The 45,474-nt window shown below is 70.8% G+C and carries 42 protein-coding genes and 1 tRNA gene; 16 read left to right on the plus strand and 27 right to left on the minus strand.

From position 1 onward, the window contains the following. Positions 1-635, minus strand: a 635-nt coding sequence (gene aat, locus VGJ24_RS15725) for a leucyl/phenylalanyl-tRNA--protein transferase (RefSeq protein ID WP_331501579.1), incomplete at its 3' end; no start/stop codon positions are given. Between the two features lie 36 nt (positions 636-671). Between aat and VGJ24_RS15730 the strand changes: the two genes are divergently transcribed. Continuing rightward, positions 672-1,358 carry an EcsC family protein gene (locus VGJ24_RS15730; RefSeq protein ID WP_331501580.1) on the plus strand — a complete coding sequence of 229 codons (687 nt, stop codon included), beginning with the start codon at positions 672-674 and terminating at the stop codon, positions 1,356-1,358. Here VGJ24_RS15730 and VGJ24_RS15735 read toward each other — a convergent pair. From VGJ24_RS15735 to VGJ24_RS15760, 6 genes are read right to left on the minus strand one after another with little or no spacing between them, the layout of a single operon-like run. Continuing rightward, on the minus strand, positions 1,319-2,533 hold the full coding sequence (locus VGJ24_RS15735; protein ID WP_331501581.1) for a hypothetical protein: 1,215 nt from the start codon (positions 2,531-2,533) through the stop codon (positions 1,319-1,321). The genes VGJ24_RS15730 and VGJ24_RS15735 overlap by 40 nt on opposite strands. Further along, on the minus strand, positions 2,530-3,675 hold the full coding sequence (locus VGJ24_RS15740) for a hypothetical protein (protein ID WP_331501582.1): 1,146 nt from the start codon (positions 3,673-3,675) through the stop codon (positions 2,530-2,532). The genes VGJ24_RS15735 and VGJ24_RS15740 overlap by 4 nt, the downstream gene beginning before the upstream one ends. Continuing rightward, positions 3,672-4,766 (minus strand): hypothetical protein, encoded by a 1,095-nt coding sequence (locus VGJ24_RS15745; protein ID WP_331501583.1) that lies wholly within the window; start codon positions 4,764-4,766, stop codon positions 3,672-3,674. Before VGJ24_RS15745 ends, VGJ24_RS15740 begins: the two co-directional genes overlap by 4 nt. Positions 4,767-4,778: 12 nt before the next feature. Beyond that, entirely contained in the window at positions 4,779-5,690 is a 912-nt protein-coding gene (locus tag VGJ24_RS15750; RefSeq protein WP_331501618.1) for a hydroxymethylglutaryl-CoA lyase, read from the minus strand. A gap of 11 nt (positions 5,691-5,701) precedes the next feature. Beyond that, positions 5,702-7,597, minus strand: coding sequence for an acetyl/propionyl/methylcrotonyl-CoA carboxylase subunit alpha (locus VGJ24_RS15755; protein WP_331501584.1), 1,896 nt, complete (start codon positions 7,595-7,597; stop codon positions 5,702-5,704). A gap of 3 nt (positions 7,598-7,600) precedes the next feature. Further along, the gene (locus VGJ24_RS15760; protein WP_331501585.1) at positions 7,601-9,196 is read right to left on the minus strand and encodes a carboxyl transferase domain-containing protein; all 1,596 of its coding nucleotides are present in this window, start codon (positions 9,194-9,196) and stop codon (positions 7,601-7,603) included. A 198-nt stretch (positions 9,197-9,394) separates the two neighbouring features. On the opposite strand from VGJ24_RS15760, the gene arr reads away from it, so the two are divergent. Then, positions 9,395-9,829 (plus strand): NAD(+)--rifampin ADP-ribosyltransferase, encoded by a 435-nt coding sequence (gene arr / locus VGJ24_RS15765; protein WP_331501586.1) that lies wholly within the window; start codon positions 9,395-9,397, stop codon positions 9,827-9,829. A 34-nt stretch (positions 9,830-9,863) separates the two neighbouring features. Here arr and VGJ24_RS15770 read toward each other — a convergent pair whose 3' ends face one another. Both VGJ24_RS15770 and VGJ24_RS15775 read right to left on the minus strand, forming a co-directional pair. After that, positions 9,864-10,535 carry a class I SAM-dependent methyltransferase gene (locus VGJ24_RS15770; RefSeq protein ID WP_331501587.1) on the minus strand — a complete coding sequence of 224 codons (672 nt, stop codon included), beginning with the start codon at positions 10,533-10,535 and terminating at the stop codon, positions 9,864-9,866. Between the two features lie 19 nt (positions 10,536-10,554). Next, positions 10,555-12,018: a hypothetical protein gene (locus VGJ24_RS15775; RefSeq protein WP_331501588.1), complete on the minus strand. Its 1,464-nt coding sequence runs from the start codon at positions 12,016-12,018 to the stop codon at positions 10,555-10,557. 70 nt (positions 12,019-12,088) lie between these two features. On the opposite strand from VGJ24_RS15775, the gene VGJ24_RS15780 reads away from it, so the two are divergent. Beyond that, a complete protein-coding gene (locus tag VGJ24_RS15780) occupies positions 12,089-12,637 on the plus strand; it encodes a TetR/AcrR family transcriptional regulator (RefSeq protein ID WP_331501589.1) in 549 nt (182 codons plus the stop codon). Positions 12,638-13,027: 390 nt separating this feature from the next. Here the strand turns inward: VGJ24_RS15780 and VGJ24_RS15785 are convergent, their stop codons facing one another. Next, complete coding sequence (locus VGJ24_RS15785; protein WP_331501590.1) at positions 13,028-13,714, minus strand: hypothetical protein; 687 nt, start codon at positions 13,712-13,714, stop codon at positions 13,028-13,030. Next, a complete protein-coding gene (locus tag VGJ24_RS15790; RefSeq protein ID WP_331501591.1) occupies positions 13,711-16,410 on the minus strand; it encodes a DEAD/DEAH box helicase in 2,700 nt (899 codons plus the stop codon). Before VGJ24_RS15790 ends, VGJ24_RS15785 begins: the two co-directional genes overlap by 4 nt. A 119-nt stretch (positions 16,411-16,529) precedes the next feature. Here VGJ24_RS15790 and VGJ24_RS15795 point away from each other — a divergent pair, with 119 nt between their 5' ends. Genes VGJ24_RS15795 through VGJ24_RS15810 form a run of 4 tightly spaced genes read left to right on the plus strand, consistent with a single transcriptional unit; the run spans position 16,530 to position 20,922 of the window. Next, positions 16,530-17,255 (plus strand): helix-turn-helix domain-containing protein, encoded by a 726-nt coding sequence (locus VGJ24_RS15795; protein ID WP_331501592.1) that lies wholly within the window; start codon positions 16,530-16,532, stop codon positions 17,253-17,255. Then, entirely contained in the window at positions 17,252-18,631 is a 1,380-nt protein-coding gene (locus tag VGJ24_RS15800) for an MFS transporter (RefSeq protein ID WP_331501593.1), read from the plus strand. The genes VGJ24_RS15795 and VGJ24_RS15800 overlap by 4 nt, the downstream gene beginning before the upstream one ends. Next, a complete protein-coding gene (locus tag VGJ24_RS15805) occupies positions 18,628-20,214 on the plus strand; it encodes a DHA2 family efflux MFS transporter permease subunit (RefSeq protein ID WP_331501594.1) in 1,587 nt (528 codons plus the stop codon). The genes VGJ24_RS15800 and VGJ24_RS15805 overlap by 4 nt, the downstream gene beginning before the upstream one ends. 27 nt (positions 20,215-20,241) lie before the next feature. Further along, a complete protein-coding gene (locus VGJ24_RS15810) occupies positions 20,242-20,922 on the plus strand; it encodes a peptidoglycan-binding domain-containing protein (protein WP_331501595.1) in 681 nt (226 codons plus the stop codon). Here VGJ24_RS15810 and VGJ24_RS15815 read toward each other — a convergent pair. The 8 genes from VGJ24_RS15815 to VGJ24_RS15855 all read right to left on the minus strand — a co-directional run bounded on the left by VGJ24_RS15815 (position 20,913) and on the right by VGJ24_RS15855 (position 29,985). Further along, a complete protein-coding gene (locus VGJ24_RS15815; protein WP_331501596.1) occupies positions 20,913-21,704 on the minus strand; it encodes a 2-phosphosulfolactate phosphatase in 792 nt (263 codons plus the stop codon). The genes VGJ24_RS15810 and VGJ24_RS15815 overlap by 10 nt on opposite strands. After that, a complete protein-coding gene (locus VGJ24_RS15820; protein WP_331501619.1) occupies positions 21,701-23,647 on the minus strand; it encodes a M13 family metallopeptidase in 1,947 nt (648 codons plus the stop codon). The genes VGJ24_RS15815 and VGJ24_RS15820 overlap by 4 nt, the downstream gene beginning before the upstream one ends. A gap of 34 nt (positions 23,648-23,681) precedes the next feature. Beyond that, the gene (locus VGJ24_RS15825; RefSeq protein WP_331501597.1) at positions 23,682-24,656 is read right to left on the minus strand and encodes an NADPH:quinone oxidoreductase family protein; all 975 of its coding nucleotides are present in this window, start codon (positions 24,654-24,656) and stop codon (positions 23,682-23,684) included. A 30-nt stretch (positions 24,657-24,686) separates the two neighbouring features. Further along, positions 24,687-24,926 carry a hypothetical protein gene (locus tag VGJ24_RS15830; RefSeq protein ID WP_331501598.1) on the minus strand — a complete coding sequence of 80 codons (240 nt, stop codon included), beginning with the start codon at positions 24,924-24,926 and terminating at the stop codon, positions 24,687-24,689. 181 nt (positions 24,927-25,107) lie between these two features. Beyond that, positions 25,108-26,337: a M15 family metallopeptidase gene (locus VGJ24_RS15835; RefSeq protein ID WP_331501599.1), complete on the minus strand. Its 1,230-nt coding sequence runs from the start codon at positions 26,335-26,337 to the stop codon at positions 25,108-25,110. 41 nt (positions 26,338-26,378) lie between these two features. Next, positions 26,379-27,836, minus strand: coding sequence for an MFS transporter (locus VGJ24_RS15840; RefSeq protein WP_331501600.1), 1,458 nt, complete (start codon positions 27,834-27,836; stop codon positions 26,379-26,381). Between the two features lie 28 nt (positions 27,837-27,864). Continuing rightward, positions 27,865-28,440, minus strand: coding sequence for a TetR/AcrR family transcriptional regulator (locus tag VGJ24_RS15845; RefSeq protein WP_331501601.1), 576 nt, complete (start codon positions 28,438-28,440; stop codon positions 27,865-27,867). Positions 28,441-28,449: 9 nt separating this feature from the next. Further along, on the minus strand, positions 28,450-29,985 hold the full coding sequence (locus VGJ24_RS15855; RefSeq protein ID WP_349257103.1) for a fatty acid desaturase: 1,536 nt from the start codon (positions 29,983-29,985) through the stop codon (positions 28,450-28,452). A gap of 130 nt (positions 29,986-30,115) precedes the next feature. Between VGJ24_RS15855 and ppgK the strand changes: the two genes are divergently transcribed. Beyond that, complete coding sequence (gene ppgK / locus VGJ24_RS15860) at positions 30,116-30,877, plus strand: polyphosphate--glucose phosphotransferase (protein ID WP_331501602.1); 762 nt, start codon at positions 30,116-30,118, stop codon at positions 30,875-30,877. Between the two features lie 3 nt (positions 30,878-30,880). Here the strand turns inward: ppgK and VGJ24_RS15865 are convergent, their stop codons facing one another. The 5 genes from VGJ24_RS15865 to VGJ24_RS15885 all read right to left on the minus strand — a co-directional run bounded on the left by VGJ24_RS15865 (position 30,881) and on the right by VGJ24_RS15885 (position 35,331). After that, positions 30,881-31,396, minus strand: a complete 516-nt coding sequence (locus tag VGJ24_RS15865; RefSeq protein ID WP_331501603.1) for a glutathione peroxidase — start codon at positions 31,394-31,396, stop codon at positions 30,881-30,883. Positions 31,397-31,466: 70 nt separating this feature from the next. Further along, complete coding sequence (locus tag VGJ24_RS15870) at positions 31,467-32,846, minus strand: NAD-dependent malic enzyme (protein WP_331501604.1); 1,380 nt, start codon at positions 32,844-32,846, stop codon at positions 31,467-31,469. A 10-nt stretch (positions 32,847-32,856) separates the two neighbouring features. Beyond that, positions 32,857-34,074 carry an MFS transporter gene (locus tag VGJ24_RS15875; RefSeq protein ID WP_331501605.1) on the minus strand — a complete coding sequence of 406 codons (1,218 nt, stop codon included), beginning with the start codon at positions 34,072-34,074 and terminating at the stop codon, positions 32,857-32,859. After that, the gene (locus VGJ24_RS15880) at positions 34,067-34,672 is read right to left on the minus strand and encodes a DedA family protein (protein WP_331501606.1); all 606 of its coding nucleotides are present in this window, start codon (positions 34,670-34,672) and stop codon (positions 34,067-34,069) included. The genes VGJ24_RS15875 and VGJ24_RS15880 overlap by 8 nt, the downstream gene beginning before the upstream one ends. Further along, positions 34,672-35,331 (minus strand): hypothetical protein, encoded by a 660-nt coding sequence (locus tag VGJ24_RS15885; protein ID WP_331501607.1) that lies wholly within the window; start codon positions 35,329-35,331, stop codon positions 34,672-34,674. The genes VGJ24_RS15880 and VGJ24_RS15885 overlap by 1 nt, the downstream gene beginning before the upstream one ends. 45 nt (positions 35,332-35,376) lie before the next feature. On the opposite strand from VGJ24_RS15885, the gene VGJ24_RS15890 reads away from it, so the two are divergent. Further along, positions 35,377-36,075, plus strand: coding sequence for an aminotransferase class IV (locus VGJ24_RS15890; protein WP_331501608.1), 699 nt, complete (start codon positions 35,377-35,379; stop codon positions 36,073-36,075). 506 nt (positions 36,076-36,581) lie between these two features. Here VGJ24_RS15890 and VGJ24_RS15895 read toward each other — a convergent pair. Next, positions 36,582-36,668 (minus strand) — tRNA-Leu (locus tag VGJ24_RS15895). 230 nt (positions 36,669-36,898) lie between these two features. Between VGJ24_RS15895 and VGJ24_RS15900 the strand changes: the two genes are divergently transcribed. The 5 genes from VGJ24_RS15900 to VGJ24_RS15920 are packed head-to-tail and all read left to right on the plus strand — an operon-like array spanning position 36,899 to position 42,232. Then, positions 36,899-37,612, plus strand: coding sequence for a DUF3662 and FHA domain-containing protein (locus VGJ24_RS15900; RefSeq protein ID WP_331501609.1), 714 nt, complete (start codon positions 36,899-36,901; stop codon positions 37,610-37,612). After that, positions 37,605-38,075: an FHA domain-containing protein FhaB/FipA gene (locus tag VGJ24_RS15905; RefSeq protein WP_331501610.1), complete on the plus strand. Its 471-nt coding sequence runs from the start codon at positions 37,605-37,607 to the stop codon at positions 38,073-38,075. Before VGJ24_RS15900 ends, VGJ24_RS15905 begins: the two co-directional genes overlap by 8 nt. Then, positions 38,072-39,355 (plus strand): PP2C family protein-serine/threonine phosphatase, encoded by a 1,284-nt coding sequence (locus VGJ24_RS15910; RefSeq protein ID WP_331501611.1) that lies wholly within the window; start codon positions 38,072-38,074, stop codon positions 39,353-39,355. The genes VGJ24_RS15905 and VGJ24_RS15910 overlap by 4 nt, the downstream gene beginning before the upstream one ends. Before the next feature lie 25 nt (positions 39,356-39,380). Continuing rightward, the gene (locus VGJ24_RS15915) at positions 39,381-40,748 is read left to right on the plus strand and encodes an FtsW/RodA/SpoVE family cell cycle protein (RefSeq protein WP_414691099.1); all 1,368 of its coding nucleotides are present in this window, start codon (positions 39,381-39,383) and stop codon (positions 40,746-40,748) included. Then, entirely contained in the window at positions 40,745-42,232 is a 1,488-nt protein-coding gene (locus tag VGJ24_RS15920; RefSeq protein WP_331501613.1) for a penicillin-binding protein 2, read from the plus strand. Before VGJ24_RS15915 ends, VGJ24_RS15920 begins: the two co-directional genes overlap by 4 nt. Here VGJ24_RS15920 and VGJ24_RS15925 read toward each other — a convergent pair. Further along, a complete protein-coding gene (locus tag VGJ24_RS15925) occupies positions 42,201-42,338 on the minus strand; it encodes a hypothetical protein (RefSeq protein ID WP_331501614.1) in 138 nt (45 codons plus the stop codon). The two genes, VGJ24_RS15920 and VGJ24_RS15925, sit on opposite strands and share 32 nt — an antisense overlap. Before the next feature lie 2 nt (positions 42,339-42,340). Between VGJ24_RS15925 and pknB the strand changes: the two genes are divergently transcribed. Continuing rightward, positions 42,341-44,101 carry a Stk1 family PASTA domain-containing Ser/Thr kinase gene (gene pknB / locus VGJ24_RS15930; protein ID WP_331501615.1) on the plus strand — a complete coding sequence of 587 codons (1,761 nt, stop codon included), beginning with the start codon at positions 42,341-42,343 and terminating at the stop codon, positions 44,099-44,101. A gap of 28 nt (positions 44,102-44,129) precedes the next feature. On the opposite strand, the gene VGJ24_RS15935 is transcribed toward pknB, so the two are convergent. Continuing rightward, positions 44,130-44,897 carry a DUF881 domain-containing protein gene (locus tag VGJ24_RS15935; RefSeq protein WP_331501616.1) on the minus strand — a complete coding sequence of 256 codons (768 nt, stop codon included), beginning with the start codon at positions 44,895-44,897 and terminating at the stop codon, positions 44,130-44,132. A gap of 74 nt (positions 44,898-44,971) precedes the next feature. Here VGJ24_RS15935 and VGJ24_RS15940 point away from each other — a divergent pair, with 74 nt between their 5' ends. Further along, positions 44,972-45,436, plus strand: a complete 465-nt coding sequence (locus VGJ24_RS15940) for a cell division protein CrgA (RefSeq protein WP_331501617.1) — start codon at positions 44,972-44,974, stop codon at positions 45,434-45,436. Positions 45,437-45,474 lie beyond the last annotated feature (38 nt).

A 45,474-nucleotide genomic window follows, 5' to 3' on the forward strand; every position in this document is an offset into this window, starting at 1 on the left:
TGGGCCAGCCGGTCGAGGTACTCCGCGCGAGACACCTCCGAGACCCCCAGCGATGCCAAGTGCGGGGTCTGCCACTGCGTGTCGAGGAGGCGGTCCCGACCGTCGTCGAGCAGGCGCACCAGGCCGATCAGCGCGACCTTCGAGGCATCGGTCTCGTGGTGGAACATGGACTCGCCGGCGAACAGGCCGCCCATGGCCACGCCGTACAACCCGCCCACCAGGCGACCGTTCCGCCAGGTCTCGACCGAGTGCACCCAGCCGAGCTCGTGGAGCCGGAGGTACGCCGCGCGGATCTGGCCGTCGATCCAGCCCGACGGCCGGCGCGGGTCGGCACACGCGTCGACCACCTCGGCGCACGCCGTGTCGACCCGGATCTCGAACCGGCGGGCCGACCTGGCCAGCGAGTGGGAGACGTGGAGGTCGCGCGGTCGCATCACGCCGCGGCGTACCGGGCTGAACCACGCCATCGGCGCCCGCCGTCCTCCACCGACCGGCATCGGGAAGATGCCCGCGCGGTACGCCGCCAGCAGCGTCCCCGGCTCGAGGTCGGCGCCGGTGGCGACCAGGTCGTCGTCGTGGTGGAAGCGCGCGGGCGCCGGGAACTCCCAGATGCTCGGGGGCGGGTCGACCGGCACGCCTCCACGGTAGGGGTTGAAACGTAGGATCGTTTCATGGCGGCCGGCACGAGCACCCGTGGGACGAGCCGTCAGCCCGCCCGGCTGACGGAGCTCGCGCCCGGTCTCACCGCGGCGTTCGTGCGTGAGGCGTTGCACCGGGCGATCTACGGCATCGGCCCGCTTCCACCCGCCTCATCGGCCGCCGACAAGCAGCTCCAGGAGCAGCACGGGAACGTCGACCGGGCCATCCACGAGATCATCGAGAACCACGTGCGGTACGCCGGAGCGCAGGGCTTCCTGACCAACCTCGGCGGCCTCGCGACGATGGCGTTCACCGTGCCCGCCAACATCTCCGGGCTGGCCCTGGTCGAGTGCCGGATGGTCGCCGGCATCGCCCATCTGCGGGGCTACGACCTCGCCGACCCGCGCGTGCGCAACTCCGTTCTGGTCTGCATGCTCGGTGACGAGTCGGTGCGCGACCTGGTGCAGCGCCAGAAGCTGCCGGCGCCGCCGATGGCCATGGCCACCGCACCGGCCCACGACCCCTCACTCGACGTGATGATCTCGGCGGTGGTCGCCGCCGACCTGGTCGCCAAGGTGGCCGGCAAGAGGCTCGCCGGCACGTCCGGACGTCGCATCCCGCTGGTGGGTGGACTGGTCGGCATGGGCGTCGACGGCTACGCGACGTGGAGGGTCGGCCGCTACGCCGATCGCGAGCTCCTGCCCCTCGCTCGTCGGTAGGCCTTCATCATCAGGCGACCCGTGTTGCCCGTCTCGAGCCGACGGACGAGCTTCTCGCGCCATCGGTACGTCGGCCTCAGGTACGCCTTCTCCAGCTGACGCTGGGTGTCGCGCAGCTCGGCCTCGGCCTGACCGAGCTCGCGCTGCAACCGGGCATGGTCCAGCAGGACGGTCTTGAGCGCGTCGACCGCGGCACCGGACACGAGCGCCTCGTCGGGGTGGTCGGGGTCGGTGTAGTCGCGCGCGGGCGGGGCGCCGCGCAGGTCGTCGAGGTCGCCGATCACGTCGTACCCACGGGCGCGGATCTCCGCGATCCACGCCTCCTCGAGCTCGCTCGCCCACGGGTGCACGTCCGGCGGGAGGGCGAGCCGCGGCGTCCTGGTACGGCGCGACAGGGTCTGGTGGGCGACCAGCTCGCGGACCAGGGGTCGGTAGAAGACGGGATCGAGCTCCTCGTTGGCCGCGCGGTTGATGCGGCGGATCAGCGTGGTCTCGGCCGCGCCGAGCGACGGGTTGACCCGCTCACCGTCGAGCTGGAGGTCGATGCCGTCGAGACCGAACGCCTCGACGAACCGCTTCCAGAGCAGGTCGGGCGAACCACCGGAGGGCGGGACGGTGACGACGTGTACGTGCTCGGACGGCAGGTCGCGGCCCCAGCGGTCCAGGATGTCGGGGATCTCCTGGACGCCCCAGAACCACGTGGGGATGCGGCCCTCGCGGCGTGGGTCCTGGATCCGGTCGATGAACGCGCGGTACGACAGCGCCGCGCGGTGCTTGACGTTCTCCTGCCACTCGGCGGGGATCTGGCGCACGAGGTCGCGGACGGAGAGGACGAGGTGGATCTCGGTGTCGCGGTCATGGCCGAGGCTCTCGAGGGCGCGGCCGATCTGGACGCGGGAGGCGGTGGCCAGGATCTCGTGGCTGATGATCGAGTCGCCGTGCGCGCGGCGTACCGAGGCGGCGAGCGTGTCCCAGGTGCCGATGGCCTGCGCCTCGAGCCCTCCCCACGGCATCCGCATCAGGTCGAGCGCGGCCAGGAAGTGCGCGTCGAACCGGTCGGCCGGGTAGTGGAAGCCGTGGCGATGAAGCATCCGGCGGTTGTGGTACAGCACGTGCTGGAGGTACGACGTGCCGGTCTTGGGGGTGCCGACGTGGAGGTAGACCTTCTTGGTCACGTCACCTCCCGCTCCGCCAGCGAGGTCCCGATCGGGGGACCGAGCAACACCCTCATCGCCAGCGCGAGAACCCTCTCGTCGTCCGGCGCCCGCGCCCCGACCCGGTGGAAGGGCTCGGGAAGAGTGCCGTGGACAGCGTAGTCACCGGCGGCGAGCCGGCGACGGAGGTCGGTGGTGCGCTCGCGCAACCACCGGTCGTAGCGCCCCGGCACCAGCAGCGGCGGGCCGGGGTGCGCGGCGAGCACAGGTCTGAGGCGGTGCCACATCAGCGCGGTCCGGCGCTCGGGGGTGACGAGGGTGCCGACCACGGGGGCGGTACGGCGCGCGAGCTCGACCGCGTCGGCCGAGAGCGGCTTCGGCATCGACAGCCTGCGGCGGGTGAGCAGCCGGGTCGCCCGACGCGGGTCGTCGAGGACCACGTGCACCCGACCGACCCCGACCCGGGGGACCCAGGCCGCGGCGCGCGCCGCCAGATCGATGCGGGCGGGCAGGGCGGGTCTGCTCAGCTCGGCGCGTAGCCAGTCCGGCCACGGCCGTACGCCGGCACCCAGCGAGCGGGCGGTCCACAGGTGGACGAGCATCGACTCGAGATCGCTGCCGGCGACCACGACGGTGGCGCGTCGACCTCCGGGTGGCCGACCGTCGGCGACCAGAGCGTCGCGCAGGGGGTTGGCGACCTCGGGGTCGCCGAGCGTCCGGTACCGCCGTCGCAGCAGGCGGGGCGTGCGGGGTTCCAGCGGGTCGCCGGCGGCGACGACGTCCTCGGCGATCAGGGCGGTGGCGACCCGGACCAGCTCGTCGTCCGGCAGGTCCGCGGGGTCGACGGGCGGCGGGCCGAAGCCCGACTCCGGCAGGACACCCACCAACCCGAGGTCGGGGCGGCCGCGGCCGGGCGCGCTGGTGCCGAGCACCCGCTCGGCGAGCTCCGGGGACGGCAGGCCGATCCGGTTGAAGCGGCGGAGCAGCTCGAGCTGCTGCGCGCCGGGCAGGTAGCGGCCGAACTGGTCGTCGGCGCCCGCGGCCGAGGACCACGCCGCCCACGGCGTCGTACCGCCATCGCGGAGGTGGGCGACCCAGCCCCAGGCGCGGGCCTCGTGGGCGCGCTGATCCGGTTGGGACGAGTCGGGCGTCGTACGACTCACCGCCGGTAGGCCTCTCGGGCGCGGCGGAGGCGAGCGAGCATCGAGGCGTCGGGGTCCGGGCGCGAGGCCGCCTCCTCGGTCATCGCGGCGAGGGCGTCGAGTGCGGCGGCGAGCTGGGCCTTGTTGGAGACGCGGTCTGGATGCTGGAACTTCTGACCCTCGGGCGGCGGCTCGGGAAGGAGCTCGGCCGCGTCGCCGACCACGTCGACACCACTCTGCTCCAGCCACTCGACCCAGGCCTCGCCGCGCTCGCGGGCCCAGTCGTAGAACTTCGGCGGCAGCAGGATCGGCGGGGAGTCGCTCCCACCGAGCGACTCGTCGGCGAGCATGCCGAGGATCAGCGCGTCGTACCCGGGATTGTTGCGGGTGCTGCGGCCGATCCGCTCGTTGAGGGCCCGCAGCACCTGGGTCTCGGCGCTGCCGAGGGAGGCGTTGGTGCGCTCGCTGTCCTCGGGCGCCCACTCGGGGTCGATCTCGAAGGCGCGGCAGAAGCGGCTCCAGAGCAGGTCGGGGTCGGCGGTCAGCGCCTCCGCCTGCGGGACCGTGACGACGTGGATCTGCGCCGGCGGAAGCCCGTTGCCCCAGGTGGTCAGCACGCGGGGGAGGTCGAAGGCCCGGGCGAACCAGGGGCGGCCGCTGCGGATGCGCGAGAGGTAGCGGCCGAACTTCCAGCGGCGGCCCTGCTTGACGCTCTCCTGCCAGCCGGCCGGCGCCTGGCGGGCGAGGTCGCGGGCGGAGTAGACGATGTGGATCTCGCTGTCGGCCAGGTCGGTCTTGAGTCGGGCCACGTGCTCGGGGGCGGCCGGGGCGAGGATCTCGTGGCTGATGATCGAGGCGCCGGACGCGCGCCGTACCCGGCGGACCATGGCGTCCCACGAGCCCTCGGCGTGCCCCGGCGTCCCTCCCCAGTCCTGGTCCATCAGGTCGAGCGCGGCCCGGAAGTGGAACATCCCGGAGCTCATCAGCGGCGCCCGCGTGGGGAGATGGACGTCGTGGGCCGCCAGGCTCTTGACGTTGTTCCCGAGCCGGTCCTGGAGGTACGTCGTACCGGTCTTGGGCGCGCCCACGTGCACGTACACCCTCCGGCTCATGACCGGATTCTGTCAGCCGGCGAACGCGCGAACCACGGCGGAGGGGCTGGGACGGCCGAGGTGGGTGGCCAGCCAGGTGGAGGTCTCGACGAGGGCGGTGAGGTCGACGCCGTGCTCGATGCCGAGGCCGCTGAGCAGCCAGGCCAGGTCCTCGGTGGCGAGGTTGCCGGTCGCGCTCTTGGCATAGGGGCACCCGCCGAGGCCGCCGGCGCTCGAGTCGAACGTCGTGACGCCGGCGCGCAGCCCCGCCTGGACGTTGGACAGCGCCTGGCCATAGGTGTCGTGGAAGTGCAGGGCCAGGTCGTCAACCCGCATCCCGGCCGCCGCGAACGCGTCGACCATGGCGGCGACGTGGCCCGCCGTACCCACCCCGATCGTGTCGCCGAGGCTGAGCTGGCCGGCGCCGAGGTCGAGCAGTCGCTGCCCGACGGAGACGACCTGCTCGATCGGGACCGCCCCTTCCCACGGGTCGCCGAAGCACATCGAGACGTAGGCCCGGACGTCGAGGCCCGCGTCGCGGGCCCGGCGTACCACGGGCTCGAACATCGCGAACTGCTCGTCGAGGGACCGGTTGAGGTTCTTCTGCGCGAACGTCTCGGTGGCGCTGCCGAAGATCGCGACGTGTCGGCACCCGTGCTCCAGGGCGCGGTCCAGCCCACGCTCGTTGGGGACCAGCACCGGGAGGTCGCGGCCCTCATCACCGAGCAACCGCATCAGGTCCTCGGCGTCCGCGAGCTGCGGCACCCACCGTGGATGCACGAACGACGTCGCCTCCACGACTGGCAACCCGGCAGTCAGCAGACGCCGGATCAGCTCGGCCTTCACGTCGGTCGGCACCAGCTCGGACTCGTTCTGGAGACCGTCGCGCGGCCCGACCTCGTAGATCGTCACGCGCTCGGGCAGTCCCTCGGCCGGGACGGTCATCGGCAGATCGGTCACTCCGCGTCTCCTTCGCGCTCCACGACGAACAGCGTCGCGCCCAGAGCGACCCCCTGACCGGCATCCGCCTCGACGGCAGTCACGGTGCCGCCGAACGGCGCCTTCAGCGACAGCTCCATCTTCATCGCCTCCATGGTGCCGAGAACCTGACCCTCCTCGACCTGATCTCCGGCACCGACCCGCACCTCGAGCACGGTCCCGGGCATCGCCGCGACGATCGTGCCGTCGCCGACGGCGACATGATCGGCCAGCCGGTCGGGTCCGGTCAGCACGAACCGCTGGCCCTGGTAGCTGACCTCGACGATGTCCGGCTGGACGTTCACGACGCCGCGAACACGGTGGCCGTCGATCTCGAGCTCCAGCACATGGTTCTCGCCGTACAGCTGACGGACGGGTACGCCGTCCACGGTCCCGACCGCTCGGTCGACGAGGACGTCGCGATCGAGCTCGACCAAGGTCGGCGCCGACGGTCCGCCCAACCGGAAGCCGTCGGCCTGGAACGGATGGCCGGTGTCGAACGCCGCCAGCATCGCCGCGACCCAGGCCGCCATGACGCGCGGGATGTCGGCGTCCGGCGCCGGCACCTCGTGGTGGTCGAGCCACGCGGTGTCGATGGTCGCGTCGCGGAACTCGTCGCTCGCCGCGAGGGTCCGCAGGAACCCGGCGTTCGTCGTGAGCCCGAGGATCGCGGTCTCGTCGAGGGCGGCGACCAGCGCCCGGCGGGCGGTCTCGCGATCGGCACCGGACGCGATCACCTTGCCCAGCATCGGGTCGTACGCCGTGCTCACCACCTGGTTGCTCTCGAGTGCCTGGTCGACGCGCACCGAGTCGCTCCAGCGAACCAGCGACGTAGTGCCCGCCTGCGGCAGGAAGCCGGCGAAGGAGTCCTCGGCATACACCCGTGCCTCGATCGCGTGCCCCTGGAGCGAGACGTCGTCCTGGGTGAACGACAGCGTCTCACTAGCGGCGACCCTCAACTGCTGCTCGACCAGGTCGAGCGGGGCGCCGGCGACCCGCACCACCGACTCGGTCACGGGGTGCTCGACCTGGAGCCGGGTGTTCATCTCCAAGAAGTAGAAGTCGCCGGTGGCGTTGTCGAGCAGGAACTCCACGGTGCCGGCGTTCGTGTACCCGACCTGCCGGGCGAGGTCGACGGCGGCACCGGTGATCTGGTCACGAAGCTCGGGGATGATCGTGGGTGCGGGCGCCTCCTCGAGCACCTTCTGGTGACGCCGCTGCGTCGAGCAGTCGCGCTCGTAGAGGTGCACGACGTTCCCGTGGCCGTCGCCGAGCACCTGCACCTCGACGTGCCGCCCGGACTCGACGTACTTCTCGACCAGCATCGCGTCGTCGCCGAACGCGCTCGCCGCCTCGCGCTTCGCGGCGGCCAGCGCCTCGGCGTACTCGCCGGCGGACCGCACCGTGCGCATCCCCTTTCCCCCGCCGCCGGCGGCCGCCTTGACCAGCACCGGGTAGGCAAATCCGTGGGGGTCCTCGCCCGCGTCGTACGACGGCACCACCGGCACGCCGGCCTTGACCGCGATCTCGCGGGCGTGGTCCTTGCGGCCCATCGCGTCCATCACGTCGGCGCTCGGTCCGACCAGCCGGAGGCCCGCCTCCTCGATGGTGCGCGCGAACGCCGCGCGCTCCGACAGGAAGCCGTATCCCGGGTGGATCGCGTCGGCACCCGCCTCCTGGGCAGCGGCCACGACGCCGTCGACGTAGAGGTAGGACGGGACCCAGAGCGCCTCGTCGGCCGCGCGGGTGTGCGGCGCATCGGCGTCCAGATCGGTATGGATCGCGACGGTCCGGATGCCCAGGCGACGACAGGTGCGGAACACCCGGAGCGCGATCTCGCCCCGGTTGGCGACCAGCAGGGTGTGGAGGATCATCGCCTACATCCTGAAGACGCCGTACGACGGCGCCGGCACCGGGGCATGGGAGGCGGCGACCAGGCCCATGCCCAGCACCCGCCGCGTGTCCGCGGGGTCGATGACGCCGTCGTCCCAGAGCCGCGCGGTCGAGTAGTACGGCGAACCCTGGTGCTCGTAGGAGCTGAGGATCGGCGCCTTGAAGGCCTCCTCGTCCGCGGCCGACCACTCCTCGCCGCGCGCCTCGAACCCGTCGCGCCGGACCGTGGCGAGCACCGCCGCCGCCTGCTCGCCGCCCATCACCGAGATGCGGGCGTTGGGCCACATCCACAGGAAGCGCGGGTCGTAGGCGCGGCCGCACATGCCGTAGTTGCCGGCGCCGAACGAGCCGCCGATGACGACGGTGAACTTCGGGACGACGCTGCACGCGACGGCGGTCACCAGCTTCGCGCCGTCCTTGGCGATCCCGCCGTTCTCGTACTCGCGGCCGACCATGAAGCCGGTGATGTTCTGAAGGAACACCAGCGGGATGCCGCGCTGGTTGCACAGCTCGATGAAGTGCGCGCCCTTGAGCGCCGACTCGCTGAACAGGATCCCGTTGTTGGCGACGATGCCGACCTCCCGACCCCAGATCCGCGCGAAGGCGCAGACCAGGGTCTCGCCGTACAGCTTCTTGAACTCGTGGAACCGGCTACCGTCGACGACCCGCCGGATCACCTCGCGCACGTCGTACGGCGTGCGCGTGTCGGCGGGCACCACGTCGTACAGCGACTCCGGTGCCTCATGGGGCTCCTCGACCGCCTCGATCGGTGGTTGAGGCAGGCGCTCCGCGCCTGTCTCGAAACCACCGTGCCGGGGCAGCGTGTCCACGATCGACCGCACGATCGCCAGCGCATGCGCGTCGTCATCGGCCAGGTGGTCGACGACACCGGACGTGCGCGCGTGCACGTCACCACCGCCCAGCTCCTCGGCGGTCACGACCTCACCGGTCGCGGCCTTCACCAGCGGGGGGCCGCCCAGGAAGATCGTGCCCTGGTTGCGCACGATCACCGACTCGTCACTCATCGCCGGGACGTACGCGCCGCCGGCCGTGCACGAGCCCATCACGCTCGCGATCTGCGGGATGCCCTGCGCGGACAGGTTCGCCTGGTTGAAGAAGATCCGGCCGAAGTGCTCGCGGTCGGGGAACACCTCGTCCTGCATCGGCAGGAACGCGCCGCCCGAGTCGACGAGGTAGACGCACGGAAGCCGGTTCTCCAGCGCGACGGTCTGGGCGCGCAGGTGCTTCTTGACCGTGAGCGGGTAGTAGGTGCCCCCCTTGACCGTCGCGTCGTTGGCGACGACCACGCACTCCCGACCCTGGATGCGTCCGATGCCGGTGACGATCGAGGCGCTGGGGACGGCGTAGGCGTCGTCGGCCGACGCGCCGTACATCCCGAACGCCGCCAGCGGGCTCAGCTCGAGGAACGGGCTGCCGGGGTCGAGCAGCCGGTCGATGCGATCGCGCACCAGGAGCTTGCCGCGGTCGGTGTGCTTCTTCCGCGCCGACTCGCTGCCGCCCCGGCGTACGACGGCCAGATGGTCCCGGAGCTCGTCGACCAGCTCGCGCAGCTCACTCACTCGTCTAGGTTAGCGATCATTAACCGGGCGTGCCAGCGCTGAGGGACAGCCCCCCCGGCTGGGACACCACCGAGGGATCTGTTCGAGGCACGCGCGTCTTGGGTGCGAGCACCGGACTCGCGCTGGTGGGGCGTAGTCATTCCGCACTGCCGCTGTTCGGCTTACGCACAGCCGCTTGGGGACAACTAGTGTCGCGACATGAGCGCGACGGGTGAGCCGGTGCCGTTCGAGGTCTACCAGGCCGGTGTGTACCTGCACGGCACGAAGGCGGACCTCGCGGTCGGCGCGATGCTGGTGCCCGGCCGCGAGTCGAACTTCGAAGACGGACGCGTGATGAACCACGTCTACTTCACCGCGACCCTCGACGCCGCTGTCTGGGGCGCCGAGCTCGCTGCGGGCCAGGGCCGCGCGCGCGTCTACATCGTCGAGCCGACCGGTGAGTTCGAGGACGACCCCAATGTCACTGACAAGAAGTACCCCGGGAATCCGACGCAGTCCTTCCGCAGCCGCGAGCCGGCGCGCGTGGTCGGCGAGCTGGCCGACTGGGTCGGCCACTCGCCCGAGAAGCTGCAAGCCATGCGGGACGGACTACATGCGTTGAAACGGCAGGGGGCAGCCCGGATCGAAGACTGACCACGAGAACAGCGCGTGATGCGAGGCCTCGCTGTCAGGTACGCCGTCGGCAGCGAACGATGAGGAACCGCGGTACCTCGGTGGTCGCCTCACCGAGCTCCTCGAGTGCGAACCCGGCACCCATCGTGGCATTGAGGTACGTCGACAGCATCCGGTGGTTGGCCCCGACTCGACCACGTACCCCGGCGCCCTCCGTCGTCCACCACCCCTCGGCCGCGTACCCGCCATCCGGGGGCCAGCTGGACAGCTGATCCGAGGCTCCGTCGCGGAGGCCCGGGAAGCACGGATGGAGCAGCGAATAGCTGAACCAGCCACCGGGGTGGAGCACCCGGGCCGCGGTGGACAGAGCCGCGTCGAGATCGTCGATGTCCATCAGCGCCATGTTGCACACGACACCGTTGAACGGCTCGCCGTCCCACCACTCCGTGGTGGTCACATCGCCCACCAGATAGCGGATCCCCAGCGGCTCATCCGCCTCCCGGTCTGCGGCGTACTCCAGCATCTTCGCCGAGAGATCCACCGCGGTGACCGACGCACCCCGATGGGCCAGGACGCGGCTGAGCTCGCCGAGTCCGCACCCCATGTCCAGGACGCGCTGACCCGACACATCACCCGGCAGGAAGGGACGCGCGTCGACCGCCCAGTCACGGGCGAAACCGACGTACCAGTCAGCGGCGCTGTCATAGCGCGCCTCACGAACGGCCATACCGAGATGCTAGGCCGCCTCAGGGCCACAGCTCCGCGGTCGGAAGGCTGGTGGTCAGCACCTTGCTGCCATGCCAGTGCCCGAAAGAAGGCCGGGGCAGGTAGCTCCGGCGGAGGAAGAACGCCCGGTCGATCGCGGTGACGGTCAAGGTCGCCCCGTCGTCGGTGCCGACCGGCACCCGGCGGACCGAGATCGAGGCGACGTCGCGGGCGGTCGTGCCCCGCGGCAGCTCGATCGTGGTCGCGGCCGGGCCGTCGCGGTTGATGGTCCAGAACGCGATGTCGTGGTTCGACGTGTACGTCGTGGAGCTGCCCTTCAGCCGGACGTCCACCGCCAGGCCCATCCCGCCGGCCGAGGCCGGAGGAGTCGTGTGGTGGGTGACCGCGATGTAGAGGTAGCTGCGCTGATCGCCGACCGCCGGCGTCGACGGCCTCGAGGGCGACTCGATCTTGTGCTCGCGACGCATCTCCTGAGCCATCACCCGGTAGGTCCAGGGGTGGATGTCCATCTCGTGCTCCCGCGGTTGGTCGGCCGGAAGCACCTTGCGCGTGGAGAGGGCGAAGCGCATCGGATCCTTGACCTGTTGCAACGCGCGCAGCTCCTTCGAGTCGCACACGTTGTTGTTGGACGTGCAGGTCTGGAGCAGGGGATGAGTGGCGTCGTACGCGCCGCGGAACTTCAGGGCCCCGTGGGCGGGCGCCTGGAACACCCCCGTTCCGGGGACACGGCGGCCCTTGGCGTTCACCTCGACCCGATAGACCCACTCGATGTCGGTGGTGCGTCCCCACTGCGCCATCAGCGCCGGTGTGCTCGTGCCGCCGTCCTCGTTGCTCCACATGACGGAGTACTCGATCACCGAGTGGCCGGGCCTGGCCGCGGGCAGCACCTGATGCCAGGCGACCAGCGGGGTGTCCGTGCGGTTGTTCTGAAAGCGGCCGCCGAACCCCGGAACGTTGCGGCCGTAGAGCACCGGCGCGTACCGCGCTGCGGCGTAGGCCGGGCTGCCGCGTCGCACCGTCTTGAAACCGATGTCCCGGAGCTTGGCGACTCCGGCCCTGCTCCGCGAGCGCTGGGCGGCGTAGTGCAACCGCAGCGTGTGCCGGCCCGCGCGCAGCGCGCCGAGGGCGAACTGCCGGGTCAACCGGGCCGAGGACATGATCACGATGTCCGTCGCGTAGCGGCCGTCGACGTACGCCGACACCACGGCCGACTCGTTCGTGCGTTTCGCCCACGACACGCCCCGGGCGGAGACGGTGACGTTGAGGAAGACCTCGCCCGCGCGACCACGGTGGAACCTGATCATCTTGTCCGGCCCGCCGCGGTGCACGGTCACCGACCGGGTGTGGTGGGCGGTGCGTTCCGGATGGCCGGCCGACGCCGGCGGGACGACGACCGTGGCGGCGGCGGCGGTGAGTGCGACGGCCGCGACGACGACCGCGCCGCGACGACCAACGGAGTTGAGGACGGATCGCAGGTCGGTCACCAGAGCATCATCGCCCGCCCGGCCGACGGTGGCGACCGTCGGCCGCGTTAACGACCGCTAACCTGGCCGAGTGACCCGGCGCGACCAGATCCTCGAGACGGCGGCCGAGCTGTTCGCCGCCAAGGGGTTCCACGGGGTCTCGGTCGGCGAGATCGGCAAGGCGTGCGGGATCTCGGGGCCGGCGCTGTACAAGCACTTCGAGTCCAAGGACGCCGTGCTGGCCGCGATGCTCGTCGGCATCAGCGAACGACTGCTCGAGGAGGGCCGGGCCCGAGTGGAGAGTGCGTCCTCCCCTCACGATGCCCTCGAGTCGCTGGTCGCCTGGCACACCGACTTCGCGCTCCGCCACCGCTCGCTGATCGTCGTCCAGGACCGCGACTGGCAGTCACTGCCGCCGAGCGCCCGAGAACGCGTGCGCCAGCTCCAGCGTGAGTACGTCGACATCTGGGCCGCCCAGCTCCGACGCCTGCACCGCGGGCTGCACACCGACCGCGCCCGGGCGATGGCCCACGCGGCGTTCGGGCTGATCAACTCCACCCCCCACAGCGGCCTGATCCCGGACGAGGCGATGCGGGGCGTGCTGCAACGGATGGCGATGGGCGCTCTGGTCGGCAGCTGAACCACGTCGATGCGCTGCTGCCGCGACGTACCGTGACCACCCGAGCCGGACCAGGAGCGTGTCAGTACACATGAGGATCGGTGCTCGACAGCTGGCAGCGGGGGTCGTGTGGACGGCCGTCGCGGCCGCCGCCCTGACCACCGCCACCGCGGGCACGACGCAGGCCCTGGGCACGTCGTCGACAGGTCGACCCGGCCACCGGTTCGGCGATCGCGAACAACGAGGACGGGCACCTGTCCCGCTGGGACCTCGACACCGGGCAGCTCACCGAGCAGATCCGGCTCAACAAGCCACGCGGACAGGCCTATACCGAGACCGTGATCGGCGCCGACGGCACGTCGTACGCGATCGAGAACGCGCTCCTGTACGCCGTCGGCGGCTGAGCGAGTCTCAGAGCAGGTGGCCGATCTCGGCCGCCGGGTCGTCGGCGAGGGCCACCACCCGAGCGGCCCGCACCGCGGCGTCCATCGCCAGCGCCAGGTCGTCCGACAGCGGGTCCGGCTCGTCGGCCGGAACGGCGGCGAGCTCGGCCTGGAGGTCGTCGGGTGTGATGCCGCGGAGCCGGAGCAGCACCCACGGGTCGCCGTCGACCAGCCAGGCGACCTGGAGCATCACCGCGAGGGCGTGGACGCACGGGTCGACCCACGCACCGCACGGGCAGGCCGAGCCGAGCTCACCGCCGTAGGGCAGGAGCTCGGCCCCGGCCTCCTCGGACTGCTCGACCAGACGGTGCGGCAGCTCGCCGGCCATCAGCGCGGGGAGGTGCCCGGACTCCCCGGCGACCACCTCGACGAACGCCCGCCGGCTGACCGGGTCGAGCCCGGGGACCGTCGCGCTGACCGGCCAGACGTCGGCGCGGTCGTGGACCTGCGCCACGACGGTCCCCGCGTCGACGGTGATGGCGCCGATGGCGCCGCTGCGCGAGAGCGTCCGCGCGGCGTGCAGGTCGGAGTCGGCGTACGACGCCTCCTCGACCGCGCGGACCCAGGCACGACCCCACCAGGTCGCGGCCCGCGACGTCGACCGTCGCGGCGGGATGCGCGAGAACGTGACCGCGGAGGTCGCCCGCGTGCTCACGGCATCCTCCGCAGCGACACCAGGTCGAGCAGCTCGTCGTTGCTGAGCTCGGTCAGCGCGGTCTCGCCGTGGGCGAGCACGGAGTCGGCCAGCGAGCGCTTCCGGCGCAGCAGCTCGGCGACCCGCTCCTCGACCGTGCCCTGGGTGATCATCCGATGGACCTGCACCGGCCGGGTCTGGCCGATCCGGTGGGCGCGGTCGGTCGCCTGGTCCTCGACCGCGGGGTTCCACCAGCGGTCCACGTGGACGACATGGTCGGCACGGGTGAGGTTGAGCCCGGTGCCACCCGCCTTCAGCGAGAGCAGGAACACCGGCGCCTCGCCGGCCTGGAACGCCGCGACCATCGCATCGCGCCGGCGGACCGGGGTGCCGCCGTGCAGGAACTGGTGGGGTACGCCGCCGCGGGTCAGGTGGTCCTCGAGCAGCCTGGCCATCGCGACGTACTGGGTGAAGACCAGCACCGAGGTCTCCTCGGCGAGCACCGTGCCGACCAGCTCGTCGAGCAGGTCGAGCTTCTCCGACCGACCGCCGAGACGCCCGCCGGACTGCTTGAGGAAGTGGGCCGGGTGGTTGCAGATCTGCTTGAGGCCGGTGAGCAGCTTCAGCACCAGGCCGCGTCGCGTCTCCTCGTCGGCGCGCTCGATGCGCGCCATCGTGTCGCGGACGAACGACTCGTAGAGGACGACCTGCTCGCGGGACAGCCCGAGGAGGTGGTCGGTCTCGGTCTTCGCCGGCAGCTCGGGCGCGATGCCGGGGTCGGTCTTGCGACGACGCAGCAGGAACGGCCCGATCAGCCCGGCGAACTGCCGCGCCTTGGTCGGCTCGTGACCGGACTCGATCGGCCCGGCCCAGACCTTGCGGAACGCCTGCCGGCTGCCGAGCAGCCCGGGCGTGGCCCAGTCGAGGATCGCCCAGAGCTCGGTCAGGTTGTTCTCGACCGGAGTGCCGGTGAGAGCCACGCGTGCAGACGACGGGATCGAGCGCAAGGCACGGGCCGTCGCGGATCTGGCGTTCTTCACGTGCTGCGTCTCGTCGGCGACCACCATCCCCCAGACGACCTGCGTCAGCGTCGGGGCGTCGCGGCGGAGCGTGCCGTACGTCGTGAGCACGAAGCCGGGGTCGGGTCGTAGGTCGGTCGGGGTCAGGTCGTCCAGCGACCGCTGCCCGCCGTGGAACCGGCGTACGTCGACGCCGGGCGCGAACCGTCGGATCTCGGCCTCCCAGTTGCCCAGCAGCGAGGCCGGGCACACCACCAGGGTCGGACCCGGGCGGTGTGTGGCGCGATGGAGGTGCAGCGCGATCAGGGTGACGGTCTTGCCCAGGCCCATGTCGTCGGCCAGGCAGGCGCCGAGGCCGAGCGAGGTGAGCCGGTCGAGCCAGGTGAAGCCCTGGCGCTGGTAGTCGCGCAGGGTCGCAGCCAGTCCCGGCGGTGACGGCAGTGGCGGCGCGGTCGCGGCACCCAGGAGCTGCTCGCGGACCTGGAGGAGGCTGGCGCCGACGACGACCTCGGCCGGTGCGTCCTCGACCTCGACCACGCCCGTGAGCGCGGCGGCCACCGCCTGGGCCGCCGGCACCGTGCGGATCAGGCGCTTGCGGGCCTTCCGCGCGATCGCGGGGTCGACCACCGTCCAACCGCCGCGCAGCTTCAGCATCGGGGAGGTCGCCCGCGCGAGCTGGTCCATCTCCTGCTCGGTCAGGGCGTCTCCCCGCAACGAGACCTGCCAGTTGAAGGCGAACAGCACATCGCCGCTGAGCACGCCCTCGACCAGCTGGGCCTCGCGCTTCCCGGGTGCGCGGTCGAGGGTGGCGGTCGCACTCAGGTCGCGGCCGAGGCTGCGCGGCCAGAGCACGTCGACGCTCACCGCGCGCAACGCCGCGACGCCGTCCTCGAGCAGACTGACCAGGTCGTCGCTGTCGAGGGTGATCTCGTCGGGGACACGCTGCTCGAGGAGGCGCTCCACAGGTGGCCAGGCGGCGGCCGCCTCGCGCAGCGCCAGCGTCGTGTGGGTGCGGGCCCGGTCGCCGAACCCGTGCACGGACGGATGGTCGTGCCACAGGCTCGCGGCGTCGCGCACGTGCAGCGGGTCGCGTTCGTCGTGCACCTGGAGCACCAGACGGCACGCCCCGGCGACCAGCTCCTCCTCGTCGGCCTCGACCCGGAGCGAGAGCGTCACCAGCTGCGGCAGGTCGGACCGGGCGCCACGATGGCGCGCGACCAGATCCTGGAGACGTCGGGCGAACGCCTCGTCCGGCACCCGCGGTCGGGCAGGGGTCGGCGCGGCTCGGCGCAGGTCGGTCGCCGGCCGGGTGCGCGGCATCGCGTCCACCACGGCGTCGACGACGCGGCGTACGACGGCCTCCGCGGCCTCCGGGCTCAGCCCGGTGTGGGCGCGCGACTCGGCCAGTCGCCGGATGCGCTCGGCGTCGTCGGCGTCGAGCGCGGACAGCCGCCACCCGCCGTCGCCCGGCTCGAACTTCCCGGCCGCGACGAACCGCATGCCGAGCAGCGACGCCGCGGCGAGCAGCGCGACGGACGGGTGGGCGTCGTCGGCCGTGCGAGCCTTGGCCAGCACGGGCAGCGCCGCCCTGATCGGGAGCGTGATCGTCCGGCGGTCATCGGTGAACTCCACGGAGCCGTCGCGCGGCGCCCCGCCGGCGTGCAGGACCGCCGGCCCGGTCAGGGGCACGAAGCTCACCGACACCTCCACCCCCGGAATCAACTCGGCCGCGACGTCGTTGTCGACCGTAGCCGCACCCGCGGACAAAACTGTGGCGAAGTGTTGCAAGAACTCTTTCGAAAGATTACTTTCGACGCATGTCGACCAAGAAGGGGGCGCGCCGTGACGACACGACGCAAGGGACAGGCCAGGCGGCGGGCGAAGCGTCGCTCGAAGTCGCAGAGCAGCAGCCCGACCACCCACAGCAAGGACCGTCGTTCCGACGACTGAGCGATCCCCGCGAGCTCGCGGCGCTCGCCCACCCGGTACGGCTCGGGATCATGGAGCTGCTCACCGTCGACGGGCCGCTGACGGCCACCGAGCTCGCTGACCGGCTCGACGAGACGCCCGCGAACTGCTCCTGGCACCTGCGCAAGCTCGCCGACCACTCCTTCGTGGAGGAGGCCGGCGGCGGGATCGGGCGGCAACGGCCGTGGCGGGTCCGCCAGGTGGGCCTGGCGTGGGACGACACGGACGCCACGCCCGGCGAGCTGCGCGCGGGTCGCGCCCTCGAGGACATGCTCCTGCAGCGCCAGGTCGCCAGGTTCCAACAGGCGCGTGCTCAGCTGGTCGACGACGGGGAGCGCGAGTGGGCCGAGGCCTCGAGCCTCAGCCAGCACGCCAGCTGGCTGACCCCTGACGAGCTCGACGAGATCAACGGCGAGATCCTGTCCGTCCTCGAGCGGTACGCCGATCGGTTGACCGACACCGCCCTCCGCCCTCCGGGCTCACGGTTGTGCGAGTTCGTCGCGTGGGGCGCGCCCCTGCTCCTGCCCGGACTCGAGGAGACACCCGCGGTCACGGCAGGGGCTGACGCCTCGTGAGGCAGGCCTTCCGCCAGCCCGGCTTCACCCGCCTGTACGCCGGGCTCACGGCGTCGATGTTCGGCGACTCCGTGATGCTGCTGGTGCTGTCGATCTGGGTCAAGACGATCACCGGCTCCAACGCCCAGGCGGGACTCACCTTCTTCTTCATGGCGATCCCCGCACTGCTCGCGCCGCTGCTCGGCGTCGGTATCGACCGGGTCCGCCGCAAGCCGTTGCTCGTCCGGGCGCACGTCGCGGTCGGCGTGCTCGTGCTGCCGCTGGTGTTCGTGCGGGGGGCTGGCCAGGTCTGGATCATCTGGTCGGTCGCCGCGGTCTACGGCTTCGCGTTCATCGCCCTGCCGGCCGCGCTCAACGGCCTGCTCAAGGAGCTGATGCCCGAGGAGATGCTGGTCGACGCGAACGCCTCGCTGCAGACCACCAAGGAGTCGTTCCGCCTCTTCGGTCCACTGCTGGGGGCACTGTTGTTCACCTGGCTCGGCGGGTGGGCTATTGCGGTGCTCGACGCGGCCTCGTTCTTCGTCGCCGCCCTCGTGATCTCCACCCTCGAGGTCCGCGAGGAGGCACCCGAGCCCGAGCAGACGCACTTCTGGACCCAGATGACGGCCGGGTTCCGCCATCTGGCTCGCGAGCACGTCCTGCGACACGTGCTGATCGGCTTCGCGTTGTGCATCCTGGTGATCGGGTTCACCGAGTCGTCGATCTATGCGCTGCTCGACGCCTTCCACCGGCCCGCGACGTTCGTCTCGGTGATCGTCTCGGTGCAAGGGGTGGGCTCCGTCGCCGGCGGCCTGTCCTCGAGCGCGGTCGTCAAGCGGATCGGTGAGGTCGGCGCATGTGTGGCGGGCCTGGCCGTGCTCGTGGTCGGCATCCTGGTCATGGCCTGGACCCACAGCATGGTCGTCGTGTGTCTCAGCGCCGCGCTGTTCGGCGCCTCGATCCCGATCATCACCGTGGCTCTGATGACGCTGATCCAGCGTCGCACGCCCCAAGCGATCATGGGCCGCGTCTCCACGGCTGTGGAGGTCGTCATGACGACGCCGCAGGCCATCTCCCTGGCCATCGGTGCGCTGTTGGTCGTCGTCCTCAGCTACCGCCAGATATTCGTGATCATGGGCGTGGTGACCGCGCTGGCCGCGGCGTACATCGCCGTGGTGCTGCGCCGCCAGATCGCCGACGACGTACGCCGTCCACCTGCCGGCGGAACCGTGATCCGGACCGGCCCCGCGGCCCGAGGTGTCACATCCATGGAACGCCGCTCGTCATCAGTAAGGGAACATCGTGTCGCCACGCGTCGTTCGCAAAGGGTTAGCCGGTTGTCGGCGGCAGTCCCTAGTCTCGAGGGGCACGCACATCACAGGGGAGTCCACGCATGAGCACTGAGATCGAGAGCGGGACCGGCGGCGCGGCCACCGCTCCCAACCACAACGGCGGGAAGCTCGACGGCCGCGTGATGATCGTGGCGGGGGTCGTGGTCCTCGGCGCCATCATGTCGATTCTGGACATCACCGTCGTCGCAGTCGCGCAACGCACGTTCCAGGAGACGTTCGACAAGACCCAGGCGCAGGTCGCGTGGACGGCGACGGCGTACACGCTCGCGCTGGCCATGGTCATCCCGCTGACGGGCTGGGCCGCCGACCGGTTCGGCACCAAGCGCCTCTACATCCTGGCGATCGCGCTCTTCACGGCCGGCTCGGCGCTGTGTGCGACTGCCACCAGCCTCGAGATGCTGGTGATCTTCCGGGTCCTGCAGGGCCTCGGTGGCGGCATGCTGATGCCGCTCGGCATGACGATCCTGACCCGCGCCGCTGGGCCGGAGCGGCTCGGCCGGGTGATGGCGATCCTCGGCGTCCCGATGCTGCTGGGTCCGATCTTCGGCCCGATCCTCGGTGGTTGGCTGATCGACATCGCCTCGTGGCACTGGATCTTCCTGATCAACGTCCCGATCGGCATCGTCGCGGTCACCTACGCCTGGTTCGTGCTCGATCGTGACGAGGTCCACCCGTCGGAGAGCTTCGACTTCGTGGGCATGCTGCTGCTGTCGCCCGGACTCGCTCTGTTCCTGTACGGCGTGAGCTCGATCCCGGCCGCGAAGCAGGAGCACGGCACCATGTACACCGGCAAGGTCGTCATTCCGACGATCGTCGGGCTCGTGCTGGTCGCCGCGTTCATCCCGTGGGCGCTCCGCAAGCGCAACATCCACCCGCTGGTCCAGCTGCGCCTGTTCACCAACCGCTACATGACCGTCGCCGTGATCACGATGACCCTGTTCGCGATGGCGTTCTTCGGTGCCTCGCTGCTGTTCACCCTCTACTTCCAGCAGGTGCGCGGCGAGACACCGCTGGCGTCCGGCTGGCTGGTGGCCCCGCAGGGCTTCGGCGCGATGGTGACCATGCCGATCGCAGGATTCCTGGCCGACAAGATCGGGCCCGGCAAGGTGGTGCTGACCGGCATCGTGCTCGACACCATCGGGATGGGGATGCTGATCGGGATCGGTGCCACGACGCCCTACTCCTACATCATCACCGCGTTCGTGATCATGGGTCTGGGCATGGGCTCGACGATGATGCCGGTGTTCACGGCCGCGTTGGCGAGCCTGAAGGACCACGACATCGCGCGCGGCTCCACCCTGATGAACATCACCCAGCAGATCGCGATCTCGATGGGTACCGCGATGTTCTCGGTACTCCTGACGAACGCCTACAACGCCCACGAGAAGGTCGTGCTGCCGACGCTGGCCCTGCAGAACGGCGCCAGTCCGGTGTCGCTCGGCCTGTCGGAGGCACAGGCCAAGGTCGTGCAGGTGGCTGGTCTGCACTTCATGGGCCAGTCGTTCGGCGACGTGTTCCTGGTTGCCACCGTGCTGGTCGGTCTCTGCCTGGTGCCGGCGTTCTTCCTCCCGCGCAAGCCGCCGGAGCATCACACCGAGGAGGCCACTCAAGCCGCCATGATGGGCTGATCGACCCGTCGACCGTATCCTGCGCGGGTGCGTTCCAAAGCCCTGGTCATCGGCCTCGCGGCCGTGCTCGGGGTCGCCGGCGGTGTGGTCACGGCGTTCGCGATGCCGCGACACGTCGACGACCCGCTCCACCTGGGCACCGCACTGGCGAACCAGCCGTGCCAGGAAGGCAGGAGCGTGGTGATCGTCCATGCCGGCCCGCGCAACTCCTTGTTGTCCTCGGCGGTGGCGTCGAACCGCGGGGCGCGCTACCTCCGGACGGCGGAGTCCTGCCACACGGTGTGGCGCTACCAGGCGCCCGACGACACCGCGGTCCGGCCCGACCCGGAGTACGTCGTCTATCTCGGCCCCTACGCCACCAACGACGCGTGCGAGATCCGGATGCAGGGCGAGCACCGGGGTGACGTCGTGACGATGCTCTCGTCCACCTCGACCCGCACGGTGCAGTGCGTCTGCCACGTCAACCTGGCCACCGCCCCGTCCCTGCGAGAAGGCATGTTCGCAGACGACAGGGAGGTCATCTGGATCCGGCAGCTCCAGGACATGTTCCGCGACGTCCACCTCCTGCCGGACGTCACCGGTGTCTTCGACCGGGCCACCCAGGACGCCGTCCGGGTCGAGCAGACCAGGCTCGGACTGCCGCCGACGGGGTTCGTGGACGGGACCACCTGGAAACACATCGCCAAGCTGTGCCGCAACTACGCGTGAGGCGTGCGCGCCCCCGCTGATCGCGAGCCGTCGACGAACGCCTCGCTGCGCAGCACCGGCACGACGGCTGCGACGTCCACCGCCGCAGCGATCTCGACGTCGCGGGCGAACCCGGCCCCGACCAGCTCCCGACCGCTGGCACACGCCCGAAGCGCGGCCGCGAGGTCGCCGCGCATCGTGTCGTACGCCGCGGCCGCCGTTCGCGCCTCGGGGCTCGCGCTCTCCAGGCCCAGCGAGGTCAGCACGGCACCGGCACCCCAGAGGTCCTCGACCGCCGGTCGCAGCTCGCGGTCCGGCCAGCGCTCCCCGGCAGCCACCACCGAGATCCGCTCCGTGGCCGCGCGGAGCCAGGCCCCCACCGCGGTCGCGTTGCGCAGGCACGCACCCAGCACGGTGACGCCCGCATCGGCCAGCGCGAAGGCGATCGCCGACCCGTTCGGCGACGGCAGCACCACCCGCTCGACGTCGGTCACGCCCTCGAACGACGCCGGGGACAGGCTGACCGAACCGGTGTCGAGGCCCTCGCGGCGACCGCGGGCAAGCGTTGCGCCGCGCGCGGCGGCGTACGCCGGGGCATCGACCGCTGCCCACGGGTACGGATGGACCTCGATCCCCGCCTCGACGGCGACGCAGAGCGTGGTCGTGAAGGAGAGCACGTCCACGACGACCGCGACGTCACCCGGTCGCGCGTTCTCGGCCAGGGCCCGGGCGCCGCTGAGTCCCCAGTCGAAGCGCAGCCGGTACGCCGCCTGGGCGTGCTCGGCGGAGGAGGACGAGGTCACCAGATGCGGACGCGCGCCTCGGGCTCGATCCAGAGACCGTCGCCGGGCTGGGTGCCGAACGTCGCGTGGAACTCGTCGAGGTTCCGCACGATGTTGGCCCGGAACTCCGGCGGGCTGTGCGGATCGATCGTGAGGTACTGCTGCGTGAGCTCCGTGCGCCGCTTGGTCCGCCAGATGTGGCCCCAGTTGAAGAACAGCTTCTGGGCGTCCTCCAGCGCGACATCCCCGCCGCGGGCGATGTTGTAGGCCACCAGCGCGATCGTGAGCCCGCCGAGGTCGCCGATGTTCTCACCGACGGTCAGCGCACCGTTCACGTGCTCGCCGGGCAGGTCGCGGGGCTCGAAGACGTCGTACTGCGCGATCAGGGCCTTGGACTTCTCCTCGAAGCGAGCCTTGTCCTCGGGCGTCCACCAGTCCTCGAGGTTGCCGGCTCCGTCGTACTGGGCCCCCTGGTCGTCGAAGCCGTGCCCGACCTCGTGGCCGATCACCGCACCGATGCCGCCGTAGTTCTCGGCCATCTCGGCGTCGGGCGAGAAGAACGGCTTCTGCAGGATCGCGGCGGGGAAACAGATCTCGTTCATGCCCGGCCGGTAGTAGGCGTTGACGGCCTGCGGGAGCATCAGCCACTCGTCGCGGTCGACCGGTGCCCCGACCTTGGCCAGCTGCCGACGCGTCTCGAAGGCGTTGGCCGACAAGACGTTGCCGAGGAGATCGTCGGGCTTGAAGTCGAGCTCGGAGTAGTCGATGAACTTGTCCGGGTAGCCGATCTTCGAGCGGAACATGTCGAGCTTGTCGAAGCCTCGCTGCTTCGTCTCGTCGCTCATCCAGTCGAGGGATGCGATCGAGTCCCGGTAGGCGCGCAGGAGGTTGCCCACCAGCTCCTGCATCATCGCCTTGGACGCCGGTGGGAAGTGCCGAGCGACGTACTCACGACCGACCGCCTCGCCGACCCCGCCCTCGACGACGGCGACGCCCCGCTTCCAGCGCTCGCGCAGCTGCGGCGTACCGCTCAAGGTGCGGCCGTAGAAGTCGAAGTTGGTCTCGACGAACTCCGCCGGGAGGTACGGCGCAGCGGTGCGGATCACCCGGATGGCGAGCCAGGTGCGCCACTGCTCGATCGGCACCTCCTCCAGCGCCGTGGCCAGGTGCTCGAGGTACGACGGCTGCCGGACGCATGTCTCGGCGATGGTGTCCTCGGAGCCGCCGAGGTTGCGGATGAACACCTCCCAGTCGAACGCCGGGCAGAGGCCCTTGAGCTCGTCAAGGGTCATCAGGTTGTAGGTCTTCTGGACGTCGCGGGTCTCGGCGCGCTCCCAGTGGCCCTTCGAGAGCCGGGTCTCGAGCTCCATCACGGTGGTGGCGTCCGTGTCCGGGTCGGGGCGCCCGACGAGGCCGAACATCCGGCCCAGGTAGGCGAGGTACTTCTCGCGGACCTCGGCGAACTTCTCGTCGTGGTAGTACGACTCGTCGGGCAGTCCGAGCCCGCCCTGGGTGAAGTTGACCAGGCAGCGTTCGGAGTTCTTCCCGTCGACGTCGACGAACACCCCGAACGGGCCGCTGCCGCCGACCTGCTCGAACTCTCCGAGGAATGCCGCGAGGTCGCGTACGTCGCGCAGGCTGTCGACGGCGTCGAGCAACGGACGGATGGGCGCGAAGCCGAGGCCCTCGACGGCGGCCTCGTCCATGAAGGAGGCGTACAGGCAGGCGATCCGCATCGCGTCGCCGTCGAGGCCCTGCTGGCCGGCGACCACCCGCTCGGCCAGCTCCTCGATGATCTCCCTGACCTGGATCTCCGCCGCATCGGCGAGCTCGACGAACGGCCCCCAGCTGCCCTTGTCGGCGGGGATCTCCTGCTCCTCCAGCCAGCGCCCGTTGACGTGGCCGAACAGGTCGTCCTGGGGTCGCACGGTCAGATCCATGCCCTCGCGGGCGTCATCGAGCATGCTCACGCGCAGGAGCCTACGTTCACCGAACCGGTCATCGCACATGCACGACGCTCTTGCCGAGCGTCCGGCGGTCGGCCATGTCCTGGAGGGCGCGACCGAAGCCGTCGAGGTCGTACGTCGCGCCGATCAGCGGAGCGACGACGCCGGACTCGATCATCGGCAGCAGCAGGTCCCATTGCTCGCGCATGTAGGTCGGTCTGGTCATCGCGAACCCGCCCCACCCCACGCCCCGCACGTCGACGTTGTTCAGCAGCAGTCGGTTCACCTTCACCTCCGGGATGCCCTGCCCCGAGGCGAAGCCGACGACCAGGAGCCGGCCCTGCTCGGTCAGGCAGCGCAGCGAGTCGGTGAACACCTCGCCGCCGACGACGTCGAGCACGACGTCGACGCCACGGCCGCCGGTGAGGTCACGCACCGCGTCCTTGAAGCCGTCGAGGAGCACGGTCTCGTCCGCACCGGCCGACCGCGCGAACGCCGCCTTCTCGTCGCTGGACACGACCGCGATGGTGCGGGCACCGAGCCCACGCGCCACCTGGAGCGTGGCAGTTCCCACCCCACCGGAGGCTCCGTGCACGAGCACGGTCTCGCCCTCGCGGACGTGCCCGCGCTCGACGAGGGCGAAGAGCGCGGTCAGGTAGTTCAGCGGCAGCGCCGCCCCCTCGTCGTACGACGTGCGCTCGGGGAGGGGGAAGACGGCGGAGACCGGGACGACGGCGCGGTCACCAGCACCGCCGTACGGCACCACGCCCGCGACCCGGGCGCCGGACTCGAGGCCGACCACCCCCGAGGGTGCGCTCAGCACGGTGCCGGCCACGTCCACGCCGAGGGTGAACGGCGGCTCCGGCCGCACCTGGTAGCGCCCCTGGCTCAGCAGCAGGTCGGGGAACGAGACGCCGACGGCGTACACCTCGACCAGCACGTCACGGGGTCCCGGTTCCGGCTCCGGTACGTCGACGACCCGGACGTCGGCAGGCCCGGTGGGCTGGAGGACCTGGACCGCACGCATCCCTCCATCCTGCCGGGCTCTGCCCCGACGTCACAGGCCGAGCTGTGTGCGACCCCCCGAGGTCGTGCCGGCGAAGTCCCAGGTTCCGTGCTGGAAGCTGGGGCCGGTGAGCTTGAAGACAGGGCTCGGCCCGGGCGCGTTGACGGTGTTCGGTGAGCTGTCGTGCAGAACCCCGAAGAGCAGCCCCGACGCGACCACGGCCATCACGGCGGCGGCGGCGCCGGCGGCGACCTTGGGAGTGCGGTGCGGATGGCTGATGGCGGTACTCATGGAGATGTCCTTTCGGTCCGACCGGTGACTCCGGCCATGCCCAGGACACTCGCGCTAAGACAGGGCTCCCACATCGGGAAGATTCCTAGTTCTCGCCGTCTGTCACAGCCGCCTCGCCCGCAAGCGGGCTTCGGCGTTCGCTCCGCGCGTTCCGTCCCGGCTTCGCCGGGCCGGAACGTCCTCACCCAGGATGAACGATCCGGTTCAGCTCGAAGTGCATCGGGTCGGTGTAGCGCCAGGTGCCGCCCCAGGTGAAGCCCCACTCCTCGAAGACGGCCACCACCTGGCGGTTGATCCGGCCGACCGTGCCGCGCTGGTTCTCCGGGACGTTCACGTCGAACGCCAGGCCGAACGCATGGTTGGACAGGGTCGTGGTGCCGGCGATGAAGCGCGGCACGAAGCAACCGCCGTACTGCTGGGGATGGATCGCCGGCGCGAGCCCATCCGCCTGGATCTCCTCCAGCGCGGCGCGGAGCTGCGGGAACATCTGGGTGTTACAGGTCATCGGCCCGATGATCGGCATGGTCTCGGTGGAGATGTGGCTGGTCACCCAGGCCTGCTGCGGAGCGATCCGGCCACCACCTGTCACCGTGTAGCTGTAGGACCCCACGGCCTGGGCGGCGCTGCCGACCAGGAACCCGATCTGCACCGCCTTCGGGTCGAGCCCCAGCCGAGCAGCCACGTCGAGCCGCTGCACCGACGCCGAGTGACCGACGATCCGCTGGATCGGCTTCCGGATCGACAGCGGGGTCCGGATCCCGGTCGAGACCAGCAGCGCGTTCCCCTTGCGCATGCCCAGGGTCTCCACCCAGCTGTCGTTGACGACCGCGTCGACCTGCGGGATCTGCGGCGAGTACGCACCGACGTGGACCTGCGGCGCGTCGGCGGAGGCGCCGAGCCGGACGTAGCCGCTCTTCGCGACCTGCTTGCGGAAGCCCGACCGCAACGCCATCTCGCCCGCGGCGATCCGGTTCCACTCCGGCTGGAACTGCGCCACGGCGTCGGGGTTGAAGTTCCGGTACGTCGCGGGGTTCACCGCCGCGACGTTGATCGCGTGGTCCTGGATGCTCACCTGCGCCAGACTGAACCGCTCCACCCTCGTGACCCCCTGCACGTGGCGGATCCGGTTCACGATCCGGGCGCTGAGCGGATGCTGGCGGAAGATCAGCATGTCCGGGGTGTGCAGTGGCGCTCGGAAAGGACCGGGACGCGCCACCGTGTGGTCCCCGGTCGGTCCGGACGAGGTCGGGTCCACCGTCGGGACGCTCGACGGGCCGGTCCCGCCCGTCGGGTTGCTCGTGGGGTCGGCCGACGAGCTCGACGAACGGTCGCCGCACGCGGCCAGCACGAGGGCGAGGAGAACGCAGGCCGCGGCCACGACGGCGCGGCGACGTGACCGAGCTCGCCCCATGGGTGGCAAGGGTAGTGCGGTGGTGGGCGGTCCCCGACCGGTCAGTGCCCCCGTGTGGGGCAGTCGAGCGGGTGACGCGACGAGACCCGTTCGCGCGGGCGCTCGTCGTCCTCGGCGGGCGCGACCGGACCTGGCGTGATCGTCAGCCAGGAGAGGATGCCGCCGACCGCGAGCAGCGCGGCGCAGATGAGCATCGCCTTCCCGTACGCGTCGTCGAAGGCGACCGGGTCGGCGTACTGGTCACCCGACAGCCCGACCGCCACCGGCAGCGCGGCGACCGCCAGCAGCGACCCCGCCCGCGCGACCGCGTTGTTGACCCCGCTGGCGATGCCGGCCCGGCCCTCGGGCGCGGCGGCCAGAACGGTCATCGTCAGCGGCGCCACCATCAGGGACAGGCCGAGGCCGAAGATGACCACCGGCGGAAACACGCCCAGCCAGTACGACGTGCCCGCACCGACCTGGGACAGCCAGGCCACACCGACGGCCATCACCAGCGGCCCGACCGTCATCGGGATCCGGGGTCCGATCCGGGCCCCGAGCGCGCCACCCCGAGCCGCGAAGAGCAGCATGATCACCGTCAGCGGGAGGGTGGCGACGCCCGCCTCGAGCGCGCCGTACCCCAGCACTGTCTGCAGGTCGATGACGAGGAAGAACACGATCGCGCCCAGCGCGGCGTACACCAGCAGGGTCATCGCGTTCGCGGCGCTGAAGTTGCGCGAGCGGAACATGCTCAGCGGCATCATCGGGTGCTCGGTGCGGTGCTCCACGACGAGGAACGCGACCCCCGCCAGGATCCCGATGACCAGCGCGGCCGGCGCGAGCGAGGTTCCCCACTCGATCAGCCAGTAGGTGAGGCCACCGAGGAAGATCGCGGCCAACGCCGCGCCCGGCACGTCGAACGGGCCGTCGCTCTCGCCCTTGGTCTCCGGGACGTACTTCAGCGCGACCACGACCGTGACCGCCGCGATCGGTGCGTTGATCAGGAAGATCCAGCGCCAGCTGGCGTACTCCACGAGGCCGCCGCCCACGAACGGGCCGATCGCCGCCGCGATGCTGCCGAGGCCGGACCAGGCGCCGATCGCGCGGCCCCGGTCGGCGCGCACGAACACCGCCTCGATGATCGCCAGGCTGCCGGGGGTGAGCAGGGCGCCGCCGATCCCCTGCAGGACCCGGGCGGCGATCAGGGTGGTGCTGTCCGGCGCGACGCCGCAGAGCACGGACGCGGCGGCGAACCAGACCACGCCGATCACGAACACCCGCCGCCGGCCGAGCCGGTCGCCGAGGGCACCGCCGAGCAGGATCAGGCTGGCCAGCATGAGGAGGTACCCGTTGGTGATCCACTGCAGCTGCGCCAGTGAGGCGTCGAGGTCCTTGCCGATCGTCTTCAGGGCGACGTTGACGACCGTGCCGTCCAGCATCGCCATCCCCGAGCCCAGCACCGCCGCGAGCACGACACCGCGGCCCACGGCGGAGGAGTACTCGATCGTCCCCGCGCTCACGCCGTGACGATACGCCGGGCTGCGGACGTCACAGGCGCAGCGTCTTCTCCGAGATCCAGGCGATGTCGTCGGCGGTGTCGGCGGGCTTCCCGATCGGGTGGACGACGTGCGACAGCACCAGCCGCACGACCATGTCGATGGCCGCGTCGAGGTGACGGTCGTCGAGGTCGATCGGGTACGACGTGACCCGCCGCCGCACCGCCTCGGTCGCGGTCAGCACCAGTGCGTCGTTGCGCGTGGTCAACAGCGGAAGCAGCTCGGTCGCTGCGCCGTACGACGCGGACACGACCGCCTGCAGCAGCGCGTTCCTCCTGGCGAGCTCGAGGACGCCCCGCGAGGCACCTCGGATGGCCTCCACCAGGTTCCCCGGCTGCTCGTCGAACGCCTCGTCGACCACTGCCAGGAACGTCGCGAGCTCGGCGAGGACCATCTCCTCGGCCAGCTGCGGCTTCGACCCGACCTCGTTGTAGACCGTCTGCCGCGAGACACCCACCCGATCGGCGAGCTTGCCCATGGTGACTCCGGCCCAGCCCACCTCGAGAGTCAGCTCCGCCGCTGCCGCGACCACCCGCTCGTGCATGGTCAGCGAGGCGGCGGTCGTCACGCCGCCAGTCTAGGAAGCAGGCTCGTGCTCCACCGCCACGAAGTCGACCTTGTCCCGCACCCCGCAGTCCGGACAGCACCACGTGTCCGGGATCTCCGACCACGCGGTCCCAGCGGCGAACCCTTCCTTCTCCTCCCCCGCGACCACGTCGTACACGTACCCGCATCCGGGGCACCCCCAAGCCAGCGCCTCGTCGGCCGGTGCTCCGACGGCGGAGGCGCCGGAGGCGCCGGGCCCGGAGACGGAAGGAGCGTGCGCACGCGCGGCGGCCGCCGGCGCACCGGACGACGCGGGGCGTGGCACGGCCGACGCGCAGCCGCCAGCGACGCCCGGCTCCGGGGCCGGCGCCGCCCCCACCACGGAGTAACGCGCGAGGATCCGCTCGCGCTTGCGGGGTGAGATGTTCGCACGCGACAGGTCCCCGCCGAAGTGGGCGCACACCCTCGGATCCATCACCCGCCGCCAGACCGCAGGCACGATCGCGAGCACGATCATCCCGGCGTAGCCGGTCGGCAGCACCGGGCTCTCCTCGAAGTCGCGCAGGGACTGGTAGCGCCGGGTCGGGTTCGCGTGGTGGTCGCTGTGCCGCTGCAGGTGGTAGAGCAGCACATTGGTCGCGACGTTGTTGGAGTTCCACGAGTGCGAGGGGTCGACCCGCTCGTAGCGCTGCCGCTCACCCACCCCCACCTTCTGCCGCAGCATCCCGTAGTGCTCCATGTAGTTGACGACCTCGAGCAGCGAGAACCCCACCACCGCCTGGATCAGGAGGTACGGCGCGATGTCGATGCCGAAGACCGCGAGCATCGCTCCCCACAGCACCGCCGACATCAGCCACGCGTTGAGGACGTCGTTCGAGAGCCGCCACGGGTGCTGCTTGCGCCGGCCGATGCGCTTCCTCTCCAGGTTCCACGACGACTTCAGCGAGCCCCCGACCGTGCGCGGCCAGAACTCGTAGAAGCTCTCGCCCACCCGGGCGGAGGCCGGGTCCTCGGGCGTGGCAACACGCACGTGGTGGCCACGGTTGTGCTCGATGTAGAAGTGGCCGTAGAAGCTCTGCGCCAGCGCGATCTTGGACAGCCAGCGCTCGTTGGCCTCCTTCTTGTGGCCGAGCTCGTGGGCGGTGTTGATGCCGATCCCGCCGATGCAGCCGATCGAGATCGCGATCCCGATCTTGTCGATCGCCGACAGCCCGCCGTGGGCGACGAGGTACATCGCGCCGATGAAGCCGGCGTACTGGATCGGCAGGAAGAGGTAGGTGATCCACCGGTAGTACCGGTCCTTCTCCAGCGCCTCGATCACGTCGTCGGGCGGGTTGGACCGGTCGAGGCCGGCGATCAGGTCGATCGCCGGGACGACCACCAGGATCACGATCGGGCCGATCCAGAACCACACTCCCCAGCCGGTCAGCGTCCACATCGCGATGGCGATGAACGCCAGCGACGGGACGACCAGCCCGATCAGCCACAGGTAGCGCTTCTGGTCGCGCCACTGGTCGGTCGAGTGCTGCGGCATGGTGCTGTTCGCGATCCCGGACGTCGCTGCCATGACTGCCTCCTCGCGACCTTCGTCGGTCGAGATCAGGTTTACATCATCATACGATTTGTAAAGCCTGGGTGACAACCTCCGCACATATCCGGAGGTTGCCCCGCGGCGCCGACACCGGGAGATTGGGACCATGAGTGCCAAGGCGTCGGGCGTTCCGTTCGGCATCGACTTCGGCGGCAGCGGCATCAAGGGCGCGCCGGTCGACCTCGACCGGGGCGAGTTCGCCGAGGAGCGCGTACGGATCGACACCCCGCAGCCGTCGACCCCGCACGCTGTGGCCGCCGTCTTCGCCGAGCTGCTCGCGAAGTTCCCAGGCTCCGAGGGTCCGGTCGGCGTCACCGTCCCCGGAGTCGTGGTCAAAGGCGTGGTGCACTCGGCCGCCAACATCGACAAGCACTGGATCGGCGAGGACGCCGACCGGCTCTTCACGAAGGGAACCGGCCGCGACGTACACGTCGTCAACGACGCCGACGCCGCCGGCCTCGCCGAGGTCCGGTACGGCGCAGCGAAGGGCCGCCGCGGGCTGGTCATCGTCACCACGCTCGGCACCGGGATCGGCTCCGCCCTGGTGTACGACGGGGTCCTGGTGCCCAACTCCGAGCTCGGCCACCTGGAGATCGACGGCCACGACGCCGAGAAGCGGGCGGCCGCCAGCGCCCGCGAGCGCGAGGACCTGTCCTGGGAGGACTGGGCCAAGCGGCTGACGGCGTACTACCGCAAGCTCGAGGACCTGTTCTCCCCCGAGCTCTTCGTGGTCGGCGGCGGCGTCAGCAAGAAGGCCGACCAGTTCCTGCCGCTGGTCGACATCGAGACGGAGATCATCCCCGCCGAGCTGCGCAACGCCGCGGGGATCGTCGGGGCCGCGCTCTACGCGACCGAGAGCGAGACCTGACGGTCAGGCGTCGGCGGCGCCCTCGGCGGTCGCCGCCAGCTGCTCCTCGATGTCGGCGGTGAGCTCGGCCGGCTCGGTCTGCGGGGCGTAGCGGTCGACGACGCGGCCGTCGCGGTCGAGGAGGAACTTGGTGAAGTTCCACTTGATCGCGCCACCCAGCAGGCCGGACTTCTCACTCTTCAGCCAGGCGTACAGCGGGTGGGTGTCGGCGCCGTTCACGTCTATCTTGGCGAACATCGGGAACGAGACGCCGTAGTTGCGCTCACAGAAGCCGGCGATCTCCTCCTCGGTGCCGGGCTCCTGGTGACCGAACTGGTCGCACGGGAACCCGAGCACGACGAGGCCGCGCGCGGCGTACGCGTCGTAGAGATGTTGCAGGCCCTCGTACTGCGGGGTGAGTCCGCACTTGCTGGCGGTGTTCACCACCAGCACCACATCGCCCAGGTAGGTCCCCAGATCCTGGTCCTTCCCGTCGATCGTGGTCGCGTGGAAGTCGCCCAGGGATGTGGACTCGCTCATCTCGGGGTCCCTGCGACGTTGCTCGACGGAGGAGCGAAGCGGGGGAGGCGAGGCACGTCGTGGGGTGAGTTCATGTGTCGGCTCCTCTGATGGCGGCGGCGACGGCCTTCGGCACGTCGGGGTGGAAAACGGTGGGGATGATGAAGTTGGCGTTGAGCTCCTCGTCGTTCACGACGTGGGCGATCGCGTACGCCGCCTTGAGGAGCATCTCGGTGGTGATCTCCTTCGCCCGCGCGTCGAGCAGGCCGCGGAAGACCCCGGGGAACGCCAGCACGTTGTTGATCTGGTTCGGAAAGTCCGAGCGCCCGCTGGCCACGACCGCGGCGTACCTCTCCGCGTCGGCGGGGTCGACCTCCGGGTCGGGGTTGGCCAGGGCGAAGACCACGGCGTTCTCGGCCATGTCGCCGATCCACTCGGCCGGCAGGATGCCGGGCGCGCTCACGCCGATGAACACGTCGGAGCCACGCATCGCCTCGTGGAGGCCGCCGCGCAGGCGGTTGGCGTTGGTCCGGCTCGCGAGCTCGGCCATGGCCGGACTGAGGCTCGCGTCGTCGCCGGAGAGGATGCCGTGGATGTCGGTGACCACGACGTCGCCGGCGCCCGCGGCGAGGAGCAGGGTGACGATCGCCGAGCCGGCGGCACCGCCGCCGGAGACCACGATGCGCACGTCCGCGAGCTTCTTGTCCACGCACCGCAGGGCGTTGGTGAGCGCTGCGAGCACGACGATCGCGGTGCCGTGCTGGTCGTCGTGGAAGACCGGGATGTCGAGGCTCTCCCGGAGCCTGCGCTCCACCTCGAAGCAGCGTGGCGCGGCGATGTCCTCGAGGTTGATCCCGCCGAAGCCCGGCGCGATCAGCTCGACGGTGCGGACGATCTCGTCGGTGTCCTGGGTGTCGAGGCAGATGGGCCAGGCGTCGATGCCGCCGAACCGCTTGAACAGGGCGGCCTTGCCCTCCATCACCGGCAGCGCCGCGCCGGGCCCGATGTTCCCGAGCCCGAGCACCGCCGAGCCGTCGGTGACGACCGCGACGGAGTTGCCCTTGATGGTCAGCCGGGAGACGTCCTCGGGGTTCTTGGCCAGCGCCAGGCTGACCCGGCCGACGCCGGGCGTGTAGGCCATCGAGAGGTCGTCGCGCGTGCGCAGCGGGACCTTCGAGGTGACCTCGATCTTGCCGCCGATGTGGAGCAGGAACGTGCGGTCGCTGACCTTGTACACCTCGACGCCCTCGACCTCCTTGACCGCGGCGACCACGAGCTCGGCGTGATCGGCATCGGCGGCGGAGCAGGTGACGTCGACGACGAGGCGCTCGTGGCTCGAGTCGGCGACGTCGATCGCGGTGACGATGCCGCCCGCGGCGGCGATCGCCGTGGCGACGGCCCCGACGACCCCGTGGTCCGGCGCGGTGTGCAGACGCATCGTGATGGAGTACGACGACGGGGTGGCCGACATGCTGATCACCCTAGCCCGGCCCGGTCGGCCCCTTGTCGCGGTGCCGCCGGCGCACGAGAACGCCGAGGAGCAGCACCAGCGCCACCGCCTGGGCGACTCCGATCGCGACGACCAGCACGTCCCGTCGCCCGTCGTACAACCAGCCGGCGAGAGCGCCCCCGGACAGTGCGGCCACGGCCTGGAACGCCGCGAAGGCGCCGTACGCCGTGGCCAGCCGCGCGGCGGGGACGAGGTCGGCGACCAGCGCCTTGACCGTCGAGTCCTGGACCCCGGTCGCCGCCCCCCAGAGCAGCACGCCCGTGACGGCGAGGCCGACCCGATCGGTGAACACCAGCGCCGGCACGAACGCCACCACCACGGGGAGCAGCAGCAGGGTGCCGCCGCCGACGTGGTCGTAGGCGAAGCCGGTGCCGAGCGAGGCGAGGGCATCCGCGCCCATCGCGGCCGCGTAGACCACCGGGACGACAGCGGCCGTGACCAGGTGCTCGTTGACCAGGTGGAAGGAGATGACGCCGAACGTCATCAGCCCCATGGTCGTGAGCGAGCACGCTACGGCGTACACGTAGAAGGTGCCCGGCAGCGCCACCAGAGGCGCCCCGGCCGGGACGTGCTCGTGCTGCGGGTCCCCGACGTACCGGTGCATCCAGGCGAGTACGCCGAGCGCCACGGCGCCCGGCACCGCGAGCACCAGCAGGCCGGCCCACTGGTGGGACGTGACCGCGACGACGACCGCGACCAGCAACGGACCGAGGAACGCGCCGGTCTGGTCGAGGGCCTTGTGCACACCGAAGCCGCGTCCTCGGCCGACGTTGCGCGCAGCGACCGCGAGCAGGACCGACTTGGCCGGACTCCGGATCGCCTTGCCGGTCCGCTCGAGCAGCACCATCGCCGCGCCGAACGCGAGACCGGCGGCCCCGAGGGCCGGCGCGAGCGCCATCAGCGGGACGCACACGGCCGTGAGTGCGTAGCCGATCACCATCCACCGCCAGTACCGGCCGGTGCGGTCGGCGGCCGGGCCCGAGAACACCCGGAAGCCCAGCGCCGCGGCCTCACCCGCGCCGGTCACGAGCCCGACCGTCAACGCCGAGGCCCCGAGCGAGGCCAGGAACGGGCCGGTGATCGACCGCGCGCCCTCGTACACCAGGTCGACGAGGAGGCTGACCACACCCAGCCAGAGGACGGTGCGCCAGCCCTGCCAGTCTCGGGTGTCGGCTACGGCGTCAGCCATCGCGGGTACGCCGCCGGTGCCAGGCCCAGAGCAGCCCGGCGGCGATGAAGACCACGATCACGCCACTGGTCACCCCGAGGGCGTGGCTGATCGTGCTGATCGAGTGGGCCGCGAAGTAGCCGAGCAGCACGCAGGCGCCGCCCCAGATCACGCCGCCGATCACGTTGAAGAAGAGGAAGCGGCGGTACTCCATCCGGCTCGCGCCGGCCAGGCCCGGCATGACCGCACGCAGGAAGGCCGTGAAGCGGCCCATCACGACCGCCCGACCTCCGCGACGTCGCAGATAGGCCTGGGCCTCCTCGAAACGGTCGGGATGGTTGCGGAGCACGGGCGCGCGGACCAGCCGGGGTCCGAGCTTGCGGCCGACCTCGAAGCCGACACTGTCGCCGACCACCGCCGCCACGAGCACGACGGCGAGCACCAGCACCACCGGGACCCTCCCGGCGGCCGCGAGCACGCCGCCGTACACCACGGCGGTCTCCCCCGGCAGCACGAAGCCGAAGAACAGGGCGGCCTCGGCGAACACCAGCCCGGCGATGATCAGGAGGGCGATCCCCGGAGGGACGTCGAGCAGTGTGTCGATGACCTTCTGGAGCATCAACCCACCAGCTGGACGCGCACCGTGGCGCGCTCGCCGACGCCGATCGGGTTGTCGTGGTCGCGGAGATGGATCTCGATGTCGCGGTCGCGCAGGCTCAGGACGAGGGACGCCGGTCCGGTCCGGGCGACCTCGCCGTTGACGAGGTAGGTGCCGTCGTCCTGCTTGTCGAGCAACGAGCCCTCCTGGCCGCTGCGGATGTCCTCGACCGCGATCCCCACCAGTGTCGGCCGGCGGATGCGGCCGCCGAGCCGCCAGGCGAGCAGCAACAGGCCGACCACGAACAGGTCCGCGAAGACGACGATGTACAAGGCGGCGTTGCTGCGCACCTCGCCGTCGACGTGGAAGACAGACGGGTGATCCTTCAGCACCCGGACCTCGAGCTGCTTGGTCCGGGCGGCCTGGACACCCACCGAGCCGGTCACCTTCACCCGGCGCTCGACACGGTCGGAGTCGACGGACGAGGGGAGCCGGAAGGCGACGATCGCGTCGTCCCCTGCCTGGCCGACCCCGACCACGGTGGCCGTCACCGGGATGCCGTCCGTCGCCGCGCGATGCACCTCCCACTCGTGCAGGAGGTACGGCACGTTGATCACCGCGAGGACGACCGCGACGAGGATCCAGCGGCCCCACCGCACGCCGTCCCGCCGCTGTGCCATGCGCGTCAGTATGACGCGCCGTCCCTCGCCGTAGGCTGCGTGGTCGTGGCCGCCGCCGACCGTCCCGACCCGGCCCTCGGCGTCTTCGACACCCTGCTGGTCCGCGGGGGCCGTGCGGTCGATCTCGGAGCGCACGTCGACCGGCTGGCCCGGTCGGTGCGCGAGCTGTACGACGTACCGGTGGACGCGGCCGTGCTCTCGGGTCGCCTGCAGGCCGGCGCACAGTCCCTCGGCGCGGCGCGCGTGCGCACGTCGTACGAGCCGGCGAGCGGTGAGTGGCGGATCGACACCGAGCCGATCGAGGAGCCCGGCCTCGATCCTCGGACACTGACGCCGCGGCGGATCTCCGGCGGACTCGGTCGGCACAAGTGGGTCGACCGGAGGCTCCTGGCCGACCCCGGCGACGCGGACGACGTACTCCTCGTCGATGAGTCCGACGGGCTGCTCGAGTGCGGCGCCGCGAACGTCTTCCTCGTGATCGACGGGGTCGTCGTGACGCCGCCGCTGGACGGCCGGATCCTGCCCGGCACCGTGCGGGCCCGGGTGCTCGCGCTGCTCCGCGCCCACGAGGTGGAAAGCGCCGAGCAGCCGGTGACCTTGACGGACCTGGCGGGGGCCGCCGAGGTCCTCTCCACCAGCTCGATCCGGGGCGTCCAGCCGGTCGTCGCCTGCTCCGGGCTGGCGAGCTGGCCGGTCGGGCCGACGACCAGGTGGCTCCGGGAACACCTCGCCGGCGCGGAGTAGCGAGGCGCGCACGGGCTGCATTTGCCAGCGTTCAGGCAAGTCCCGGAAAACTTTCGGGCAAGGTCTTCCGCGGCCGGAAGATCTGTCGTTGAATTCTCTCAGTGGTCGCGATCTTGGATCGGATCCACGAAGCCAGCCTGAACAACCGGGGGGATGTCCGGGCTGATGGAGGTCCGCTTCCGCCCGGGGGGACGGCAGGCGCCACGGCCCCCGCTCGCACGTCGAGCGGGGGCGCCTCACATTTCAGGGTCTCCACCCGCCCTCGGAGGCGCTCGCACGTCGCGTCGGACAAATCCCAGAAGATTCGTCGCCAATCGCGTCATGGGCGACGGATTCGGTCGTTTCCTCACCATCGAGGTGCGGTTCACGAATCGAGCCTCGGGAGCAGGCCGCTCGACTGGGGGACAAGCGGGCTGCGGGGGGTCCGCTACCGCCCGGGGGGACGGGAGCCGGCGCCACTGCCCTCGCTCGCTACGACGAGCGAGGGCGCCTCGCATTTCACCGCATGGTGCGCGAGGGGGGAGTTGAACCCCCACGCCCTTTCGGGCACACGGACCTGAACCGTGCGCGTCTGCCTGTTCCGCCACTCGCGCCAGAAGCGCGCCAAGGCTATCCCAGCCCTTTGACGCGCCCCAAACCGGCAACGAGCGGATCTGCCGACTCGCACGCGACCTCGCGTCGCCGCTCGCTGTGGCCCACTCCCGCCCCGATACGATCGGCGACAACCCGACCACGCTCGGGCCTCGTCCCACCGGGGCGGGTGGGCCGGCGACTCGGCGGATGACGGGAAGCGCAATCACACGGGGCGGAGAGGAGGTGCGGCGTGAGCGTGCTGCAGAAGTTCGAGCAGCGGCTCGAGGCGCTCGTCTCTGGGGCCTTCGCCCGCGCGTTCCGCAGTGCCGTGCAGCCGGTCGAGATCGCCGCCGCCCTCCAGCGTGAGTGCGACAACAACACCCAGATCCTGTCCCGGCAGCGCCGGATGGTCCCCAACGACTTCCACGTGGAGCTCTCGCAGCCCGACATGGACCGGCTCTCGCCGTACGACTCGGCGCTGGTCAAGGAGCTCTCCCTCCAGCTCCAGGAGCACGCCGAGAAGCAGAGCTACGTGTTCGCCGGCCCGGTCACGATCGCGTTCGACACCGCCGACGACCTCACGATCGGCCGCTTCCGGGTCCGCAGCCAGGCGCACGCCTCGGTGATCAGCAACGCCACTCACACCCAGGTACGACGCGCCCGCGCGTTCCTCGACGTCAACGGGACCCGCCACCCGCTGCAGTCGCCCGGACTGGTCGTCGGCCGCGGCACCGAGGCCGACCTGCGCATCAACGACCCGGGCGTCAGTCGCCGCCATGTCGAGTTCACGGTGAACGAGTCCGTGAGCGGCGACGTCCGGGTCTCCGTGCAGGACCTCGGCTCCACCAACGGCATGCTCGTCGACGGTCACCGGATCAGCAGCACCGGCCTCCAGGATGGCTCGGAGGTCCGCATCGGACGGACCACGATGACGGTCCGACTCGAGGAGGACGCCGATGTCTGAGCTCACGCTGTTCCTGATCAAGATCTCCTACCTGGCGATCCTGTGGATCTTCGTGCTGTCGGCCATCTCGGTGGTCCGCTCCGACATGTTCGGCGCCCGGATGCCCGCAACGGCCCGCGAGGCGGCCGCGCCCAAGGCCCGCCGCCAGCCCAAGCAGAAGGCACGGAAGGGCTCACCCACCCACGTCCTGGTGGTCGACGGCGCCAACAAGGGTGAGCGCGCCGACCTGACCGAGGCGCCGATCCTGATCGGCCGCGGCGCCGACGCCGCCATCCGGCTCGACGACGACTACGTCTCGACCCGCCACGCGCGCATCGCCTCCAGCGGCGACCAGTGGTTCGTCGAGGATCTCGGCTCCACCAACGGCACCTACATCGGCAGCGCCCGCATCACGCAGCCGACCACCCTCACGCTGGGCACGCAGGTCCGCATCGGCAAGACCCTTCTGGAGCTGCGCAAGTGACGTTCCGACTGCAGTACGCCGCGATCTCGGACGTCGGGCGCGTACGCAAGGACAACCAGGACTCCGGCTACGCCGGGCCCTGGCTGCTCACCGTGTGCGACGGCGTGGGCGGCGCCGCCCGCGGCGACCTCGCCTCGAGCACCGCGATCGGCCAGCTGCGCCGGCTCGACGAGCCACCACCCGGCGACGAGAACGACGCGCGCCACCGGCTCGAGCTGGTCGCCGGGGCGCTGCACCGCGCGTCGGACAAGATCGGTGACCTCGTCGACGAGGAACCCTCGCTCAGCGGCACCAGCACCACCGCCACCGTCGCACTCTTCGACGGCGCCCGTCTGGCGATGGGCCATATCGGCGACAGCCGCGCCTACCTCTACCGCAGCAACGAGCTCAGCCAGCTCACCACCGATCACACGTTCGTGCAGAGCCTGATCGACGAGGGCCGGATCAGCGAGGTGGACGCCCGGACCCACCCCCACCGCAACCTGATCCTCAAGGCCCTCGACGGCGTTCACGACGTCGACCCCGACCTGTTCACCGTCGAGCTCGCCGAGTCCGACCGGATCCTGCTCTGCAGCGACGGCGCGTCCGGATCGCTCGACAACAGCCGCCTCGCGGACATCCTCTCCACCGGCTCGCCAGACTTCGCGGCGGTCGAGCTGGTCCGCGCAAGCCTCGAGGCCGGGAGCACCGACAACGTCACCTGCATCGTCGCCGACGTCAAGCCTGCCACCGACGGCGCCGAGCCGCCGGCCCCGATGGTGGTCGGCTCGGCCGCGGAGCTGAAGCGCAAGCCCCGCGCCGGTACGTCGTTCTTTCGCGGCCACCGCTCCGGCGACACCGGCGAGATGGAGCCGGTGGCTGCCGAGATCCCCGACGACCTGCCCCCGGGCGTCCCGTTCGCCATCGACCCCGACCCGGAGACCGTCCGCTACGCGCCCCGGGCCCCTCGCCGTCACCCGTGGCTGCGCCGGGGCCTGTTGCTGCTCGGACTCATCGGGATCGCCTGGATGGCCGGCGCCGGCGCGTGGAGCTGGAGCCAGCACCAGTACTACGTCGGAGAGCAGGACGGTGTGGTCACGATCTTCCGCGGCGTACAGGCCGACATCCCGGGGATCGACCTCTCCCATCCCTACGAGACGACCAACGTGAACGTCGACAACCTCGACTCCTTCACCGCCCGCTCCGTGCAGTCCGGCATCGGCGCCGGCAGCCTGGCCGAGGCCGAGCGCACCGTTCAGCACCTCGCGGCCAACCAGACGCCTCCGGCGGGGGGTGGCTGAGGTGCCACAGCAGTCCGGAGCGCTGATGCATTTCGTCCACCGCCGCCGACGCGGGGCCGAGCTGTTCCTGCTCGTCATCGCCCTGCTCGTCGGCGTCGGTGCGTACGCCGCGGTCGGCCTCGGGGTGAAGGAGAAGGTGCCCGCCGACATCGTGTCGTACGGCGGATGGCTGGCCGCGCTGATCATCGCCGCTCACATCACGGTCCGACTGGTCGCGCCGTACGCCGACCCGGTGCTGCTCCCGATCGTGGCGGCCCTCAACGGCCTCGGCCTGGCCGAGATCCACCGGCTCGACCTGGCCCTCGACGCCCACCTCGCCCGCCAGCAGCTGGTCTGGATGACGATCGGCGTGGCGTTGTTCATCGGCACCCTGGTCACCCTGCGCGACCACCGCGTCCTCCAGCGCTTCACCTACACCAGCGGTCTGGCCGCGATCTTCCTGCTCCTGCTGCCGATGGCACCGGGCATCGGCAAGACCGTCAACGGCGCTCGCATCTGGATCCACCTCGGCTCGATGAGCTTCCAGCCGGGCGAGGTCGCCAAGGTGCTGCTCGTGATCACCTTCGCCGGCTACCTCGTGCTCCACCGCGACGCGCTCGCCCTGGCGGGCCGCCGGGTCGCGATGATCGACCTCCCGCGCGGCCGCGACCTCGGCCCGATCCTCGTGATGTGGCTGGTCAGCCTCGGCATCCTGGTCTTCCAGCACGACCTCGGGTCGAGCCTGCTGTTCTTCGGCCTCTTCCTGATCATGTTGTACGTCGCGACCGAGCGCGCGGGCTGGCTCGTCGTCGGCGGCACGCTGTTCGCGGTCGGCTCCTACCTGACCGTCCTCTTCATCGCCCACGTCCGTGAGCGCTTCCAGCTCTGGTCCGACGTCTGGGCCCACTACGGCGGCACCACCGACGACAAGGGCCGGCAGACCGTCGAGACGATGTTCGGGATGGCCTACGGCGGGCTGATCGGCCGCGGCCTCGGCCAGGGCTCCCCCTGGCGCATCCCGTTCGCCCAGAGCGACTTCATCTTCGGCGCGATCGGCGAGGAGCTCGGGCTCACCGGGTCGATCGCGGTGATCCTGCTCTACGGCCTGATCGTCGAGCGCGCGTTCCGGGCCGCGCTGATCAGCCGCGACGACATCGGCAAGCTGCTCGCCACCGGTCTCGGCGGGGCGATCGCACTCCAGGTGTTCGTGGTGGTCGGCGGCGTCACCCACCTGATCCCGCTGACCGGTCTCACCACACCGTTCCTGTCGTACGGCGGATCGTCGCTGGTGGCCAACTGGGTGATCGTCGCGATCCTGTTGCGCATCTCCGACGCCGCCAGGCGTCCGCTGCCCGACCTGTCCGTGTCCGACGACGTCGACATGGAGTCGACGCAGGTCGTGAGGCTGTCGTGAACAAGCCGATCCGGGCCGTCTCGATCTTCTGCCTGCTGCTGTTCCTGGCACTGGCTCTGAACGCGACCTACCTGCAGTACTACCACGCGAACGCGCTCAACGACCGGGTCGGCAACGGCCGCGTGGCCACCGCGACGTTCTCCCGCGATCGGGGGGCGATCATGGTCGGCCGCACCGCGATCGCCGAGAGCGTGAAGTCCAAGGACCAGTACAAGGTCCAGCGGACCTATCCCCAGCCGTTCATGTACGCCCCGGTCACCGGCTGGTACACGTTCGGCAACGAGACCGGCCTCGAGCGCACGCAGAACTCCTACCTCTCCGGCGAGGACGACAGCCTGTTCGTCAACCGCCTCGTCGACCTGGTCAACGGCAACGCCACGAAGGGCGCCAACGTCCTGACCACGATCGATCCCGCGGCGCAGCAAGCGGCGTTCGACGGGCTGCGCGCGCTCGGAGCCGACGTGCAGGGCGCCGTCGTGGCGATCGAGCCGAGCACCGGGAAGGTCCTGGCCATGGTGTCGCTGCCGACCTACAACCCGAACCGGCTGGCCGACCACAACTTCAAGAAGGCGTCGGCGTACGCCACGCAGCTCTCGAAGCTGAAGTCCCAGCCGCTGCTGAACCGGGCCGTGCAGACCACCCTGGCGCCAGGCTCGACGTTCAAGGTGGTGACCGCGAGCGCGGCGGTCCAGACCGGGAGGTACAACGCCAACACGCTGGTGCCGGCGGGTCCGACGTACACGCTCCCCCAGTCGCACAGCGTGGTGCACAACGACGTCATCAGCGGGTGCAGCAGCCCCAAGATCCCATTGATCCAGGCCATGGAGTTCTCGTGCAACACCGCGTTCGCTCCGCTCGCGGTGGCCGTCGGTGCGAGCGCGATGCACCGCCAGGCCGAGGGCTTCGGGTTCAACCAGCAGTACTTCGACGACCTGCCGGCCCAGGCGACCTCGCGCTACCCCGCAGGGCTCGACCCGCCGAATACGGCGCTTTCCGGCTTCGGACAGGGCTCGGTCACGGCCTCGCCCCTGCAGATGGCGATGGTCACCGCCGGGATCGCCAACGACGGCGTGGTGATGAAGCCGTACCTCGTCAACTCGCTGCAGTCGCCCACCAGCTTCGAGACCCTCAAGTCCACCAACCCCGAGCAGCTCGCGCAGGCGACCTCGTCGTCCACCGCGAGCGAGGTCACCAAGATGATGGTGGCGACCGTCCAGAGCGGCACCGCCACACCGGCCGCGATCCCGGGCATCCAGGTCGCCGGCAAGACCGGCACCGCCCAGAGCGGTCTGAAGAACCCCGACGGCAGCGAGGTGCCGCCGTACGCCTGGTTCGTCGGGTTCGCACCGGCCCAGTCGCCGAAGGTCGCGGTCTGCGTGATGCTCCAGCACGTCGACCAGCCCACCGACGAGATCCACGGCGGCACCCTCGGCGGACCGATCGCCAAGTCGGTCATGGAGGCGGTGCTGAACCCCCATGGCTGAGCACACGACGTACGACGACACCGGTGACCAGCGCGATCACCAGCACGGTCACCAGCACCGTCACCAGCACCGTCACCAGCACGGTCACCAGCACGGGAGGGCCCACCAGTGAGTCCCGACAGCACATCTGACGGACAGCCGCTGATCGGCGGCCGATACGCGCTCGGGGAGCTCCTCGGGCGCGGCGGCATGGCGGAGGTCCGCAAGGGCACCGACACCCGGCTCGGCCGCACCGTCGCGGTCAAGCGGCTGCGGACCGACCTTGCCAGCGACGCGACCTTCCAGGCCAGGTTCCGTCGCGAGGCACAGAGCGCGGCGTCGCTCAACCACCCCGCCATCGTGGCCGTCTACGACACCGGCGAGGTGCCGGCGAGCGACGGCTCGGGCATCTCCCAGCCCTATATCGTGATGGAGTTCGTCGCGGGCCGCACGCTGCGCGACATCCTCCGCGAGGGCCGCAAGATCCTGCCGGAGCGGGCCCTCGAGATCTCCAGCGGCGTCCTCTCCGCCCTGGACTACAGCCACCGCGCGGGGATCATCCACCGCGACATCAAGCCGGGGAACGTGATGCTCACGCCGGCCGGCGACGTCAAGGTGATGGACTTCGGCATCGCGCGGGCGATCTCCGACGCGTCCAGCACGATGACCCAGACCGCTGCCGTGGTCGGCACCGCTCAGTACCTCTCACCCGAGCAGGCGCGCGGCGAGCCGGTCGACTCGCGGTCGGACGTGTACTCCGCCGGCTGCCTGCTCTACGAGCTGCTGACCGGTCGCCCCCCGTTCATCGGCGACTCACCGGTCGCGGTCGCGTACCAGCACGTCCGGGAGCCGGCGGCGCCGCCGTCCGACCACGACACCGACCTGCCTCCCGAGGTCGACGCCATCGTGATGAAGTCGCTGGCCAAGCGGGTCGAGGACCGGTATCAGTCGGCGGCCGCGATGCGCGGCGACATCGAGCGCTACCTCGCCGGCCATCCCGTGCACGTCACGCCGCCCCCGCCCCTGATCGAGCCGCCGACGACGGTGACGAACCCGACCACGGCAGTGACGCCCGTGCCTCCGGCGGAGGAGCCCGTCGAGGAGGAGGATCGTGGCGCGCGACCGGGCCTGCTGGTGTTCCTCGCGATCCTGCTCGTGATCGTGCTGGGCCTGGCGGCGTACCTGCTGCCCAAGATGCTCGCCAGCCCCACCGACCAGGTGCAGGTGCCCCGGCTGGCCGGGCTGACGGACGCGCAGGCACGCGCGAAGCTGACCGACGCCGGCCTGCAGGTCGGCACGGCCGACCACGCGTACAGCACCAAGGTCGCCCCCAACCGGGTCATCGACCAGAACCCGGCCGCCGACGAGTTCGTCGACAAGGGCACGACCGTCACCTACACGCTGTCCCTCGGTACGCACCCGACGAAGGTGCCCCCCATCGTCGGGCAGCCGAAGAGCGAGGCGCAGTCGGCGTTGCAGAACGCGCATCTCAACCCGGTCTTCCAGCCGGTGGACTCCGACCAGGCGAAGGGGACCGTGGTCAGCACCGACCCACCTGCCGGCACCAAGGTCGCCCGCGACTCGGACGTGACGGTCAGCATCTCCCGGGGTCCGCAGAAGGTCCCCAACGTGGTCGGGCGCACCCAGGCCGAGGCCGAGCAGATGATCAAGGACCGCGGCTTCACCCCGCAGGTGAGCCCGGACAACAGCTCGACCGAGACCAAGGGCACGGTCACCGGGCAGACGCCCGCCGCGGGCGCGACCCTCCCGCAGGGCTCGACGGTCTTCATCCAGGTGTCGACCTACAATCCGAGCTCACCGCCGACGTCGCCTCCCACCTCGGAGCCGACCTCACCGCCGACGTCCCTGCCGACCTCGCCGCCGACCTGAGTGGTGCGGCGCCGGCCGCGGGCGGGGCTCAGCTGCCGGCGTCGCTCTGCGGCAGCACCTGGGCGTACTGCAGGTCGGTCAGTCCGTCGTACGCCGGCGCGATCACCTTGTCCTCGATCTGCTCGTCCCATCCGACGTGGATGTCGGGATCGGCAGCGTCGGCGCGGTAGACCTGGAGGTAGGAGTCGTCGGCGATCGCGTTTGCCAACCGCGTGACGTCGCCGACGGCCTGGATCCGGTACGGCTGGCTGTAGGGGATCCCCTGGAGCTGCACGGAGTTCCCGATGCAGCGAATGCCGGTGGTGCTCACCACGCGCTTGCCTTGGATGGTGACGGCCTGAGCGCCGCCCTTCCACATCGCGTTGACCACGGCCTGGATGTCCTGCTGGTGCACCAGGAGGAGGTTCGGGTTGTCAACGGTGTCGGGGGTGTCCTGGCCGGTGCTCTGGGGCGCGTCCGACAAGGTGACCGTGATGCCCGGCCCGGTGACCGGGGACAGTCCGGCCGGAAACTTCATCCGTTCGGCCTGGCGGGTCAGCTGCTGGACCTGGCGGTTGTTCACCGAGGAGCTGAGCTGGTTGACCTGGTCATGGAGGTCGGACACCCGCTGGTTGAGGCGGTCGGCCCGGGTCGCGTCGTACTGCACCATCGACGCCAGGTCCGTGAAGCGTCCCGGCCGCAGGTCGGTGCCCTCGCTGCTGTGGGCGCTCACCACGAACAGCGCCCCGCTGAGCAGACCGACCAGCGGTGTCGCCACGCGCCAGGCCAGGGACCGGCTCGGGGGACGCGTCACCATGCCGACTAAGGTAGCCCGCGACCTGTGGAGGACGGCGTCCGGTGCGGGCGCCGTCGCGTGTGAAGGAGGCCTGCGTGGCCAAGCTCAAGGCCAAGCAGTCGTTCGTCGACCCCGACCGCGGGCCGCTGCTGAGCGTCCGCTTCGCGATCTGCGTCGTGCTGATGCTCGTCGGGATCGCCTGGATCGTCTACTACTACACGGCCGTGCGCGCCGACCCCACCAGCCTGACCGCCAAGCCCGGCGGCCCGTCGTTCATGGGCAACATGGGCAGGTGGAACTACACCGTCGGCTTCGGGCTGTTCTTCGTCGGCCTGCTGGCCTCGGCGCACCCCTCGACCCCGCTGGGCCGTGGCCGGGGCGTCGTGGTCGGGATGCTGTTCTGCTTCATCCTGGGCCTGCTGTGGATCTGCACCTTCTACGTGCTCTCGGGCAACAACCTGCCCAAGGTCGCGGTCTTCAACGACCTGAACCAGTGGAACCTCGTGGTCGGCATCGCGTTCATGGCAGTCGGCTTCTCCTACGCCACGCGCTGGGGGTGAGCCCACTCGTCCACAACTGTGGAATCACCTGTGGATAA

The sequence above is a fragment of the Nocardioides sp. genome, from assembly GCF_036493135.1.
GTDB lineage: Bacteria > Actinomycetota > Actinomycetes > Propionibacteriales > Nocardioidaceae > Nocardioides.

What these genes read in the sequence shown, in the direction of transcription:
- VGJ24_RS15820 (WP_331501619.1), bottom strand. Translation starts at nt 23,647, where the DNA reads ATGCTCGATGACGCCCGCGAGGGCATGGATCTGACCGTGCGACCCCAG.
- VGJ24_RS15905 (WP_331501610.1), top strand. Translation starts at nt 37,605, where the DNA reads ATGTCTGAGCTCACGCTGTTCCTGATCAAGATCTCCTACCTGGCGATC.
- VGJ24_RS15880 (WP_331501606.1), bottom strand. Translation starts at nt 34,672, where the DNA reads ATGCTCCAGAAGGTCATCGACACACTGCTCGACGTCCCTCCGGGGATC.
- arr (WP_331501586.1), top strand. Translation starts at nt 9,395, where the DNA reads ATGAGCGCGACGGGTGAGCCGGTGCCGTTCGAGGTCTACCAGGCCGGT.
- VGJ24_RS15830 (WP_331501598.1), bottom strand. Translation starts at nt 24,926, where the DNA reads ATGAGTACCGCCATCAGCCATCCGCACCGCACTCCCAAGGTCGCCGCC.
- VGJ24_RS15730 (WP_331501580.1), top strand. Translation starts at nt 672, where the DNA reads ATGGCGGCCGGCACGAGCACCCGTGGGACGAGCCGTCAGCCCGCCCGG.
- VGJ24_RS15805 (WP_331501594.1), top strand. Translation starts at nt 18,628, where the DNA reads ATGAGCACTGAGATCGAGAGCGGGACCGGCGGCGCGGCCACCGCTCCC.
- VGJ24_RS15770 (WP_331501587.1), bottom strand. Translation starts at nt 10,535, where the DNA reads ATGGCCGTTCGTGAGGCGCGCTATGACAGCGCCGCTGACTGGTACGTC.
- VGJ24_RS15875 (WP_331501605.1), bottom strand. Translation starts at nt 34,074, where the DNA reads ATGGCTGACGCCGTAGCCGACACCCGAGACTGGCAGGGCTGGCGCACC.
- VGJ24_RS15755 (WP_331501584.1), bottom strand. Translation starts at nt 7,597, where the DNA reads ATGATCCTCCACACCCTGCTGGTCGCCAACCGGGGCGAGATCGCGCTC.
- VGJ24_RS15825 (WP_331501597.1), bottom strand. Translation starts at nt 24,656, where the DNA reads ATGCGTGCGGTCCAGGTCCTCCAGCCCACCGGGCCTGCCGACGTCCGG.
- VGJ24_RS15935 (WP_331501616.1), bottom strand. Translation starts at nt 44,897, where the DNA reads ATGGTGACGCGTCCCCCGAGCCGGTCCCTGGCCTGGCGCGTGGCGACA.
- VGJ24_RS15745 (WP_331501583.1), bottom strand. Translation starts at nt 4,766, where the DNA reads ATGAGCCGGAGGGTGTACGTGCACGTGGGCGCGCCCAAGACCGGTACG.
- ppgK (WP_331501602.1), top strand. Translation starts at nt 30,116, where the DNA reads ATGAGTGCCAAGGCGTCGGGCGTTCCGTTCGGCATCGACTTCGGCGGC.
- VGJ24_RS15865 (WP_331501603.1), bottom strand. Translation starts at nt 31,396, where the DNA reads ATGAGCGAGTCCACATCCCTGGGCGACTTCCACGCGACCACGATCGAC.
- VGJ24_RS15795 (WP_331501592.1), top strand. Translation starts at nt 16,530, where the DNA reads ATGTCGACCAAGAAGGGGGCGCGCCGTGACGACACGACGCAAGGGACA.
- VGJ24_RS15855 (WP_349257103.1), bottom strand. Translation starts at nt 29,985, where the DNA reads ATGGCAGCGACGTCCGGGATCGCGAACAGCACCATGCCGCAGCACTCG.
- VGJ24_RS15750 (WP_331501618.1), bottom strand. Translation starts at nt 5,690, where the DNA reads ATGACCGTCCCGGCCGAGGGACTGCCCGAGCGCGTGACGATCTACGAG.
- VGJ24_RS15915 (WP_414691099.1), top strand. Translation starts at nt 39,381, where the DNA reads ATGCATTTCGTCCACCGCCGCCGACGCGGGGCCGAGCTGTTCCTGCTC.
- VGJ24_RS15835 (WP_331501599.1), bottom strand. Translation starts at nt 26,337, where the DNA reads ATGGGGCGAGCTCGGTCACGTCGCCGCGCCGTCGTGGCCGCGGCCTGC.
- VGJ24_RS15885 (WP_331501607.1), bottom strand. Translation starts at nt 35,331, where the DNA reads ATGGCACAGCGGCGGGACGGCGTGCGGTGGGGCCGCTGGATCCTCGTC.
- VGJ24_RS15870 (WP_331501604.1), bottom strand. Translation starts at nt 32,846, where the DNA reads ATGTCGGCCACCCCGTCGTCGTACTCCATCACGATGCGTCTGCACACC.